The 57,413-nt window shown below is 65.6% G+C and carries 50 protein-coding genes, 1 tRNA gene and 2 pseudogenes (1 of these 53 running past the window's edge); 23 read left to right on the top strand and 30 right to left on the bottom strand.

Annotated elements, in window-relative coordinates:
* A protein-coding gene (locus tag V8324_RS03940; RefSeq protein WP_336418618.1) for a peptidylprolyl isomerase crosses the window boundary here: on the bottom strand, nt 1–832 show its 5' portion. It extends 20 nt beyond the left edge of the window; 832 of the gene's 852 nt are visible here — the first part of the coding sequence; it begins with the start codon at nt 830–832; the stop codon falls past the left edge of the window.
* Nucleotides 833–1,037: 205 nt separating this feature from the next.
* On the opposite strand from V8324_RS03940, the gene secA reads away from it, so the two are divergent.
* Entirely contained in the window at nt 1,038–3,734 is a 2,697-nt protein-coding gene (gene secA, locus V8324_RS03935) for a preprotein translocase subunit SecA (RefSeq protein WP_336418617.1), read from the top strand.
* A 56-nt stretch (nt 3,735–3,790) separates the two neighbouring features.
* Here secA and radC read toward each other — a convergent pair whose 3' ends face one another.
* The 3 genes from radC to dnaK form a co-directional block, all read right to left on the bottom strand.
* Entirely contained in the window at nt 3,791–4,555 is a 765-nt protein-coding gene (gene radC, locus V8324_RS03930; RefSeq protein WP_336418616.1) for a RadC family protein, read from the bottom strand.
* A gap of 50 nt (nt 4,556–4,605) precedes the next feature.
* Nucleotides 4,606–5,781: a molecular chaperone DnaJ gene (dnaJ, locus tag V8324_RS03925; protein WP_336418615.1), complete on the bottom strand. Its 1,176-nt coding sequence runs from the start codon at nt 5,779–5,781 to the stop codon at nt 4,606–4,608.
* A gap of 79 nt (nt 5,782–5,860) precedes the next feature.
* Nucleotides 5,861–7,777 (bottom strand): molecular chaperone DnaK, encoded by a 1,917-nt coding sequence (gene dnaK / locus V8324_RS03920; protein WP_336418614.1) that lies wholly within the window; start codon nt 7,775–7,777, stop codon nt 5,861–5,863.
* 216 nt (nt 7,778–7,993) lie between these two features.
* On the opposite strand from dnaK, the gene V8324_RS03915 reads away from it, so the two are divergent.
* Nucleotides 7,994–8,602, top strand: coding sequence for an alpha-ketoglutarate-dependent dioxygenase AlkB family protein (locus tag V8324_RS03915; RefSeq protein WP_336418613.1), 609 nt, complete (start codon nt 7,994–7,996; stop codon nt 8,600–8,602).
* 1,011 nt (nt 8,603–9,613) lie between these two features.
* Here V8324_RS03915 and V8324_RS22330 read toward each other — a convergent pair.
* The 3 genes and pseudogenes from V8324_RS22330 to V8324_RS03900 form a co-directional block, all read right to left on the bottom strand.
* Nucleotides 9,614–9,931 (bottom strand): annotated as a pseudogene (locus V8324_RS22330) (DUF2793 domain-containing protein); the annotation flags it as partial.
* Nucleotides 9,932–10,040: 109 nt separating this feature from the next.
* Nucleotides 10,041–11,207 (bottom strand): acetylornithine deacetylase, encoded by a 1,167-nt coding sequence (argE, locus tag V8324_RS03905; protein ID WP_336418611.1) that lies wholly within the window; start codon nt 11,205–11,207, stop codon nt 10,041–10,043.
* Nucleotides 11,208–11,209: 2 nt separating this feature from the next.
* Entirely contained in the window at nt 11,210–13,030 is a 1,821-nt protein-coding gene (locus V8324_RS03900; RefSeq protein ID WP_336418610.1) for an ABC transporter ATP-binding protein, read from the bottom strand.
* Between the two features lie 294 nt (nt 13,031–13,324).
* On the opposite strand from V8324_RS03900, the gene V8324_RS03895 reads away from it, so the two are divergent.
* The 6 genes from V8324_RS03895 to recR all read left to right on the top strand — a co-directional run bounded on the left by V8324_RS03895 (nt 13,325) and on the right by recR (nt 20,037).
* Complete coding sequence (locus V8324_RS03895; RefSeq protein WP_336418609.1) at nt 13,325–15,040, top strand: peptide ABC transporter substrate-binding protein; 1,716 nt, start codon at nt 13,325–13,327, stop codon at nt 15,038–15,040.
* Nucleotides 15,041–15,116: 76 nt separating this feature from the next.
* Nucleotides 15,117–16,124: an ABC transporter permease gene (locus V8324_RS03890; protein ID WP_336418608.1), complete on the top strand. Its 1,008-nt coding sequence runs from the start codon at nt 15,117–15,119 to the stop codon at nt 16,122–16,124.
* Nucleotides 16,117–17,055 carry an ABC transporter permease gene (locus tag V8324_RS03885; protein ID WP_336418607.1) on the top strand — a complete coding sequence of 313 codons (939 nt, stop codon included), beginning with the start codon at nt 16,117–16,119 and terminating at the stop codon, nt 17,053–17,055. The genes V8324_RS03890 and V8324_RS03885 overlap by 8 nt, the downstream gene beginning before the upstream one ends.
* A 97-nt stretch (nt 17,056–17,152) precedes the next feature.
* Nucleotides 17,153–18,922 (top strand): DNA polymerase III subunit gamma/tau, encoded by a 1,770-nt coding sequence (locus V8324_RS03880; RefSeq protein ID WP_442970463.1) that lies wholly within the window; start codon nt 17,153–17,155, stop codon nt 18,920–18,922.
* A gap of 104 nt (nt 18,923–19,026) precedes the next feature.
* Nucleotides 19,027–19,371 (top strand): YbaB/EbfC family nucleoid-associated protein, encoded by a 345-nt coding sequence (locus V8324_RS03875; protein WP_336418606.1) that lies wholly within the window; start codon nt 19,027–19,029, stop codon nt 19,369–19,371.
* A gap of 72 nt (nt 19,372–19,443) precedes the next feature.
* Entirely contained in the window at nt 19,444–20,037 is a 594-nt protein-coding gene (recR, locus tag V8324_RS03870; RefSeq protein ID WP_336418605.1) for a recombination mediator RecR, read from the top strand.
* A 6-nt stretch (nt 20,038–20,043) separates the two neighbouring features.
* On the opposite strand, the gene V8324_RS03865 is transcribed toward recR, so the two are convergent.
* The 5 genes from V8324_RS03865 to V8324_RS03845 all read right to left on the bottom strand — a co-directional run bounded on the left by V8324_RS03865 (nt 20,044) and on the right by V8324_RS03845 (nt 23,931).
* A complete protein-coding gene (locus V8324_RS03865; RefSeq protein ID WP_336418604.1) occupies nt 20,044–21,165 on the bottom strand; it encodes a beta-ketoacyl-ACP synthase III in 1,122 nt (373 codons plus the stop codon).
* Between the two features lie 125 nt (nt 21,166–21,290).
* A complete protein-coding gene (locus tag V8324_RS03860) occupies nt 21,291–22,247 on the bottom strand; it encodes a 2-hydroxyacid dehydrogenase (RefSeq protein WP_336418603.1) in 957 nt (318 codons plus the stop codon).
* On the bottom strand, nt 22,244–22,582 hold the full coding sequence (locus tag V8324_RS03855) for a tRNA-binding protein (RefSeq protein WP_336418602.1): 339 nt from the start codon (nt 22,580–22,582) through the stop codon (nt 22,244–22,246). The genes V8324_RS03860 and V8324_RS03855 overlap by 4 nt, the downstream gene beginning before the upstream one ends.
* Nucleotides 22,575–23,390, bottom strand: coding sequence for a pyrroline-5-carboxylate reductase (gene proC, locus V8324_RS03850; protein ID WP_336418601.1), 816 nt, complete (start codon nt 23,388–23,390; stop codon nt 22,575–22,577). The genes V8324_RS03855 and proC overlap by 8 nt, the downstream gene beginning before the upstream one ends.
* A gap of 40 nt (nt 23,391–23,430) precedes the next feature.
* Nucleotides 23,431–23,931 carry a YbjN domain-containing protein gene (locus tag V8324_RS03845; protein ID WP_336418600.1) on the bottom strand — a complete coding sequence of 167 codons (501 nt, stop codon included), beginning with the start codon at nt 23,929–23,931 and terminating at the stop codon, nt 23,431–23,433.
* Nucleotides 23,932–24,430: 499 nt separating this feature from the next.
* Between V8324_RS03845 and V8324_RS03840 the strand changes: the two genes are divergently transcribed.
* A tRNA-Thr gene (locus V8324_RS03840) sits at nt 24,431–24,506 on the top strand.
* Nucleotides 24,507–24,872: 366 nt separating this feature from the next.
* Here V8324_RS03840 and V8324_RS03835 read toward each other — a convergent pair.
* The 4 genes from V8324_RS03835 to V8324_RS03820 all read right to left on the bottom strand — a co-directional run bounded on the left by V8324_RS03835 (nt 24,873) and on the right by V8324_RS03820 (nt 28,943).
* Nucleotides 24,873–25,604 (bottom strand): FkbM family methyltransferase, encoded by a 732-nt coding sequence (locus V8324_RS03835; RefSeq protein WP_336418599.1) that lies wholly within the window; start codon nt 25,602–25,604, stop codon nt 24,873–24,875.
* A gap of 65 nt (nt 25,605–25,669) precedes the next feature.
* Complete coding sequence (locus tag V8324_RS03830) at nt 25,670–26,599, bottom strand: lysylphosphatidylglycerol synthase transmembrane domain-containing protein (protein WP_336418598.1); 930 nt, start codon at nt 26,597–26,599, stop codon at nt 25,670–25,672.
* Nucleotides 26,600–26,610: 11 nt separating this feature from the next.
* Nucleotides 26,611–28,248: a sulfatase-like hydrolase/transferase gene (locus tag V8324_RS03825; RefSeq protein WP_336418597.1), complete on the bottom strand. Its 1,638-nt coding sequence runs from the start codon at nt 28,246–28,248 to the stop codon at nt 26,611–26,613.
* Nucleotides 28,245–28,943: a CDP-alcohol phosphatidyltransferase family protein gene (locus tag V8324_RS03820; RefSeq protein ID WP_336418596.1), complete on the bottom strand. Its 699-nt coding sequence runs from the start codon at nt 28,941–28,943 to the stop codon at nt 28,245–28,247. The genes V8324_RS03825 and V8324_RS03820 overlap by 4 nt, the downstream gene beginning before the upstream one ends.
* A gap of 216 nt (nt 28,944–29,159) precedes the next feature.
* Here V8324_RS03820 and V8324_RS03815 point away from each other — a divergent pair, with 216 nt between their 5' ends.
* Entirely contained in the window at nt 29,160–30,398 is a 1,239-nt protein-coding gene (locus V8324_RS03815; protein WP_336418669.1) for an NAD(P)/FAD-dependent oxidoreductase, read from the top strand.
* Between the two features lie 63 nt (nt 30,399–30,461).
* Here the strand turns inward: V8324_RS03815 and V8324_RS03810 are convergent, their stop codons facing one another.
* The 8 genes from V8324_RS03810 to V8324_RS03775 all read right to left on the bottom strand — a co-directional run bounded on the left by V8324_RS03810 (nt 30,462) and on the right by V8324_RS03775 (nt 39,177).
* Complete coding sequence (locus V8324_RS03810; protein ID WP_336418595.1) at nt 30,462–31,682, bottom strand: phenylacetate--CoA ligase family protein; 1,221 nt, start codon at nt 31,680–31,682, stop codon at nt 30,462–30,464.
* 45 nt (nt 31,683–31,727) lie between these two features.
* Entirely contained in the window at nt 31,728–32,552 is an 825-nt protein-coding gene (locus tag V8324_RS03805) for an ABC transporter ATP-binding protein (RefSeq protein ID WP_336418594.1), read from the bottom strand.
* 110 nt (nt 32,553–32,662) lie between these two features.
* Nucleotides 32,663–33,949, bottom strand: a complete 1,287-nt coding sequence (locus V8324_RS03800) for an ABC transporter substrate-binding protein (RefSeq protein ID WP_336418593.1) — start codon at nt 33,947–33,949, stop codon at nt 32,663–32,665.
* Between the two features lie 71 nt (nt 33,950–34,020).
* The gene (locus V8324_RS03795) at nt 34,021–35,097 is read right to left on the bottom strand and encodes a branched-chain amino acid ABC transporter permease (RefSeq protein ID WP_336418592.1); all 1,077 of its coding nucleotides are present in this window, start codon (nt 35,095–35,097) and stop codon (nt 34,021–34,023) included.
* The gene (locus tag V8324_RS03790; RefSeq protein WP_336418591.1) at nt 35,098–35,352 is read right to left on the bottom strand and encodes a hypothetical protein; all 255 of its coding nucleotides are present in this window, start codon (nt 35,350–35,352) and stop codon (nt 35,098–35,100) included.
* 2 nt (nt 35,353–35,354) lie between these two features.
* Complete coding sequence (locus V8324_RS03785) at nt 35,355–36,341, bottom strand: branched-chain amino acid ABC transporter permease (protein ID WP_336418590.1); 987 nt, start codon at nt 36,339–36,341, stop codon at nt 35,355–35,357.
* A gap of 74 nt (nt 36,342–36,415) precedes the next feature.
* The gene (locus V8324_RS03780) at nt 36,416–37,237 is read right to left on the bottom strand and encodes an ABC transporter ATP-binding protein (protein WP_336418589.1); all 822 of its coding nucleotides are present in this window, start codon (nt 37,235–37,237) and stop codon (nt 36,416–36,418) included.
* Nucleotides 37,234–39,177: an AMP-binding protein gene (locus V8324_RS03775; RefSeq protein WP_336418588.1), complete on the bottom strand. Its 1,944-nt coding sequence runs from the start codon at nt 39,175–39,177 to the stop codon at nt 37,234–37,236. Before V8324_RS03775 ends, V8324_RS03780 begins: the two co-directional genes overlap by 4 nt.
* Before the next feature lie 234 nt (nt 39,178–39,411).
* Here V8324_RS03775 and V8324_RS03770 point away from each other — a divergent pair, with 234 nt between their 5' ends.
* Both V8324_RS03770 and V8324_RS03765 read left to right on the top strand, forming a co-directional pair.
* Nucleotides 39,412–41,319, top strand: a complete 1,908-nt coding sequence (locus tag V8324_RS03770; RefSeq protein WP_336418587.1) for a hybrid sensor histidine kinase/response regulator — start codon at nt 39,412–39,414, stop codon at nt 41,317–41,319.
* Nucleotides 41,316–42,017 carry a response regulator transcription factor gene (locus tag V8324_RS03765; protein WP_336418586.1) on the top strand — a complete coding sequence of 234 codons (702 nt, stop codon included), beginning with the start codon at nt 41,316–41,318 and terminating at the stop codon, nt 42,015–42,017. Before V8324_RS03770 ends, V8324_RS03765 begins: the two co-directional genes overlap by 4 nt.
* A gap of 4 nt (nt 42,018–42,021) precedes the next feature.
* On the opposite strand, the gene V8324_RS03760 is transcribed toward V8324_RS03765, so the two are convergent.
* The 3 genes from V8324_RS03760 to V8324_RS03750 form a co-directional block, all read right to left on the bottom strand.
* Nucleotides 42,022–44,448 carry a GcvT family protein gene (locus tag V8324_RS03760; RefSeq protein WP_336418585.1) on the bottom strand — a complete coding sequence of 809 codons (2,427 nt, stop codon included), beginning with the start codon at nt 44,446–44,448 and terminating at the stop codon, nt 42,022–42,024.
* A 208-nt stretch (nt 44,449–44,656) separates the two neighbouring features.
* On the bottom strand, nt 44,657–44,878 hold the full coding sequence (locus tag V8324_RS03755; RefSeq protein ID WP_336418584.1) for a DUF2842 domain-containing protein: 222 nt from the start codon (nt 44,876–44,878) through the stop codon (nt 44,657–44,659).
* A gap of 18 nt (nt 44,879–44,896) precedes the next feature.
* Nucleotides 44,897–46,192, bottom strand: a complete 1,296-nt coding sequence (locus tag V8324_RS03750) for an adenylosuccinate synthase (protein ID WP_336418583.1) — start codon at nt 46,190–46,192, stop codon at nt 44,897–44,899.
* Between the two features lie 321 nt (nt 46,193–46,513).
* On the opposite strand from V8324_RS03750, the gene secG reads away from it, so the two are divergent.
* The 9 genes from secG to cobO all read left to right on the top strand — a co-directional run bounded on the left by secG (nt 46,514) and on the right by cobO (nt 53,866).
* The gene (secG, locus tag V8324_RS03745; protein WP_336418582.1) at nt 46,514–46,876 is read left to right on the top strand and encodes a preprotein translocase subunit SecG; all 363 of its coding nucleotides are present in this window, start codon (nt 46,514–46,516) and stop codon (nt 46,874–46,876) included.
* A gap of 180 nt (nt 46,877–47,056) precedes the next feature.
* Nucleotides 47,057–48,700, top strand: coding sequence for a CTP synthase (locus tag V8324_RS03740; RefSeq protein WP_336418581.1), 1,644 nt, complete (start codon nt 47,057–47,059; stop codon nt 48,698–48,700).
* A 68-nt stretch (nt 48,701–48,768) separates the two neighbouring features.
* Entirely contained in the window at nt 48,769–49,215 is a 447-nt protein-coding gene (locus V8324_RS03735; protein ID WP_336418580.1) for a tellurite resistance TerB family protein, read from the top strand.
* A 98-nt stretch (nt 49,216–49,313) separates the two neighbouring features.
* Nucleotides 49,314–50,087, top strand: coding sequence for an ABC transporter ATP-binding protein (locus V8324_RS03730; protein WP_336418579.1), 774 nt, complete (start codon nt 49,314–49,316; stop codon nt 50,085–50,087).
* A 27-nt stretch (nt 50,088–50,114) separates the two neighbouring features.
* Nucleotides 50,115–50,831 carry a transporter substrate-binding domain-containing protein gene (locus V8324_RS03725; RefSeq protein WP_336418578.1) on the top strand — a complete coding sequence of 239 codons (717 nt, stop codon included), beginning with the start codon at nt 50,115–50,117 and terminating at the stop codon, nt 50,829–50,831.
* A gap of 54 nt (nt 50,832–50,885) precedes the next feature.
* On the top strand, nt 50,886–51,767 hold the full coding sequence (locus V8324_RS03720; protein WP_336418668.1) for an ABC transporter permease: 882 nt from the start codon (nt 50,886–50,888) through the stop codon (nt 51,765–51,767).
* On the top strand, nt 51,764–52,570 hold the full coding sequence (locus V8324_RS03715; RefSeq protein ID WP_336418577.1) for an ABC transporter permease: 807 nt from the start codon (nt 51,764–51,766) through the stop codon (nt 52,568–52,570). The genes V8324_RS03720 and V8324_RS03715 overlap by 4 nt, the downstream gene beginning before the upstream one ends.
* 2 nt (nt 52,571–52,572) lie before the next feature.
* Nucleotides 52,573–53,175, top strand: coding sequence for a nucleotidyltransferase family protein (locus tag V8324_RS03710; protein ID WP_336418576.1), 603 nt, complete (start codon nt 52,573–52,575; stop codon nt 53,173–53,175).
* Between the two features lie 61 nt (nt 53,176–53,236).
* Nucleotides 53,237–53,866 carry a cob(I)yrinic acid a,c-diamide adenosyltransferase gene (gene cobO, locus V8324_RS03705; protein WP_336418575.1) on the top strand — a complete coding sequence of 210 codons (630 nt, stop codon included), beginning with the start codon at nt 53,237–53,239 and terminating at the stop codon, nt 53,864–53,866.
* A gap of 236 nt (nt 53,867–54,102) precedes the next feature.
* Here cobO and V8324_RS03700 read toward each other — a convergent pair whose 3' ends face one another.
* Nucleotides 54,103–54,375, bottom strand: a complete 273-nt coding sequence (locus tag V8324_RS03700) for a hypothetical protein (RefSeq protein ID WP_336418574.1) — start codon at nt 54,373–54,375, stop codon at nt 54,103–54,105.
* Nucleotides 54,376–54,381: 6 nt separating this feature from the next.
* On the opposite strand from V8324_RS03700, the gene V8324_RS03695 reads away from it, so the two are divergent.
* Nucleotides 54,382–55,353 carry a hypothetical protein gene (locus V8324_RS03695; RefSeq protein WP_336418573.1) on the top strand — a complete coding sequence of 324 codons (972 nt, stop codon included), beginning with the start codon at nt 54,382–54,384 and terminating at the stop codon, nt 55,351–55,353.
* Nucleotides 55,354–55,446: 93 nt separating this feature from the next.
* Nucleotides 55,447–55,689 carry a hypothetical protein gene (locus tag V8324_RS03690; RefSeq protein ID WP_336418572.1) on the top strand — a complete coding sequence of 81 codons (243 nt, stop codon included), beginning with the start codon at nt 55,447–55,449 and terminating at the stop codon, nt 55,687–55,689.
* Between the two features lie 348 nt (nt 55,690–56,037).
* Here the strand turns inward: V8324_RS03690 and V8324_RS03685 are convergent, their stop codons facing one another.
* Nucleotides 56,038–56,328: an alpha/beta fold hydrolase gene (locus tag V8324_RS03685; protein ID WP_336418571.1), complete on the bottom strand. Its 291-nt coding sequence runs from the start codon at nt 56,326–56,328 to the stop codon at nt 56,038–56,040.
* 163 nt (nt 56,329–56,491) lie between these two features.
* Nucleotides 56,492–56,983: pseudogene (locus V8324_RS03680) on the bottom strand (integrase core domain-containing protein); the annotation flags it as partial.
* Nucleotides 56,984–57,413: the final 430 nt, after the last annotated feature.

Raw genomic sequence — 57,413 nt, 5'->3', positions numbered from 1 at the left:
TCCGGTTGATAAGCGCGGGCGCGACGCCCTCGGCCCCGGCGCGCGATACGTCGCTTTCACGCTCCAGTTGGGCCACGTGGTCGTCGAAGGCCTTCTGGCGCAACTCGGCTGCGAGATCGCCGCGCACTTCCGCCAGGGTCGGACGCTCGCGGATCCGCGTCTCGCGCAGTTCGATCACGTGCCAGCCGAACCCGGTTTCCAGCGGCGCGGAGATCCCGCCGTCGCCAAGGGCCGCCACCGCGTCGAAGAACTCGGGCACCATGACACCTTCGCCGAACCAGCCCAGATCGCCCCCGGACGGGCCAGAGGGCCCGATGGAATGCTGTTGCGCCAGCGCTGCAAAATTGGCGCCGCCCTCGATCTTGTCGATGATCGCCAGCGCCTCTTCTTCCGTTTCCACAAGGATATGCGCGGCCCGGTATTCGGGCCCGGTCTCGGCCTCTGCATAGCGGGATTCATAAAGCGCGCGCACCGCCTCGTCGGTGATCCGCGTCTCGAAGATTCCCTTCGCGACATCGGCCGCCAACACCGCGCGCCGGTCGTTGTCAAGCCGCACGCGCGCGGCGCGCGACAGCGGCCCCTCCTGCGTCTGCATCAGAAGCGTCTGCTGCACCAGCTGGTCCAGCACGCCGTCGAACAGCACGTCCGGCGGCACCCGGTCGTATTGCTCCGGCAGAGTGCCACGCAGTGCCAACATGTGCCCCAGGGTGATCTCGGTCTCGCCGACGGTGGCCACGACGGTATCCGCGGACGGGTCATCCTGCGCCCGGGCCGGGGCGGCGAACGAGAGCGCAGCGATCATTGCGGTCGATGCGAGAAAACGGCAGAGCATGAGATGGGTCCCTTGTTGTTCGGTTCGGCGCCCGGCACGGGCCTTCGGTCTTGCGGTGCGCGACGTTGACACTGTCAGAGCGGCCCCTTACATCGCCACTTGATCACGCGCTGCGCCACCAACTCGCACCCGTTCTAGGGCGGGCGGGCAAGCGGGGCAAGCGATTGCCTGTCACGGACAGCGTCAACACCGGAACGGATGGAACATGTTGGGATTTGGATCGGTCGCGCGAAAGATTTTCGGCACCCCGAACGACCGCAAGATCAAGGCGACGCGACCGCTGGTCGAGCGTATCAATGCGCTGGAACCCGAATACCAGGCCCTGGACGACGCAGAGCTGATCGGCAAGACCGAAACCTTCCGCAGGCGCATCGCCGAGGGCGAAGGCCTCGACGCGCTGCTGCCCGAGGCCTTCGCCAATTGCCGCGAGGCGGCGCGCCGGACGCTTGGCCTCCGGGCCTTTGACGTGCAGATCATGGGCGGCATCTTCCTGCACCAGGGCAATATCGCGGAAATGAAGACCGGCGAGGGCAAGACGCTTGTCGCCACGTTTCCCTGCTATCTCAACGCGCTGTCGGGGCAAGGCGTGCACGTGGTCACGGTCAACGACTACCTCGCGAAACGTGACGCAGACTGGATGGGAAAGGTCTACGCCGCCCTCGGCATGACCACGGGCGTCGTCTACCCGCAACAGCCCGAGGCAGAGAAGAAGACGGCCTATGCTGCCGACGTGACCTACGCCACCAATAACGAGCTTGGGTTCGACTACCTGCGCGACAACATGAAATCCTCGCTCGAGGAGATGAACCAGCGCGGGCATCACTTTGCCGTGGTCGACGAGGTCGACAGCATTCTCATCGACGAGGCGCGCACGCCGCTGATCATTTCCGGCCCGAGCCAGGACCGCAGCGAGCTTTACCAGACCATCGACGAGCTGATCCCCGAACTGACCGGAGAGCATTACTCGATCGACGAAAAGACCCGCAACGTCACCTTCACCGACGAGGGCAACGAGTTTCTCGAACAGCTGCTGCTGTCGCGCGGGATCCTGCCCGAGGGTCAGTCGCTTTACGATCCCGAAAGCACCACCATCGTGCATCACGTCAACCAGGGTCTACGCGCGCACAAGCTGTTCACGAAGGACAAGGACTACATGGTGCGCAACAGCGAGGTCGTGCTGGTGGACGAGTTCACCGGGCGCATGATGACCGGCCGGCGGCTGTCGGACGGGCTGCACCAGGCGATCGAGGCCAAGGAGGGCTGCAAGATCCAGCCGGAGAACGTGACGCTCGCACAGGTCACGTTCCAGAACTACTTCCGCCTTTACGACAAGCTTTCGGGGATGACCGGGACCGCCTCGACCGAGGCCGACGAATTCATGGAGATCTACGGCCTCGGCGTCGTCGAGGTGCCGACCAACATGCCGATCGCGCGGGTCGATCAGGACGACGCCGTCTACCGCAGCACGCAGGAGAAATACGACGCCATCGTCGCCGAGATCCGCGCGGCCCATGACAAGGGCCAGCCGATCCTCGTCGGGACGACGTCGATCGAGAAATCCGAAAGCCTGAGCACGGCACTGACCAAGGCGGATATTCCGCATAACGTCCTCAACGCCCGCCAGCACGAGAAAGAGGCGCAGATCATCGCCGAGGCCGGCAATCTCGGCGCGGTCACCATCGCCACGAACATGGCCGGGCGCGGCACCGACATCAAGCTGGGCGGCAATGTCGAATTCAAGATCATGGAGGCGATCGAGGCCGAACCCGAGGGCGACCCCGGAGAGATCCGTGCCCGGATCGAGGCCGAGCATGCCGATGCCGAAAAGGCGGTGATCGCTGCCGGCGGGCTGTTCGTGCTGGCCACGGAACGCCATGAAAGCCGGCGCATCGACAACCAGCTGCGCGGCCGGTCGGGCCGGCAGGGCGATCCCGGACGCTCGGCGTTCTTCCTCAGCCTCGAGGACGACCTGATGCGCATCTTCGGTTCTGAACGGCTGGAAAAGGTGCTGGGGACACTCGGCATGAAGGAAGGCGAGGCGATCGTGCACCCGTGGGTCAACAAGTCGCTGGAGCGCGCGCAGGCCAAGGTCGAGGGGCGCAACTTCGACATCCGCAAGCAGCTGCTGAAATTCGACGACGTGATGAACGAGCAGCGCAAGGTGATCTTCAAGCAGCGCCTCGACATCATGAAGGCCGAGGATCTCAGCGAGATCGTGGGCGAGATGCGCGCCGAGGTCATCACCGATCTGGTCGATCAGTACATGCCACCGAAAACCTTCGCGGACCAGTGGGATACCGAAGGCCTTTACGCTGCTGTGATCGAAAAGCTCAATCTCGATCTGCCGGTGATAGACTGGGCGGACGAAGAAGGCGTCGATGACGAGGACATCATCGAGCGGCTCGACAAGGCCGCCGACGAGATGATGGCCGCGAAAGCCGCGCAGTTCGGCCCCGAGAACATGCGGATGATCGAGAAACAGGTGCTGTTGCAGACCATCGACGGCAAGTGGCGCGAGCACCTTCTGACGCTTGAACATCTGCGCAGCGTCGTCGGCTTTCGCGGCTACGCACAGCGCGACCCGCTGAACGAGTACAAGACCGAAGCGTTCCAGCTGTTCCAGACGATGCTCGACAGCCTGCGCATGGACGTGACGCAGAAACTGTCGCAGATCCGCCCGATGAACGAGCAGGAGCAGCAGAAGCTGATGCAGGACCTCGAGCAGCAGCGCGCGCAGATGGAAGCGGCGGCGAAACCCGACACGCCGCCCGCGGTGTCCGAAAACGCCGCCCCCGGGTTCGTGGAAGACGATACCTCGACCTGGGGCAATCCGGGGCGCAACGTCTCCTGCCCCTGTGGGTCGGGCAAGAAATTCAAGCATTGCCACGGGCGGTTCAACTGAACCGCACGGGCGATTTTTGCGAGCTTCGCGGCCTTGGGGTTTACGATCGGCTGGCGCTAGAGGTAGCCCTCGGCGCGAAAGCTGACCTCGGCCGAGCGCCCGATGACCACGTGATCGTGCAGGGCGATGCCGAGCGCATCCGCGGCGCGCTGCACCTGTGCCGTCATGTCGATATCCGCCTGTGAGGGGGTGGGATCGCCCGAAGGGTGATTGTGGACAAGGATCAGCGCGCTGGCATTGAGATGCAGCGCGCGCTTGACGATCTCGCGCGGATAGACGGGCACGTGATCGACCGTGCCGCGGGCCTGCTCCTCGTCGGCGATCAGGATGTTTTTGCGGTCAAGGTAGAAGACCCGAAACTGCTCTACCTCGCGATGCGCCATGGTGGCCCGGCAATAATCCAGAAGCGCCGCCCAGGACGACATGACCTGCCGCTGCATCACACGCGCGCGGGTGAGGCGGTGCGCGGCCGCCTCGACGATCCGCAATTCGGTGATGACCGCCGCCCCCACGCCGGATATCTCCGACAGCTGGTCCGGCGGCGCCGACAGCACGGAGGCGAAATCGCCGAACCTGTCGAGAAGCGCGCGCGCCAGCGGTTTGACATCGCGCCGCGGGATCGCGCGGAAAAGCACGAGCTCGAGCATCTCGTAATCCGGGACCGCCGCGGCGCCGCCTTCGAGGAAACGGGCACGCAGCCGCTGGCGATGATCGCGAATATAGGAAGGCTGCCGCGTGTCCGTCGACGCTGCGACAGGCACGGCCTCGTCACTGGCAAACAGCGGCAGCGGCCGCTCGGAAAAGGCTGGGGCATCCGTCATGCCCCAACCGTGCCGGAAACGCGTTAGAAAAGGGTTAACGCCTCACGGGATCAGCTTTTCATCGCGTCCCAGAAATCCTTGACCGACGAGAAGAAGCTCTTGCTTTCGGGATTGTTGTCCTCGCTCATCGACTCGAACTCGCGCAGCACTTCCTTCTGCTTGGCGGTCAGATTCACCGGGGTTTCGACGGCCAGTTCGATAAACATGTCGCCGCGCGCGCCGCCGCGCAGCGACGGCATGCCCTTTCCGCGCAGGCGCATCTGGCGGCCCGATTGCGACCCGGCGGGGATCTTGACCTTGCTGCGCCCGCCCTCGATCGTCGGCACCTCGATGTCGCCGCCAAGCGCGGCCTTGGTCATCGACACGGGAACCCGGCAGAAGAGGTTATTGTCCTCACGCTCGAACAGGTCGTGCTTGGCCACGTCGATGAAGATGTAGAGATCGCCGGCCGGCCCGCCGCGCATGCCGGCTTCGCCCTCTCCGGCCAGGCGGATGCGGGTGCCAGTCTCGACACCGGCGGGGATGTTGACCGAAAGCGCACGGTCCTTGTGCACACGGCCCTGACCCTGGCAACTCTTGCAGGGATTCTTGATGATCTGGCCCAGACCGCCGCAGGTCGGGCAGGTCCGCTCGACGGTGAAGAATCCCTGCTGCGCACGAACCTTGCCCATGCCCGAACAGGTCGGGCAGTTGGCGGGCTCTACACCACCTTCGGCGCCGGTGCCGCTGCACGAATCGCAGGGCACGGCGCTTGGTACCTTGATGGTCTTTTGCAATCCGTTGAACGCGTCTTCGAGCGTCACCTGCAGGTTGTACCGCAGATCGGCACCGCGCGCCGCACGCTGGCGTCCGCCACCGCCGCGCGCGCCGCCCATGAAGTCGCCGAAGAGATCGTCGAACACGTCCGAGAAGGCGCTCGCGAAATCGCCCTGCCCGGCACCGCCGCCGAAGCCGCCGGCCCCGGGACGCGCACCGGCCCCGGCGCTCGCACCATTGCCGCCCTCGAAGGCCGCATGCCCGAACCGGTCATAGGCTGCCTTCTTTTCGGGGTCCTTCAGAACGTCGTAGGCCTCGCCCGCCTCCTTGAACTGTCGTTCGGCATCGGGATCATCGCTGTTGCGATCGGGGTGCAGTTCCTTGGCCTTCTTGCGATACGCCTTCTTGATGTCGTCGGCCGAGGCGTTCTTGGACAATCCAAGCACTTCGTAATAGTCACGTTTTGCCATCGGGGATCTCCTTGATGTCGGAGTGACGTGTCCGGCCCGGCGCTAGGGCCGGACCGGACAGTTCCGCGCGAAACGTGCCTCAGGCGCGCTTGTTGTTGTTGCTGTCGTCTAGGTCCTCGAAATCGGCATCGAGGATCTCGTCGTCGGCACCGCCCTGATCATCCCCCGAGGATTGATCGGACGCCTCTTCCTGGCTGGCCTTGTAGATGGCTTCGCCGAGTTTCATCGAGGCCTCGGTGACGTTCTGGATGCCCGAGTTGATCTTCTCGACATCGTCGGTCTCGAGGTTCTCCTTCAGGGCGGAGATCGCAAGCTCGATCGCCTCGACCGTGGACGGATCCACCTTGTCGCCGTAATCCTCGAGCGACTTCTCGGTCGTGTTGATCAGGCTTTCCGCCTGGTTCTTGGCCTCCACGAGCGCACGGCGGGCCTTGTCGGCCTCGGCGTTCTCCTCGGCCTCCTTGACCATCTTCTCGATGTCCTCCTCAGAGAGACCGCCCGACGCCTGGATGGTGATCTTCTGCTCCTTGTTCGTACCCTTGTCCTTGGCCGAAACAGAGACGATGCCGTTGGCGTCGATGTCGAAGGTCACCTCGATCTGCGGCATGCCGCGCGGTGCGGGCGGGATGTCCTCGAGGTTGAACTGGCCAAGCATCTTGTTGTCGGCCGCCATCTCGCGCTCGCCTTGGAAGACGCGGATGGTCACGGCGGACTGGTTGTCCTCGGCGGTCGAGAAGATCTGGCTCTTGTTGGTCGGGATCGTCGTGTTGCGGTCGATCAGGCGGGTGAACACACCGCCCAGCGTCTCGATCCCGAGCGACAGCGGCGTCACGTCGAGCAGCACAACGTCCTTGACATCACCCTGCAGCACGCCGGCCTGAATGGCGGCGCCCATGGCGACGACCTCGTCGGGGTTGACGCCCTTGTGGGGCTCCTTGCCGAAGAACTTCGTGACCTCTTCGGTGACCTTGGGCATGCGCGTCATGCCGCCCACGAGCACCACCTCGTCCACGTCCGAGGCCGAGATGCCGGCATCCTTCAGAGCCGCCTGGCACGGTTTGATCGAGGACTTGATCAGGTCGCTCACGAGGCTTTCGAGCTTGGCACGGGTCAGCTTGACCACCATGTGCAACGGCTGACCGTCCGACCCCATCGAGATGAAGGGCTGGTTGATCTCGGTCTGGCTGGCGCTCGACAACTCGATCTTGGCCTTCTCGGCGGCTTCCTTGAGACGCTGCAGGGCCATCTTGTCCTTCGTCAGATCGACGCCGTTCTCCTTCTTGAACTCGTCGGCAAGGTAGTTGACGATCCGCATGTCGAAATCTTCCCCGCCGAGGAAGGTGTCGCCGTTGGTCGCCTTGACCTCGAACAGGCCGTCGTCGATCTCGAGAATGGTGATGTCGAAGGTACCGCCACCAAGGTCATAGACCGCGATGGTGTGCGTGTCCTTCTTGTCCAGACCGTAGGCGAGCGCGGCCGCCGTCGGCTCGTTGATGATGCGCAGCACTTCAAGCCCGGCGATCTTGCCGGCATCCTTGGTGGCCTGGCGCTGTGCGTCGTTGAAATAGGCCGGCACGGTGATGACCGCCTGCGTCACTTCCTCGCCGAGATAGCTTTCGGCGGTTTCTTTCATCTTGCCGAGGATGAAAGCCGAGATCTGCGACGGGCTGTATGTCTCGCCACGCGCCTTGACCCAAGCGTCGCCATTGCCGCCATCGACGATGGTGAACGGCATGTTCTTGTTGTCCTTCGCGAGATCGCTGTCGTCGTAGCGACGCCCGATCAGGCGCTTGACGCCGAAAATCGTGTTCTCGGGGTTGGTGACCGCCTGCCGCTTGGCAGGCTGGCCGACCAGCCGCTCGTTCTCGGCGAAGGCCACGATCGAGGGCGTGGTGCGCGACCCTTCGGAGTTCTCGATGACGCGCGACTGCGACCCGTCCATGATCGCAACGCAGCTGTTCGTCGTGCCGAGGTCGATACCAATCACTTTGGCCATGTTTTCAGATCCCTTCCAGTTAGGCGATGTTGCGAAGGCCCGACCCGTTACGGCGTCCGGCCCCCGGTTATGACAAACAGATGCGCAATACGTATGCGGCACCTGCCATTCAAGCGCTATATAGGCGGGGGTCTGATGGCCTGCAACCATCGCCAATGGATGGATTTCACCAATTTGTGCCAAAATGGCCGACAGAGTTCGAAAAGGAGAGCATCGATGCCCGATCCGACCCTGACCCTGCGCGGGATCGCCGTGTACAAGGCGTGGCTGTCCGCGGACGCGCAGCGCGACATGGTGGCCGACCTGCGCGGTGTGGTGGCGCAGGCGCCGCTCTTCACGCCGGTGACGCCTTCGGGCAGGAAGATGAGCGTGCGCATGACCTCCGCGGGGCGCTACGGCTGGGTCACCGATCGGCGCGGCTACCGCTACGAGGCCCGTCACCCCGACGGCATGCCTTGGCCCGCGATCCCGCACTCCGTGCTCGACATCTGGCACGCGCTGGCAAGTGCCGCGCGCGCGCCGGATTGCTGTCTGATCAACCACTATACCGGCACGGCGCGCATGGGCCTGCATCAGGATCGTGACGAGGCGGATTTCTCGTGGCCGGTGCTGTCGGTCTCACTGGGCGATGATGCGCTGTTCCGGGTCGGCAACACCACCCGCGGCGGCCCGACAGAATCGATCTGGCTGAATTCTGGCGATGTGCTGGTGATGGGCGGCGCGGCGCGGCTGATCCATCACGGGGTGGACAGGATCCGGCCCGGCACCTCGACGCTGCTGGAAGGCGGCGGCCGGATCAACCTAACCTGCCGGGTGGTCGATTGACGGGCGCGCATGCCGGCGCCCGCTTCTGTTGTCGTCGGGGTGCCGCTTCGCGGATCAGGTCCATTGCCCGATGGCGGTGACTGTCACCTGCGGCGCGGTGCTTTTCGACACCGCCGCGAAGGCCTGCAGCGCACCGCCCAAGGGGTCGCCCGCCACCGTCGAGATCCACAGGCCCGTATCGCCGAGGGCACTGGCGGTCAACGTCGGGACGGTGCCCCCGGCGAAGGGCGCAGGGTAGTTCCAGGCCGTCTGCGTCGCCCCGCGAAAAAGTGCCCCTTCGGCCACGTCCGGTGCGTCGAGCGTCAGGCTGTGCTGGCAGATCTGGGTGCCGTCTGGATAACGCACGTAGCTGCCACCTGCGCCCGACGCCCGCGTGACGTTATGCGTCCCGTTCAGCGCGGACCACGGCCCCCAAACGCCGCCCGCGCGGCTGCGAAAGGACAGTGTCTGTCCATCGCCGGCCACGAAGATCTGCGACACCTCGCCTGCGCCCGCGCGCAGGATCAGGCAGGTTCCCGGGTCCATGGCCCCCGCCGTGGCCCCGGTGACCGCATAGACACCCGACGCGGTGCCCGGCGCATCGAGATCGCCCAGCACAGGCACCGCCTGCCCGCCATCCTGGCCCCAGCCGAAAGCGCCCACGCGCAAAAGCCGCCCCGCGGTGGCATCAATGACCCCCTGCTGCACCGCCGTGCCTGTCGCCAGCCCGCTGGCCGCGTCGAACTGTACCGCGGTCGACCACGCGGCGCCATCGGCGCTGACCTTGATCGCGAAGTCGTCGCCGCCGGCGGTGCCCATCTCTGCCCGGCCACCAAAGCCGGTCTGGAAGAGCAGGCTGGCCGTATCGCCGCCCGTGGCCTTGTTGATCTTGAGCTGATGTCCCGCGCCCTCGTGATTGAAGAGCGTGGCCGCCGAACTTACCGCCAGCCGGTTCACCCCGTCGTAGCTGGCATTGATGCCCACACCGTCGAGACCGTTCAGATCCGGCAGCGTGGTCGCGACCCATGCGCCGCCCGCCTGCCGCAGCACGCGGCCGGTGCTTTTTTCCAGCGCGAGCCAGCCCTCCTGCGGGGCTATGAACCGCCAGACATCGTCGACCAGCCCGGCGAGCATGCCACCCTGCCCCGCCCAGGCCCCCGAGGGTACCGGCCCGAGCGCCCAGATCTCGCCCTCTTGCGGAACCTCGGGCGGGATTACCGCGCCGGTTTCCTCGACCGCCAGTTGCACGACAAGGTCGAGCAGCGCCAGCGCCTCGTTATGGGTGACGTGCTTTTGGGCCTGCGACGGCTGGATGAAGGGCAGTGCAAGGCGCGGGGAGTTGTCGGACATCGGGGCGGCCTCCGGGGCTGTGGCAATCGGAAAGATGCCCGCATCCTCGGCCGCGATCCGTTACCCCGTCCCCAACAGACCGTACGGTGTCCATCCCACCGGCTGCTTCTCACCCGGCGCGCAAACGGTCGAGAAGTCGGCGCATGAAATCATGTCCGGCCTCGAACTGCGCGACGGTGATGTATTCATCCGGCTGATGCGCCTGGGCAATGTCGCCGGGCCCGCAGATCACCGCCGAATAGCCATGGTTCTGGAACTGACCGGCCTCGGTGCCGTAGCTGACCATGTGGTTGCCGTTGTCGCCGGTGATCTGACGCACGAGCGCTGCCGCCGCGCCGTCGCGTTCGGGTTGCAGGCCCGGTACGGCGAATTTCGGCGAGACCTCGATGCGCGTGTCGGGATGGACGGCCTGCATCTCTGCCTCGGCCTCGGCAGCGCGCGCCTTGAACCGCGTGCCCCACTCCTCGGGATCCTCGCCCGGCACGACGCGGAAATCCATGCCAAAGCGGCAGTTCTTCGCGGTGATGTTATGCGCCGTGCCACCGCTGATCGTGCCGACATGCAGCGTGGTCCATGGCGGCGCGAAGCCCGAGGCGACCTCGGACGGCGTGCGTGCGCGGTTCTCGGCGTTGCGGACATTGGCCCAGTCGATCAGCGGCGCCGCCTCCATGATGGCGTTCACGCCGCGATGCATCATCGAACTGTGCACCTCGAATCCGACGACATGCACATCGAAACCGAGGCCCCCCTTCTGTCCCGTGACCACCTGCATCATCGACGGCTCGCCGATGATCGCGATCTCGGCCTTGGGCAGATAGGCCAGCATCTGCTCGATCATCGGCGGGGCGCCGATGCAGCCCACCTCCTCGTCATAGCTGAGCGCCAGTTGCAGGGGCCGTTTGACATCCGCGTGACGCGCCTCGACCAGCGCCCAGATGGCCAGCGCGTCAAAGCCCTTCATGTCGACGCAGCCGCGCCCGTAATACTTGCCGTCACGCTCGGTCACGGTGAACGGGTCCGATGCCCAGGGCTGGCCGTCGACGGGCACCACATCCGTGTGCCCTGACAGCACCACGCCGCCGGCGACCTGTGGCCCGACATGCGCGAAGAGCGCGGCCTTCTCGCCGGTCTCGTCGTAATGGCGATGCGCGGTGATGCCGTGGCTGCCGAGATACTCCTCGACCCAGTCGACCAGCGGCAGATTGCTGTCGCGGCTGACCGTCGGGAGTCCGACGAGACGACTCATGATCTCGAACGGCGTCAGTCTGTGGGGCATGGTCAATATCCGCTTTCCGAGGTCAGCACGAAATGACCGGGATCCACTTCCTTGTAGACGGGCGGTTCGGGCTCGTAATCGACCGGATGGATGGGTGACGGGATCGGCTTGAAATTCAGGTCCTTCTCGGCCTTGCGCTGACGAGGATCGGCGATGGGTACGGCGGTCAGCAGCGCCTGGGTGTAGGGGTGCTGAGGGTTCTCGAACACCGCGGCGCGCGGGCCCCGCTCGACGATCCGGCCCAGATACATCACGCCAACATCGTGGCTGACGCGCTCGACCACCGCCATGTCGTGGCTGATGAACAGATAGCTGAGCCCCAGATCGACCTGCAATTCCAGCATCAGGTTGAGCACCTGTGCCTGCACGCTGACATCCAGCGCGCTGACGGCCTCGTCCGAGACGATCAGCTTGGGGTTCAGCGCCAGCGCCCGGGCGATCGCCACCCGCTGCCGCTGGCCGCCTGACAATTCGTGCGGAAAGCGCCGCAGGAACGAACGCGGCAATTCCACCCTGTCGAACAGCATCGCGACGCGGTCCTCCATCTCGGACTTGGTGGCGAGGCCGTAATTGCGCATCGGTTCCGACACCTGGTCGGCCAGCTTCATCTGCGGATTGAGCGAGGCGAAGGGATCCTGGAAGATCATCTGCATGTCGACACGCGCGCGGCGCAGATCGCGGCCCTTCAATGCCATGATATCGGTGCCGCCCAGCACGACGTGACCCGCCATCGGCTCGACCAGCCGCAGGATGGATCGCCCGGCAGTAGACTTGCCGCAGCCCGACTCGCCGACGAGGCTGAGCGTGCGCCCGCGGTCGAGATCGAAGGACAGGTCCTCGACGGCGTGGACATTCGCCACCGTACGGCGCAGGAAGCCGCCCTTGACCGGAAACCGCGTCGTCAGGCCGCTGACATGCAGCAGCCTCTCGTCATGGCCCTTGATCGGCACGATCTCGTGCGCGTCCGAGCCCAGCAGGCGCATCGGCTCGGGGTATGCCTTGCCGCGCATCTCGCCCAGCTTCGGGACCGCCGCCAGCAACGCGCGGGTATAGTCATGCGTGGGTGCCTCGAATATCTGCTCGACCGGGCCTTCCTCTACCTTGTTGCCGCGAAACATCACAACGACGCGGTCGGCGACCTGTGCGACGACGGCCATGTCATGGGTGATGAACACCACTGCCGTCCCGGTCTCGCGCTTCAGCCGGTCGATCAGCGCGAGGATTTCGGCCTGGATGGTCACGTCGAGCGCGGTTGTCGGCTCGTCGGCGATCAGCAGGCGGGGCTTGCAGGCCAGTGCCATGGCGATCACCACACGCTGGCGCATGCCGCCCGACAGCTCATGGGGGTACTGATCCAGCCGGCGTTCGGGCTCGGGGATGCGCACCTCGCGCAAAAGATCCAGCGCCCGGGCGCGGGCCTGCTTGCGGTCCATTCCGCGATGCACCTGCAAGCCTTCGGATAGCTGCCGCCCGATGGTGAAGACCGGGTTGAGCGCGGTCATAGGCTCCTGGAAGATCATCCCGATCTCGTTGCCGCGGATGGACCGCATCAGGCCCTGATCGGTCTGCGCGAGGTCCATCTCGCCGCCGCCGTTGCGGTCGAACAGCAGCCGCCCTCCGGCGATGGTGCCGCCGCCATACTCCACCAGCCGCATCAGCGACAGCGACGCCACCGATTTGCCCGAGCCCGATTCGCCGACGATGCAGACGGTCTCGCCCGCGTTGATCTCGAACGAGACATCCTCGACGCCCACCACGGTGCCGTCCTTGGTCTCGAACTCGACCCGAAGGTTCTCGATCCGGGCAATCGGCGTGTCCAGCATGCGGGGGCGGCCTTTTCTCGTCGGTGACGCGCGATGCTGAAACGCTACGCAGTTTGCATCAACCATGTCAAACGCCGGCCCGCCGATCCCGCGCGATTCGGGAAAACATTGCGCACGCCCCCTTGCGTTTTGCGCCAAATCCGGTCTGACTTGATGGTGCCCAGGCAAGGTGCGCACGGGGCAAGCACACCCGTCGCGCCGGATCCGCGGCGGAGCACGACCGGGGCAAACCCGGCGCAACGATGATCGAGATGGCCGATCCAGAGCTGTCCAACACCGGAGGACCGAAATCCAATGACCTTGAAATCCCTGCTTCTCGGGGCGACCGCCGCGTCGGGCGTTGCCCTGGTGGCTCAGGCGGCACAGGCGGAACGCGGTGCCGATGGCCATGTGAACGTGATCTACTGGCAGGCGCCGTCGATCATGACCCCTTACCTGTCGGGCGGCACGAAGGAAGTCGAGGCGGCGAGCCTCGTGCTCGAGCCGCTGGCGCGCTACAACCAGAACGGCAATCGGGTACCCTATCTCGCGACCGGGATCCCTACGCTCGAGAATGGTGGCGTGTCCGAAGACCTGACCTCGATCACCTGGTCGATCAAGCCGGACCTGCAATGGTCCGACGGCACGCCCTTCACGGCGACGGATGTCAAGTTCACCGCCGATTACTGCATGAACCCCGAAGGCGGATGCGCGCAGCTTGCCAAGTTCGAGGGTGTCGAGTCGGTCGAGGTGATCGACGACCTCACCGTCCGGGTCAATTTCTCGCAGCCTACCCCCAATCCCTACGGCCCCTTCGTGGGCGGACAATCCCCGATCATCCAGGCCGCGCAATTCGAGAATTGCACCGGGGCGCGCGCCTCGGAATGCGCCGAAGAGAACTTCAACCCGATCGGCACCGGTCCCTTCAAGGTCGACGAGTTCCGGCCCAATGACGTGATCTCGCTGTCGGCCAACCCCAATTACCGCGAGCCCGACAAGCCCGCCTTCGCCACGATGACCTTCAAGGGCGGCGGCGATGCCATCTCGGCCGGCCGCGCGGTGCTGGAAACCGGCGAGTTCGACTATGCGTGGAACCTGCAGCTTGCCCCCGACGTGATCGCGCGGATGGAAGAGGCGGGCGAGGGCGAGGCGCTGCCGGCCTTCGGCACGCTGGTCGAGCGGATCGAGGTGAACCTGACCGACCCCTCGCCCGACCTGCCCGAGGGCGAGCGCGCAACCAAGGCGCATCCGCACCCGTTCCTGACCGACCCGGCGGTGCGCAAGGCGCTCAGCATGGCGGTCGACCGGGTCCTGCTGACCGAGATCGGCTACGGCAAGGCGGGCCGGCCGACCTGCGACTGGGTGCCCGGGCCCGATGTCTACGCCGCGAACAATACGCATTGCATGGAACAGGATATCGAGGGCGCCAACGCGCTGCTCGATGGCGCGGGCTGGATCGACAGCGATGGCGACGGCGTGCGCGACAAGGACGGGGTCGAGCTGTCGCTGCTGTTCCAGACCTCGACCAACGCGGTGCGTCAGGATTTCCAAGCGCTGATCAAGCAGTGGTGGGGCCAGATCGGCGTCGAGACAGAACTGCGCAACATCTCGGCGAGCGTTTTCTTCGGCGGCGATCCGGGCAGCCCGGACACCTTCCAGAAGTTCTATGCGGATGTCGAGATGTACGCGAACCTATTCGACGGCACCGACCCGCAGAACTATCTCGCCTCGCGCACCTGCGACAAGGCCCCGCGGCCCGAAACGCAGTGGCAGGGCGAGAACATCAACCGCTATTGCGACGAGGAGTACGACGCTCTGGTCCGCGAGCTTGGCCGCACTGCAGAGCTTGAAAAGCGCGCCGAGATCGCCATCGAGCTCAACAACATGATCACTCGCGACGCCAACGTGATCATTCCGCTGGTGCATCGCGGCCGGGTCTCGGCGAAGTCCAACACGCTGGGCGGCGTGATCCTGAACGTCTGGGACACCGAGATGTGGAACGCCGCCGACTGGTACCGCATCGAGGAGTGACCCGGGGCGCTCGGGTCGAGGGGCCGGGCCATCGTCCGGCCTCCACTGCCATCCTAGCCATGCAAAGGCGCCGCGCATGCTGACCTACACGATCCGACGGCTCGTCCTGTCGATCCCGACGCTGCTGTTCATCAGTCTCGTGATCTTCCTGCTGCTGGAACTCGCCCCCGGCGATCCGATGGCACAGGTGCCGCTGACGGTGCCGCCCGACGTCAAGGAACTGATGCGCGAGTCGCTGGGCCTCGGCGAGCCGACGCATGTCCGCTTCGGCAAGTGGCTGTGGCAGTTCTTCGTGGTCGAGCCGATGATCCTGATCGATCACCTTTTCGGCACCGCCCTGGCCGAGGGTCAGCAGCGCGTGCTCAGCTGGCAGTTCCGGTCGCCGGTGATGGACGTGATCGTGCAGCGCATGCCCCAGACGCTATGGGTGGTCGCCATGTCCTACGTGGTGGGCATCCTGATCGCGCTGCCGATCGGCATCTATTCGGCCTACCGGCAATATTCGGTCTTCGACCAGGTCGGCACCTTCGTCACAATGGTGGGCTATTCGGTGCCGCCGTTCTTTTCGGGTGTGCTGGTGATCGTCATCTTCTCGGTTGAACTGGGCTGGCTGCCGTCGATCTACGACACCACACTCGAGGTCGTCGACTGGGACACGTTCAAGCAGCAGATCCTGCAAATGGTCATGCCGGTGATGGTGCTGGCGCTGCAGACCACGGCGCAGATCAGCCGCTTCATGCGCGCCTCGATGCTCGACAACCTCAACCAGGATTACGTCCGCACCGCCCGCGCCAAGGGGTTGTCGGAATGGGCGGTCGTCATGGTGCATGTGCTGCGCAACTCGATGATCCCGGTGGTGACGGTGATCGCGCTCGGTGTTCCTTATATTTTCGGGGGCGCGATCATCACCGAGCAGATCTTCAAGGTGAACGGGCTGGGCCAGCTCCTGATCACCGCGATCCAGGCCAATGACCTGCCGATGGTGCAGACCGTGACCTTCATGATCGCCGTGCTGATCGTGCTTTTCAACATCGTCGCCGACGTGCTTTACGGCGTGCTCGACCCGAGGATCCGCTATGACTGACCCTGCCGATCCCAAGCCGATCGCGGCCCTCGCCGACGAGGGCCCCACCACGCCGCCGCGCAGCCATTGGCGCGATGTCTGGGACCAGTTCAAGACGCATCGCGGCGCGCTGGCGGGAATGCTGGTGCTGCTGTTCATCATCCTCGCGGTATTCCTCGGCCCGTATGTCTGGCCCTATGACGCAACCTTCATCGACATCCGCGCGCGCAACCAGGGCCCGAGCCTCGCGCATCCCTTCGGCACGGACCAGTTGGGTCGCGACACACTGGCGCGGATGCTGGCCGGCGGACAGACCTCGATTTCGGTGGGGCTGACGGCGATGCTGCTGGCGCTGGTGCTCGGCTCGCTGATCGGCGTGCTCGCGGGCTTCTTTCGCTGGCTCGACGGACCGCTGATGCGGCTGACGGATCTCTTCCTGTCGCTGCCGCTGCTGCCGCTGCTGCTGGTGATGGTGCTTTTGTTCCGCGAGGCGCTGAACGGGATCTTCGGCCCCGAAATGGGGATCTTCATCCTCATCGTCGTGGCCATCGGCGCGACAAGCTGGATGCCCACGGCGCGGATCGTGCGCGGCGACGTGCTGGCGCTGAAAGAACGCGAATTCATCCTCGCCGCGCGCTCGATCGGGACGACGAATTTCAACCTCATCACCCGGCATATCCTGCCCAACGTGATGTCGCCGATCATGGTCTCGGCCACGCTGGGGATCGCCAACGCGATCATCACCGAAAGCGCCTTGTCCTTCCTCGGCCTCGGCTTCCCGCCGGATTTCCCGACCTGGGGGCGGCTTCTCAACGATGCCACGCAATACCTGACCGAGTATCCCGAACGCGTGTTCTGGCCCGGCCTCGCGATCTCGCTCACAGTGCTGTCGATCAACTACATGGGCGACGGCATGCGTGACGCCCTCGACCCGCGCATCCGCGGCCGCTGAGGAGCGTTCGGCGCTCCGGGGTCCGAAAACCAAGCTGGACGCCCCGCGCACGGCGCTTTAAGTTGCGGACCAGACGCGACCACAAAAGGCGGCCCACATGTCCGACAGCGACCCGTCCGGCTACCAGGTGCTGGCCCGGAAATACCGGCCCGAGACCTTTGCCGACCTCGTCGGACAGGACGCCATGGTGCGCACCCTCAAAAACGCGTTCAAGGCGGACCGGATCGCGCAGGCTTTCATCATGACCGGCATTCGCGGCACCGGCAAGACCACGACCGCGCGGATCATCGCCAAGGGGATGAACTGCATCGGGCCCGACGGCACGGGTGTGCCGACCACCGATCCCTGCGGGGTGTGCGAGCATTGCACTGCAATCATGGAAGGCCGCCATGTCGACGTGATGGAGATGGACGCGGCCTCGAACACCGGGGTCGGCAATATCCGCGAGATCATCGACTCGGTGCATTACCGGGCGGCGTCGGCACGGTACAAGGTCTACATCATTGACGAGGTGCACATGCTTTCGACCGGCGCGTTCAACGCGCTGCTGAAAACGCTCGAAGAGCCGCCAGCGCATGTGAAATTCATCTTCGCCACCACCGAGATCCGCAAGGTCCCTGTCACCGTGCTGTCGCGCTGCCAGCGCTTCGATCTGCGCCGGATCGAGCCTGAGATGATGATCGACCTGCTGCGCCGCATCGCCGACCGGGAGGACGCGCAGATCAGCGACGATGCGCTTGCCATGATCACCCGCGCCGCCGAAGGCTCGGCCCGCGACGCGACCTCGCTGCTTGACCAGGCGATCAGCCATGGCGCCGGCGAAACCACGCCCGATCAGGTGCGCGCCATGCTTGGGCTGGCGGATCGTGGCCGGGTGCTGGATCTCTTTGACATGATCATGAAAGGTGACGCCGCGGGCGCGCTGTCAGAGCTTGGCGCGCAATATGCCGAAGGTGCCGATCCGCTGGCGGTGCTGCGCGACCTGTCGGAGATCACGCACTGGATTTCCGTGGTCAAGATCACGCCCGACGCCGCCGAGGACCCGACGATCGGCCCGGACGAGCGCGCCCGCGGCCTCGGCATGGCCGAGGCGCTGCCGATGCGCGTGCTGACCCGCATGTGGCAGATGCTGCTGAAGGCGCTAGACGAGGTGGCCGAAGCCCCGAATGCCATGATGGCGGCCGAGATGGCGATCATCCGGCTGACTCATGTGGCCGACCTGCCCACGCCCGAGGATCTCGTGCGTCGCTTGCAGGACGCCCCGCCGCCCGGTCCCGGCGGAGGTGCGGTCGTGCAGGCGGGGGCACGGTCCGAAAACACCGCAACGCAGGCCGACGCCCTGCCCCGACCGACCCATGCGGCGTCTCCGGGGCCGCGTGCAAGCGGCTCGGGCCAGGTCACCGCCATTGCCGCCGAGGACGAGAACGCCCTCGCGCGCTATCCGACCTTCGACCATGTGCTGGAGCTCATCCGCGCCAATCGCGATGCCAAGCTGCTGATCGAGGTCGAGGGCTGCGTGCGCCTTGCCGCTTACCGGCCCGGCCGGATCGAATTCACGCCCACAGCCGACGCGCCCTCGGATCTCGCGCAGCGCTTGGGCAGCGCGCTACAGCGCTGGACGGGCAATCGCTGGACCGTGACGCTCGTGAATTCTGCCACCGCGCCCACCATGCGCGAGGCCCGCGAGGCCGAGGAAGACGCCCTCGAAACCGAGGCGCGCGCGCATCCGCTGGTGGATGCCGTCTTCGAGGCCTTTCCCAAGGCCCGCATCACAGAGATCAAGACCCCGCAGGACATCACCGCCAAGGTCGAGGCCGACGCCCTGCCCGAGGTCGAGGATGAATGGGACCCGTTCGAAGACGACTGAACACACCGCTTGCCTGTCGCCTTTCGCGCACCGATATGATTAGAAACGGTACACAGTCTTTCGGCCCGCGGCGACACGGGCCTCGATCCAGAGGAGATAGCACGATGTTCAAGGGTTTGGGCCAGATGGGCGACATGGCGAAAATGATGAAATCCGCGCAGGAAATGCAGCAGAAGATGGCCGACCTGCAGGAAGAGCTGAAAACCATCATGGTCGAGGGTGAAAGCGGCGCCGGCCTCGTCAAGGCGACCTGCAGCGCCAAGGGCGAACTCAAGGGAATCGACATCGACCCGTCGATCTTCAACTCAGAGGACAAGGAGGTCGCCGAGGACCTGATCCTCGCCGCGATCAAGGACGCACAGGCCAAGGCGTCGCAGCGCGCGCAGGACGAAATGGGCAAACTGACCGAGGCCATGGGCCTGCCCAAGGACATGAAGCTGCCCTTCTGAGCCCGGTTTGATCTTGCTCCAAATACTCTCGCCGAAGGCGTCCTTGCCCCGCCACCGGACCGGACGGTTCCGTTGAACAGCACCCGTGACATCGACGCCCTGATCGACATGATGGCCCGCCTGCCCGGGCTCGGCCCGCGCTCGGCCCGGCGCGCGGTGTTGCACATGATCCGCAAGCGATCGGTCCTGTTGGCGCCACTGGCCGACCACATGCGGAAGGTCGCGGAAACCGCCTGCGAATGCGCGGTCTGCGGCAATATCGGCACGTCCGAGATCTGCGACATCTGCGCCGATCCGAAACGCGCCACCGGCCAGATCTGCGTGGTCGAGGATGTCGCAGACCTCTGGGCGATGGAGCGCGGGCGCGCCTTCAAGGGGCGCTACCACGTGCTGGGCGGCACGTTGTCGGCGCTCGACCAGATCGGGCCGGAAACGCTGCGCATCCCGCAGCTCGTGGACCGGGTGACGTCGGAGGAGGTCGGCGAAGTGATCCTCGCGCTCAACGCCACGGTCGATGGCCAGACGACCGCGCATTACATCGCCGACCAGCTTGACGGGCGCGTGCGGCTGACCTCGCTGGCCCAAGGTGTGCCCATCGGCGGAGAACTCGATTATCTCGATGATGGCACGATCAGCGCGGCCCTGTCGGCCCGCAAGGCGCTTTGACGGGGCTCAGCCCCGCTCGACCAGCACCGACCCCACGGAATAGCCCGCGCCGAACGAGCAGATCATGCCCCGGTCACCCGGTTGCAGATCGTCCGAATACTGCGAGAACGCGATGATCGATCCGGCCGAGGACGTGTTGGCGTAATCCTGCAAGATGTTGGGCTGCTCGTGCCGCTCTGGCACGCGACCCATGACCTTGCGCCCGATGAAATCGTTCATCGCCTTGTTCGCCTGGTGCAGCCAAAGCCGGCGCAGGGCCTGGGGCGCGACGCCCTCATCGTCGAGATGGCCAAGAATATGCGCCGAGACCAGCGGCAGCACCTCCTTGAACACGCGGCGCCCGTCCTGCACGAACTGCATGTCGCGCCGGTCGGCCAGGCCACCCGGCCGGCTGCGGCGCAGGAACCCGTTATTGTTGCGAATGTTGTTCGAGAATTTCGTGGCGCAGCGCGTCGATTTCACGAGGAAATGCGCGCCCTTGGCTTCCTCGGCGGGTTCGATCACCACGGCGGTGCACACGTCCCCGAAAATGAAGTGGCAATCCCTGTCGCGCCATTCGAGATGCCCCGAACATATCTCGGGGCTGACCACCAAGGCGCGGCGCGCGCTGCCGGACCGGATCATGTCCGCCGCGGCCTGGATCCCGAACGTGGCCGAGGAACAGGCGACATTCATGTCGAAGGCGAAGCCACCCGCCCCCAAGAACGACTGTATCTCGATCGCGATCGCCGGATAGGGCCGTTCGTGGTTGGACGCGGCGCAGATGACAAGGTCGATCTCCGCCGCCTCACGATCCGCCATCTTCAGCGCCTTCGCGCAGGCATCGAGCGCCATTTCCGCCATGATCCCCGGCTCGTCATTGCCGCGCTCCCGCAGGCGCGGATACATCACTTCGGGATCGAGGATGCCTGTCTTTTCCATCACATGGCGCTGCTCGATCCCCGAGGCCCCGACGATGAACTCCGATGACGACGGCGCCTTCGCATCGATCCGGCCAGCCTCGATCTCGGCAGCGTTGCGCGCGTTGAAGCGCGCCGCGTAGGCGTTGAACGCCTCGACCAGTTCAGCGTTTGTGATCACCTCTGGCGGGGTGAACACACCTGACCCGGTTATCGCGGGCTGACCCATCCCTGTTCTCCTTGCTTGTCGCGCCAGATCGTTACCGTAGTGTCACATCGTCACGCGTGACGTGACAACCGGTCAGGGGTGCCATTCTTCGTCGAAGGAATATCCGAAACCCCGACCGCGCAGTGTCAGTTCACCTGATCCGGCGGCGTCTCGCCGGCGAAAAAGGCGCGCAGATTGTCCACCGCCTTGAGGCCCATGGCCTCGCGGACTTCGAGCGCGGCGGTCCCCAGATGCGGCAGCAACACGACGTTTTCCATGGCGGTCAGCGCGTCGGGCACTGTCGGCTCATGCTCGTAGACGTCGAGGCCGGCGCCGGCGATGTGCCCCTCCTGAAGGGCCGTGATCAGCGCCGCCTCGTCCACCACGTCACCGCGCGAGATGTTGACCAGATGCGCAGTCGGCTTCATCGCCGACAGCATGTCGACGCCAATCAGGTGTCGAGTCTCGGCGCCGCCGGGCACCGCGGCGACCACGATATCGGCTTGCGCGGCAAGATCGCCCAGCGTGTCGACCTGCTGCGCCTCGACCTCGACCGGTTTCGGCGAACGGTTGTAATAGACCACCTTCATGCCGAACCCGTCGTGACAGCGCTTCGCGATGGCCTGCCCGATCCGGCCCATGCCGACGATTCCGACGGTCTTTCCGGTTACATGCAGTCCCAGCATCTGCGTCGGGTTCCAGCCGGGCCAGCGGCCCGCGCGCACCAGGCGTTCGCCCTCGCCGGCGCGTCGTGCGCTCATCAGGAGCAGTGTCATGGCAATATCGGCGGTGGCATCGGTGACCGCGCCGGGCGTGTTGGTCACGGCGATGCCGGCCCCCCGGGCCGCGCTGGCATCGATGTGATTGAAGCCGACCCCGAAATTCGCGAGGATCCGGCAGCGGCAGCTTTCGGCCCCCTCGAAGACCTCCGCCGAGAAAAGATCGCCGAGCGTCGGCAGGATCCCGTCATAAAGCGCCAGCGCGCCGCGCATCTGGCCGGGTTTCATCGGCGTGGTGTCGTCGCGGGTCTCGACCTCGAACAGCGCGCGGGCCGCATCGGTCACGCGGTCCGGCATGGGCCGGGTTATCAGGATCCGTTTCAATGCAGTCTCTCTCCCAGGGGGACGTCTTGATCGGGGCGGATCAGAACGACATCGCCCCGGCTGTCGCTCAGCCCCAGCACCAGCACTTCCGACAGGAACCTGCCGATCTGCCGGGGCGGAAAATTCACCACCGCCATCACCTGCCGACCGATCAGCGCGTCGGGCGTGTAATGCGCGGTGATCTGCGCGCTGGATCGCTTCACGCCGAGCTCGGGACCGAAATCCACCCACAGCTTGATTGCCGGGCGGCGCGCCTCGGGAAAGCCTTCGGCCCCGGTGACCCGGCCGACACGGATATCGACCTTCAGAAAATCGTCGAACGAGATCTCAGCCATCGCGCAGGGCCCGGGACCGGCCTGCTGCCGCCGCGACGGTGCGCACCATCAGCGGCGGCAGCCCGGTCGTCTCGTCCATCAGCACCTCGAGCCCGGCCTGGGTGGTCCCGTTGGGGCTGGTCACGTTCTTGCGCAGGTCGTCCGGGGTCTCGTCCGCGGCCTCGGCCAGCGCGCCGGCGCCGGCCACCGTCGCCTGCGCCAGTTGCATCGCAAGGTCAAACGACAGGCCCTCGGCCTCGCCCGCCTTCGCCAGGCACTCGATCATGTGAAAGACATAGGCCGGGCCCGAGCCAGAAACCCCGGTAACCGCGTCCATCTGCTCCTCGCCGTCGAGCCGCACGACCTGACCGACGGCCCCGAGCAACATCTCGGCCTGGTCGAGCTGCGCGACGCTGGTGCGGGCGTTGCCGACGATCGCGGTGATGCCGCGCCCGACCGCGGCGGGGGTGTTGGGCATCGCCCGAACGATCGGGGTTTTCGCGCCAAGTGCCTCTTCGAAAACGGAAATTGGCGTGCCCGCGGCGACCGACACGAACAGCGTGGCGCCATTGCCCATGTCCTGCAGTACCGGCAGCGCGTCGCCCATCATCTGCGGCTTTACGGCGACCAGAACGATGCCGGGGGCGGCGGGCGGATCCTCGTTGATCCGCACACCGGTGCCCTGCAGCCAGTTCGACGGGTTCGGGTCGATCACCCAGACCGAGGCGGGCGGCAATCCGTCCGCCAGCCATCCCTGCAACATGGCGCCGCCCATCTTGCCGCAGCCCAGTAAAACAAGGCCGGCCTCGGCAATCCGCTGCATGCTCATGGCGACCTCCGTTCGCGTTCATTCACTTGCAGCGGTGATGTTACGCGCGACCATAGGCCTCCGCAATGGCGACCTGCATCGCCTGTTTCGGGGTCTGATCGCCCCAGATGGCCAGTTGCAGCGCCGGATAGTAGCGTTCCGCGTTGAGCACGGCGGCGCTGAGAAGCGTATCGACCTGCTCGGGGCTGGGCGCCTGCGCGCCGGCCATCACGAGGCCGTAGCGATAGACCATCAACTTGTGCTCGGCCCACCAAGTGAAGGATCCCGACCAGCATTTGTCGTTGATTTCGTTGAGAATTTCAAAAAGCACCGGCAGCTTGTCATCTGGCGGCTCCATCTCGTAGGTGCAGACGAGTCGCAGGGTTTCGTCGTGATGCGACCAGGCGAGGGTCAGGGAATAGGTGCGCCACTGCCCTTCGACCGCCATGGCGATCTGGTCGTCACCGATCCGGTCGAAGTCCCAATCATGATGCTCGGCAATATGTTCAACGATATCGATGGGGTGAAGGTCATCCTGAAATTCGTGTTCGGAAAGTGCCATGGCGCCGCCTCATTTGCTATAGCGCGAGAGACGGGATACCACCCCAAGCGCTAGGTGCCTGCTCTACGGGCGGGGGCCAGTCCCGTCGCCCATACTAGATATGGTGCGGGCATCAGCATCATCTGTAAAGCGATTTGTTGGGGGCGGTGGCAATATCTTGTGGGTAACTGACAATCCACCCCAATTGAGCGGCGGGCCGCCCCTGCCCCGCCGCTCGGAGAAGGGTTCTGTACAGAATCAGCCCGGGTTTTTCACAAACTCCGCATCCCGGTGTGCACCACCGGATCGGCGCAGCCCGAAGGCTGTCGGCATTCGAAATTCTCTCTGCGCGCACTCCCGACCGGCCGGGGCGCGCGCTTTCGCACGCGTCGATGCTCTCGCAATCCCGGCCATAGGCCGCGGACACCCTGCCGCCCGGCAAAGCCGCCAGAATCCCTTGCGGCATGGCCGCTTCCCCACTTGCGGGCCACCATCCAAATGTTTAAACGCCAACGCGTGTGCCCCAATAGCTCAGTCGGTAGAGCAACTGTTTCGTAAATAGTAGGTCGGCGGTTCAAGTCCGTCTTGGGGCACCATATCATAAGCGACCGAAGCGGTGACGCTCCAGGTTTTGACGGACGTCAGGACCGTAGACCATTCCAAGGCGTCGCGGCCGTTCACCGTCGTCACGGACTGGATATTTCATTTCAGCCATGGCATCCCGAACGAACTGAAATCCCGTGGCACGTCGCCCGGGAGCGTCTTTTTTCCTGCGCATGAGGTCAGCGAACGTCGCAGAAGCCGGAACCGGAAACGCTGCCGCTCCGCTCGGACGAGTACGAGTTCATCTGCGGTGCCGGGACGTGAAGCTGCCGGGCAGGCACATGCTGCGCAAGCAGGGTGTGCGCAACCGACATCGGTGCGACCGCTTTGCGCGGAAGAGTCGGATCGCTTGTGTCATGTCAGGCCTCCGGCAAGCGCGCGAAAAGATCGCCCGAGGTGGCATCAGGCGGCATGGTGGCCAGCCATGCCTTGGCCGCCTCGCCGTCGCGCCAGTCGGGCCACAGGAACGCGCCCCCCTCGCCCTGCACGGGATTGAACCGGTACGCGCCGAGCTTTGCCAGCCGGTCGATCACCGCCAGTGTGAGATGCGGGAACCCGGGCAGGAATTCGACCGACACGATGGGCACCGGCTGTGACAACCCTGACAGCACCTCGATCTCGTAGCCCTCGACATCGACCTTGACATAGCGCGGCACGCCGAACCGCGCGATCAGCCCGTCGAGCGTGACGATACGTACCCGTTGGGTCGCATCCCACCGGACATGGGCGAAGCCCGGCGCAGCGGCGGCACCGCTGACGAAATCGGCACGCAGCGAGGACACGGTGGGGTGACGCGACGACACGGCCATCTCGACCTCGGCCTCGGCGCGGCCGGCGGCCGCCTCGACCAGCGTGATGTCGCGCGGCAGCGTGCGGCGCAGGAAGCCGGCGAAGGGCTGTTGCGGCTCGATCGCGACGACCCGCGCCCCGGCCGCGCGCATGGCACGGCTGCGGTTGCCGATATGCGCGCCCACGTCGAAGACCAGGTCGCCCGGCACCAGCAGGTCACCGTAGAACCGGCGCCACGCCCGCATCATCGCCGGATTGTGGTAGATCACCACAGAGCGCAGGAATCCGAGCCAGTGTCGCATGTCGCGTCCTTTCGCGTTGTGTGGTGTCGTGTCGTTCGCATATCTCGATGCCCCGCGACGCAGTGTCAGGGATCGACCCGATCGCGCCGCGCGCCGCCCAGCACCGCCACGGCCCCCGGCAAAGACGCCGCGATCAGCATCAGGCCGAAGGCGATGCTCGCGGTCAGCCCGCCGCTGGCCGTGCCGCCCGCCAACGGGAACAGCACCACCGCCGCGCCTTCGCGCAGGCCCCAGCCACTGATCGTGACGGGCACCAGCATCGTCAGCAGGATGATCGGGCCGAAGGCGGCGATGGCGGCCGGGCTCAGACCGTGACCGACCGCGACCGCGCATACCCCGAAGGCGGTGAGGTTGCAAAGCGCCGTCGCAAGACTGAGTGCGATCTGCGGCACGATCACCGGCGGCGCCAACAGGGACCTTCGAGCCGCATCGCGAAGCCCGCACAGCACGCTACCCATACGTCCACGTATGCGCTTGGCCCGGCCCAGGCCCAGTGGTAGACAAAGCCCGGCAGCGATGAACACCGCGACGGGCAAGAGCAGCCATGTCGGCCACGCGATACCGCCGGGCGATGTCAGCGTCACCGCGAAACTCGCGACCAAGATCACGTAAAGCCCCGCCTGTCCGGCAAGGCGCTCGAACAGTACTGCCTGCCCGGCCGCCAGAAGCCCGGCCTGCGCGCGCGAGCGCAGCGCCCGTCCCGCATCGCCGACGACGCCGCCCGGCACAGACACGTTCACCGCCTGCGCGAGGTAATATTCGCGCAGCGCCTCGCGCGCCCCCAGCCGGATCCCCAGCCGGCCTGCCGTGAGTTTCCAGCGCAGCGCTGACAGCCCGGTCTGTAATGTCAGGATCGCAACTGCCGCCACAAGCCAGCCCCACTGCGCGGTCGCAAGGCTGCGCAGCGCCTCATCGCCGCCCGCGACCCGCCACAAGAGCGCCAGAAGCGCTGCAGCCAGCACGATCTGTCCCGCGCGCAGGACCCCGGCAGGCATGCGGCGCGCCCTCATCCGCCCGCCCCGGGCGCGGCGGCCCCCGACGAATAGGTCTCGATCAGAAGGTCGCGCATCCGGTCCATGCCGAGCACGGGGTGCTCGGGATCCGGGATCAACCCGGCCCGCCATCCGCGCGCGAGGAACGGCGACACGAGATGCGCGGGCCCGATGACGTGCACGGGCACCTCCGCGCGATCGTCCAGCGCCACGAACTCGGCCGCCTGGTGATCGCCGAGGACGATCATCAGCGGCGGATCTCCGGCCTGCCGCGCGGCGTAGTCGAACACCGTGCGCAGCGCGTAATCAATCGCCTTGCGGTACTGTGCGCGCACCCGGTCACGGTCGCGCCACACCTCCTTTGGCGTGTCACCGGACGCGGCCATGGCGTTGAAGATGCGCCCGTCGCCGATCTCGTCCCAGTCGACAAGCGTCGGCACCGGCACCCAGGGCGCATGCGACGACCCGAGCGCGATCTGCGCGAAGATCGGCGCATCGCCTGCATCCTGCCGCAGCATGCGGTCCATCGCGGCGAGGGTGAACTGGTCGGGCATGGTGACCCAGTTGAACGGCGCGCCCGCGTATCCCAGGTCACGCGCCGCGAGGATCGTGTCGAACCCCATGACCTGCGCCTCGGGCCAGGCGAGTGTGATCTGCGGCATCACCGCCGCGGTGTGGAACCCCGACCGTGCCGCGAGGTGGTAGAGTGTCTCGCGCCCCGACGCGAGCACAGCCCCGTAACGCACCTGGTCGCTGACCCAAAGCCCATTGGCGAAACTGGCATGGGACAGCCAGCTTTGCCCGCCCTGCGTCGGCGCGGCGAGCAGCCCCGAGGCCGTCGACAGCCCCTTATCCGCCAGCCGGCCGGCGTTGCGGCGCAGCGTGTCGCGGTGGGTCTCGGCATAGAACCGCGTGTTGAGGCTAGTGCGCCCGTAGCTTTCGACGAAGACGACGAGCACGTCGCGGTCGATCCGGTCGAAAAGACGGGTATTGCCAGCGTGGCGATCGCGTGCCGCCGCGTGGCGGAACGTGGTCAGCTCTCGCAAGGTGTCGCGCACCAGAAGCGCCCGTTCGACCCCGACGCGCGCGGTGAAAGCCGCGCCGGGCGGCGTCGCCGGCAGGCGCCATGTGCCCATCGCGTGGCCGATCTGCGCGACGGCCAGCCCGGCGCACAGCACCGCGCCGGCGCCGGTGACCGCGCGCGCGGCGGACGGGAGCGAGACCGCGGCCCAGACCCCGGTCGCCCACCAGGTTGACGCGGCGACGGCGACCACCGCCAGCACCGCGCCGACCGCGGCAAGGGCGGTGAGAATTGGCCCGATCGCACCGGACATAAGCCGCAAACCGGCCTCGACGAGGGCGAGATCGGCCACAGGGTTGAACCCGCGCGCCAACGCCGTGAACATCGCGAAATCGGCCGCTTTAAGGACGCACAGCACGGTGATCGCGACGCTTACCACGACGCGCAGGCCAAGCGCCGCGCGCCCGCCGGCGGCAATCAGCGCAAGCAGCACCACGGGCCATTCCAGCGCGAAGAATTTCAGCGCGCGCCAGGTCAGGGCATCCGGGTGGTTCGGCTGGATCAGCAGAAGATGCAGCACGAGCGCGGCCAGCCCGAGCCGCAGGGCCACAAGGACGCCCGCGCGGGTCACGCGACGCGCCTGCCGTGAAGCCAGCGCAGATCACGGCCGAACGACACGGCAAGGGCCACCGCCGCGACCGCGACGGCCAGTCCGGCCAGCGCCGGCGGCAGAACCGGTGCCTGCAACGCCACCAGCGCGCCGATCTGCAGCACGCAGGCGAGTTTGCGCCCGAACCTCTCCGGCAAGGGCTGCGCCAGCCATGGCAGCGCCAGACCCGCCAGCGCGAAGGCGTAGCGCGGAAGGCCGAGAAGCAGCACGAGCGGCCCGGCACTATCCGCCACCAGCGCATTGAGTGCGAGGATCAGGCTGAGGCCGGCATCGACCTCCATGTCGAAGCGCGCACCGAAGGCCGAGGCCAGACCCTGCCGTCGTGCGAACCACCCGTCGAGTCCGTCGAGACCAAGCGCCAGCAGCGCCACCGCGAACACCGCCCAGTGCGGCGCCCCACCGCCCCCGAGGATCGGCGCCACGAGCGCCACGGTCAGCGCCAGCCGCGCCAGCGTCACGAGGTTGCACAGCCCGATCGCGGCATGCGGATAGCTCCCGCGCATGAACACCGCGACCGTGCCGCACAAGAGAAGGTATAGCGCGGTCACCGGCGCCGCATGCGCCAGCGGGCTGCCGAAAACCGCCAGTGTCACGGCACAGACGCCCCCGGCCCCGGCCAGCACTGCCAAGGCAAAGCGTATGGCCCAGACGGGCACGCCACGCTCCCGCGGCGCACGGTCACCTGGGGGAATTGTGTCGGGCTGGATATTGGCCATCCATCTTAGTTTAGCGCGCCACCCGAAGGATCAAGCCCGGTTGGTGTTGCATCCAAGGGTGGCGCCCCCGCACGAGCCCCTTGTCGGGGCCGTCGTGCTGCGGTTACGTGGCAGCGCTGCCCCCCCGTGTCCGCCCCGAGTGAGGCCGTCTTGACCCTGTCCCGCACCATCATCGTCATCGGCGCCGGCATATGCGGGCTGAGCGCCGCCATCTGGCTGCGCCGCGCGGGTCACGAGGTCACCCTGCTCGACCGCGAGCGGCCCGGCGCGGGGGCCTCATGGGGCAATGCCGGGCTGCTTGCCGGCTGGGGGATCGTGCCGGTCAACACGCCCGGGCTGATCCGCACGGCGGCAAAGTATCTCGCCGATCCGAACGCGCCGCTTTTCGTGCAATGGTCCCACCTGCCCCGCATGCTGCCCTGGCTGTGGCAGTTCGCGCGCAACGCCAATCCGCGCGATTGCGCGCGGATGGTCGAGGGGCTGATCCCGCTGGTCGGTGACAGCGTCGATCAGCACCGGGCGCTGGTGCGCGGCACGCTGGCCGAGAAATGGCTCGCCACCAGCGATTTCGGCTATGCCTATGCCGACCGCGCCGCGTTTGAGGCCGACGCCTATTCCTGGGATCTCAAGCGCGCCGCCGGTCACGTTCCGCAGGTGCTCGAAGGCGCCGCGGTGCGCGAGGTGGAACCGATGCTCGGGCCCGCCACGCAATGCCTGGCGCTTCTGAAAGGCCACGGGCATATCCTCGACCCCGGCGCCTACATGGCCGATCTCGCCCGCGTGCTCGAGGCCGAGGGCGGGCGCTACCTTCAGGCCACGGTCGCAGACGTCACGTTGACGGACGGGCGCATCACCCGGGTCCAAACGGATCGCGGCCCGATGCCATGCGACACCGCGGTGCTGGCGGCGGGCATCTGGTCGAAACCACTGATGCGCAGGCTTGGCCTGCGCGTGCCGCTGGAAGCCGAGCGCGGCTATCACCTGCATTTCCGCGGGCCGTCGCAGATGCCGCGCCACCCGCTGATGATCGCCAGCGGCAAGTTCGCGGTGAACCCGATGGCGCACGGGCTGCGCTGCGCCGGCACGGTCGAACTGGGCGGCATCGCGACGGGGCCGTCGCGCGCCCCGCTCGATCTGATCCGCCGCGAGACGGCGCGGGTCTTTCCCGACCTCACCTATGACAGCGCCGAGGAATGGGTGGGCTTTCGCCCCTCGACCCCCGACAGCCTGCCGCTGATCGGCGAGATCGGCTCAACCGGCGTCCACGCGGCCTTCGGGCACCAGCATATCGGGCTGACGGCGGGGCCGAAAACCGGGCGCATGGTGGCCGATCTGGTCTCGGACAAACGCCTCAACATCGACCTCGGGCCCTATGACGCGAACCGCTTCACCTGATCGCCACGCCGCGATCTTGCAAAGATCGCGGTCCGAAATCTTTGGAAGATTTCGCCCCCCAGCTCAATCGTAGCTGCGCAGATCCTCGATCACCTTGCCGTCATTCGGCAAGGTCCCCGGCGGCACGATCTCGATCTGCCCCTTCAGCTTCAGCGTGTCGCGCACCGCCTCGGCATAATGCGCCGCCTCGCCCCCGGTTGCCTCGATGCGCACGGTCATGACATCCGCCTCGCCCTCGCGGCTGGCGATCACGCGGGCGCGGGAAATTGCCTCATGCCGCGCCACCAATGCGGCCACCTGCTCGGGGCGCACGAACATGCCCTTGATCTTGGTGGTCTGATCGGCGCGTCCCATCCAGCCCTTGATGCGCATGTTTGTCCGCCCACAAGGGCTTGTCCCCTCCAGCACGGCGCTCAGGTCGCCGGTGGCGAAGCGGATCAGCGGGTAGTCTGGGTTGAGCGTGGTGACCACAACCTCGCCGACCTCGCCCGCCGCCACCGGATCACCGGTGCCCGGGCGTACGATCTCGACGATCACCCCCTCCTCGACGATCATCCCGTCCTGCGCCCCGCTTTCATAGGCGATATTGCCGAGATCGGCGGTCGCGTAGCATTGCAGGCAGGATATCCCGCGCGCGGCGTATTCGTTGCGCAGTGACGGGAACAGCGCCCCGCCCCCCACCGCCGCCTTGGTGATCTGCAAATGAAGCCCCATCTCGTCGGCCTTGTCGAGGATGACCTTCAGGTAATCCGGCGTGCCGGCATAGGCCGTAACGCCCACGTCATGCGCGGCGCGGGCCTGCAACTCGGTCTGCCCGGTGCCGGCGGGCAGTACCGCGGCGCCCACGGCGCGCGCGCCGCTTTCGAAGATCATGCCGGCCGGGGTCAGGTGGTAGCCGAAGCAGTTCTGCACGATATCGCCCTGCCCCACGCCGCAGGCATGCAGGAACCGGCCCACACGCCACCAGTCATGGCCGGCGCCGCCGGGCTCGTAGATCGGGCCGGGCGACTGGAAGACATGCGCGAAACCATGCGGCGGCAGGCGCGTCAGCCCGCCGAACGGGGCGGCATCCTCCTGCGCGCGCCCGAGGTCGGATTTGCGCAGCACCGGCAGATGCCCCAGTTCGGCCGCGCCGATGATCTCCCGCGGCTCGACCCCGTCCAGCGTGGCGCCGTAGCCAGACAAGGCCTGTGCCCGCGCGATCTGTTCGGGAAGATCTCGGGCGATCGCCTCGGCGCGGTCGGCGGCGCTGCGGGTCTCCAACTCGTCGTAATACTGCGTCATGCCATCATCCTTCGGCGCGGGCTGCGAATTGCGACAGGACCACCGTCACGCGAGCCACCTCTTGCGGCGGCGATAGCTGCGCACGTCGCGGAACGATTTGCGGCCCTCCTCGGCCATGCCGAGATAGAATTCCTTCACATCGGGGTTCTCGCGCAGATCGGCGGCGGGGCCATCCATCACCACGCGCCCCGATTCCAGGATATAGCCGTGATGCGCGAAGCGCAGCGCGACATTGGTGTTCTGCTCGGCCAGAAGGAAGGTGTAGCCCTCCTTCTCGTTCAATGACTTGACGATCCCGAAGATCTGCTCGACCAGTTGCGGCGCCAGCCCCATCGACGGCTCGTCCAACAGGATCGTCTCGGGCCTGGCCATCAGCGCGCGCCCGATCGCCACCATCTGCTGCTCGCCGCCAGAGGTATAGCCCGCCTGGCTGCGACGACGCTCCTTGATGCGCGGGAAATACTGGTAGACCATGTCGAGATCCGCGTCGATCTGGCCGCGCGAGGCGCCGCGTGTATACGCGCCGGTCAGCAGGTTCTCCTCGACCGTCAGATGCTCGAAGCAGTGCCGCCCCTCCATCACCTGCACCACCCCGCGCTGCACCAGGTCCGAGGGCAGCAGGTGCTGCACCCCCTCGCCGCGGTAGCGGATCGACCCCTTCGTGACTTCGCCGCGTTCGGATTTCAGAAGGTTGGAGATCGCCTTGAGCGTGGTGGTCTTGCCGGCCCCGTTGCCCCCCAGAAGCGCGATGATCCCGCCCTTGGGCACGTCGAGGCTGACGCCCTTCAGCACGAGGATCACGTGATTGTAGATCACCTCGATATTGTTGACCTCCAGAAGAGGCTCGTCACGTGACGACGCATCCAGCATCAAAACTCTCCGCCTTCAGGGGACGCAGGGCGTCCGTCTTCATCTTTCCGTAAATACTCGAATTCGCCCGGCCGCCCAGACCCGCGGCGGCCGGGCATCGCGTCGCCCGCTCAGCAGCGCGGCTCTATGCCGTTCTCCTCGGCATATTGCTTCGAATCCTCCGCGACGAGCTGCGAGATGATCTCCTGGTCCGACTGGAAGTAATCGGTGATCAAGTCGAACTCGCCGGCCTCGGCATTCCACTGCGACACGGCGCCCATGCCGTTGCCGCCGTGGTTTTCGCAGGTCACGGTGAATTCGGGGCCGAAATTCGGCAGACCGAGCGCCGCCATCTTCTCCTCGGTCATCTCTAGGTTCTCCATGCCGTCACGCATCTGTGCCGCGTCGATGGCGCTCATGCCGTGCATCTCCTGCGCGGTCTTGACGGCTTCGGCGGCCAACATCGCGGCATACATGCCCCGGTTGTATAGCACGGTCCCAAGCTGGTCGCCCGCGCCGGCGGCGTTGCCGGTATCGACGACATGCTCGCGGATATCGTCATAGACCGGGTAATCCGAACCGAGGTTGTGGAAAGTCAGCGCCTTGTAGCCATCGGCCCCGGCGCCGGCCGATTTCACGTCATTCTCGGATCCCGACCACCAGATGCCGATGAACTGGTCCATCGGGTAGCGGATGTTCACCGCTTCCTGGATGGCGACCTGGTTCATAACGCCCCAGCCCCACATGATCACGTTGTCGGGGCGTTCGCGCCGGATCCGCAGCCATTGCGAGCCCTGCTCCTGCCCGGGATGGTCCACCGGCAGCAGCATCAGCTCGAATCCGTGCTTCTTGGCCAGCTCTTCCAGCGTGCGGATCGGCTCCTTGCCGTAGGCGGAATTGTGGTAGACCAGCGCGATCTTGCGGCCCTCGATATTCCCGCCGTTCTCGTCAAGGATATGGGTGATCGCATGGCTCGCCCCGTCCCAGTAATTGGCCGGGTAGTTGAAGACCCACTCGAACACCGCGCCGTTCTTGGCAGACGTCCGGCCGTAGCCCATCGTGTGCAGCGGGATGCCGTCGGCGCTGGCCTTGGGAATCAGCTGGTAGGTGATGCCCGTCGACAGCGGCTGGTAGATCAGCGCGCCGTCGCCCGCGCCCTTGGTGGCCTCGTAGCACTCGACGCCCTTCTCGGTGTTGTAGCCGGTCTCGCATTCCACGAGGTTGATGCGCTCGCCGCCGATGCCGCCATCACGCTGGTTGAGCAGCGTGAAATAATCCTGGTAGCCGTCCGAGAACGGCACGCCGTTCGCGGCATATGGCCCGGTGCGGTAGCTGGTATCGACGATCGTCAATTCGGCCATGGCCGGCCCCGCGGCCAGTGCCACGGCGGTCGCCGCCATCATAAGGTTCTGTCTCATCGGTTGGGTCCTCCCTTGGTTTTATACTGTGTCGCGCGGGGCGGGTCGCCCCGGCGCATCCTAACGGTCCTTCAATGCGGGAAGGGCCAAAGCCTCAGTTTCTCCTTCGCCACGCGCCAGAGTTGCGCCAGCCCGTGCGGTTCTGCCACCAGAAAGACGATGATCAGCCCGCCGACGATGACAAGTTCCAGATGCGCGGCAAGGTCCGTGGGCCAGCCGAGCGTGCCCACCAGCGTGTTCTTCAAGAGCACTGGCAGCAGCACAAGGAATGCGGCCCCGGCAAAGCTGCCGAAGATCGAGCCCAGACCGCCGATGATCACCATGAAGAGCACCAGGAACGACTTGTTGATGCCGAAGACCTCGCCCACCTCGACCGCGCCCAGATAGACCGCGAAGAACAGGGCGCCCGAGATGCCGACAAAGAACGAACTGACCGCGAAGGCGCTCAGCTTGGCCCTCAGCGGGTTCACCCCGATGATCTCGGCGGCGATGTCCATGTCGCGGATCGCCATCCACTTGCGCCCGGCCATGCCGCGCGTCAGGTTGCGCGCCACGAACGCCGATCCGACCACGAAGACGAGGCAGAACAGGTACGTGGCCCAGGGCGCGGTCTCGGCGCCGGTTATCGGCACGCCGAAGATGGTGCGCTCGGGCGCGCTGATCTGGCCCGAGGCCGAGTAGTTGTAGAACCACGGCACACGGTTGAACAGCCACACCAGGAAGAACTGCGCCGCCAATGTGGCCACGGCAAGGTAGAAACCCTTGATGCGCAGGCTTGGCAGGCCGAAGAGAACGCCGACGGCAGCGGTGATGCCCCCGGCAATTACGATGTGAAAGAAGATGTTCACGTCGGGAAAACCGGTCATCAGCTTGTAGCAGGCATAGGCGCCAACGGCCATGAACCCGCCGGTGCCAAGGCTGACCTGCCCGCAATATCCGACAAGGATGTTCAGCCCGATCGCCGCGATCGAATAGATCAGGAAGGGCAGGAATATGGCGTTGACCCAGTAGTCGTCGATCACGAACGGCACCACCGCGAAGGCGGCGACCAGCACCGCGTAATAACGGTAGCGGTCGAACCGGATCGGAAAGGTCTGGCTGTCATCGACATAGGAGGTCTTGAAATCCCCCGCCTCGCGGTAAAACATTCAGAGAACCTCCCCGTGTATGTCATCGTCATCGCGTTTTTCGGCGCGGTTGGCGGGTCTGGCGTACCCCGTCGACTCGGCATGGCGCACAAGCCAGAAATAGGCGAGCATGCCCACGCCCCCGCCGATCGCCGCAAGAAGGGCGGCGGTGACCATCTGGCCGGCACTGTCCACCCGCGCCGACAGTGCGAGATAGCCGAACGCCCAGAACCCCGCCCAGGCGATAACGTTGACGATGGCGATCAGCTTTGTCATGGCTATACCCTTTCGATGATCTTCTCGCCGAACAGGCCCTGCGGCCGGAACACGAGGAAGAGAAGCGCCAGCACATAGGCGAACCAGTTCTCGGTGGCGCCGCCCACCATCGGGCCGACGAGGAACTCGAACATCTTCTCGCCCACGCCGATGATCAGCCCGCCGACGATGGCGCCGGGGATCGAGGTGAAGCCGCCCAGCATCAGCACCGGCAGCGCCTTCAGCGCGATCAGCGACAGCGAGAACTGCACGCCGGACTTGGTGCCCCACATGATGCCCGCGACGAGCGCCACGAACCCGGCCAGCGACCAGACCATGATCCAGATGAACTTCAGCGAGATGCCGACCGACAGCGCCGCCTGATGGTCGTCGGCCACGGCGCGCATCGCGCGACCGTACTTGGTGTATTGCGCGAAAAGCACCAGCGCGATCACCAGCAGCACCGCCACCAGCGTCGCCGCGAGGTCGAGATTGTCGATGAAGAACCCATACCCGAATATCTCGTAGGTGACCTCGTCGATGGTCGCGTTGATCCCCTGCGGCAAGCCGACATCGAGATTCTTGATGTCACTGCCCCACATCATGTCGCCGAACCCTTCGAGAAAATAGGCCAGCCCGATTGTCGCCATGAAGAGGATGATCGGCTCCTGCCCCACCAGATGCCGGAAGATGAACTGGTTCACCGCCCATGCCAGCGCCACCATAACCGCCATTGTCAAAAGGATCGCTGCGAAGGCGGGCACGTTCCACCCGAAATTGTGGATATCCGTGCCGAAGGTGGCGTTTATCAGATGCGAGAAGGGCACGCGCCCCTCCATGATCCCCACCAGCGTCATCGCCGCGAAAAGCGCCAGCACGCCCTGGCTGAAATTGAAGATCCCGCTCGCCTTGTAGATCAGCACGAAACCGAGGGCGACCAACGAGTAGAGCACCCCGGTCATCAGCCCGTTGAGAAAGACCTCCATTCCCCAAACCAGTTGATCAGGCATCAACGTGTCTCCCCTGCCGTTGTCTGTTGTCGGCCGGCGCGCGGCGCGCGGCCACCGTGATATCGGTGGTGATGTCAGTCATGCGCGACCCCCAGATAGGCGTCGATCACGTCTTGGTTGCGCCGCACCTCGTCGGGCGAGCCGTCGCCGATCTTCTTGCCGTAATCCATCACCACGACGCGATCCGACAGGTCCATGACCACGCCCATGTCGTGCTCGATCAGCGCGATGGTGGTGCCGAACTCGTCGTTGAGATCGAGGATGAAGCGGCTCATGTCCTCTTTTTCCTCTACATTCATGCCCGCCATCGGCTCGTCGAGCAGCAGGATCGACGGCTCGGCGGCCAGCGCGCGCGCCAGTTCCACCCGCTTCTTCAGACCGTAAGGCAGCCGGCCGACGGGGGTCTTGCGGATATGCTGGATTTCGAGGAAGTCGATGATCCGCTCGACGCGTGCGCGGTTCTCAACCTCCTCGCGCTCGGCGCGGCCCTTCCAGATCGCCTGCGCGAAAAGCCCGGAGGACATGTGCCGGATGCGCCCCGTCATCACGTTGTCGAGCACCGACATCCCGTCGAACAGCGCGATGTTCTGGAAGGTGCGCGCGATGCCCTGCTGCGCCACCTGGTAGGGCTTCATCGCCGGGCGCTTCTCGCCCATGTACCAGACCTCGCCCTCCTGCGGCTTGTAGAATCCGCTGATGACGTTCAGCATCGACGACTTGCCGGCACCATTGGGGCCGATGATGGCGCGGATCTCGCCCTCTCGGATGTCGAAACTGATATCCTTGATCGCCACCACGCCGCCGAAGCGCAGCGTGATGTTGCGCATTTCCATCACCACGGGGCCGATGCTGCGGCCGTCCTCGGTGGTGTATCCGTCCGGGCTCATGTCGTTCATTCCGCCGCCGCCTTTGCTGTCTCAAGGGGCACCACGGCGGCGTCGCGGATCTGCAGCGTGGCGCTGATCGACCCCTTGCGACCGTCCTCGTAGGTCACTTCCGTGGTGGTGTGGATCTCGCGTGAACCATCGTAAAGCGCGGTCACCAGATCTCCAAATTTCTCCGAGATCACGTTGCGGCGCACCTTGCGGGTGCGGGTCATCTCGCCGTCATCCGCGTCAAGCTCCTTGTGCAGCACGAGGAACCTGTGCACCTGGCAATGCGCCAGCATCGGGTCCTGCGACAGGCTGCGATTGGCCTCCTCGACATGGTCCTGGATCATGTCGAGCACCTTCGGGTGTCCCGCCAGTTCCTGGTAGGAGGCATAGCCGATATTGTTGCGCTCGGCCCAGTTGCCGACCGCTGTCAGGTCGATGTTGAGAAACGCCGCGCAGATCTCCTGGTCGTTGCCGAACACCACGGCCTCGAGGATGTTGGGGTAGAATTTCAGCTTGTTCTCGACATATTTGGGCGCGAACATCCTGCCATCGGCCATCTTGCCAACGTCCTTGGCGCGGTCGATGATCCGCAGATGCCCCGAACCTTCCTCGAAGAACCCGGCATCGCCGGTGGCGACCCAGCCGTCCTCGTCCTTGGTCTTAGCGGTGCTTTCAGCGTTCTTGTAGTAATATTCGAACACCCCGGGGCCGCGGTAATAGACCTCTCCATTGGGGTCGATGCGCACCTCGACACCCGGCGCAGGCACGCCCACCGTGTCGCTGCGCACCTCGCCATCGGGCTGCAGCGTGATGAAGACCGAGGCCTCGGTCTGGCCGTAAAGCTGCTTCAGGTTGATGCCCAGCGAGCGATAGAAATCGAAGATCTCGGGGCCGATCGCCTCGCCCGCGGTATAGCCGACGCGCACGCGCGACAGCCCAAGCGTGTCCTTCAGCGGGCCATAGATCAGAGCATGCCCGAGCGCGTAGCGGACCCGGTCCATGCCGCTGACCGCGTGCCCGTCAAGAATCGCCGGCCCGACGCGCCGCGCCAGCGCCATGAAATGATCGAACAGCGCCTTTTTCAGGCGCGTCGCATCCTCCATCCGGATCATCACGTTGGTCAGCTGCGTCTCGAACACGCGCGGCGGGGCGAAGTAATAGGTCGGCCCGATCTCGCGCAGATCGGTCTGCATGGTCTCGGGGCTTTCCGGACAGTTGACGCAGAAGCCGCACCAATAAGCCTGCCCGATGGAAAAGATGAAATCGCCCACCCATGCCATCGGCAGGTAGGCGAGTACTTCCTCGTCGCGGGACAGGTGGTCGAAGTCGGCCGAGGATTTCGACGCCTCGATGATGTTGCGGTTGCTCAGCACCACGCCCTTGGGCTTGCCGGTGGTCCCCGAAGTGTAAAGCATCACGCAGACGCTGTCGTAATTCAGCTTTTCGCGGCGTGCCTTCAACGTGTCGATGAATTCGTGACGCGCCGCGCGTCCCTGCTGCTGGATGTCGATGAAGCGGTGAAGCTTCGAGTGGTCGTATTTCCGCAAGCCCCTGGGGTCGACATAGATCATGTGCTCCAGCTGGTGCAGACCCTCCTGCACCTCGATCAGCTTGTCGACCTGCTCCTGGTCCTCGACGATCGCGTAGCGCGCGCCGCAATGGTCCATGACATACGCCATCTCCTCGGCGGCGGCATCCTGGTAAAGCGGCACGGGAATCGCGCCCGCCGATTGCGCGGCGACCATCGCCCAGTAGAAATGCGGCCGGTTGCGCCCGATGATGGCGACGAAATCGCCGGTCTCCACGCCAAGGTTCAGAAGGCCCAGTGCCAGCGCCTCGATCTCCGCCTCGGCCTCGGCCCAGGTCCAGCTTTGCCAGATCCCGAATTCCTTCTCGCGGTAGGCGGGTTTGCCCCCGAACCGCGTGGCGTTGCGTTGCAAGAGCGCCGGAACGGAATCCATCCCGTCCGTCGCCTGTGACGGCTGTGCCAAATCCTTGTCCTCCCCTTTGTCCGCCTCCACGGACACGGCGTCGCCCCAAGGCGATTCTCTCCCACCCCAAGTCGTGCCTGAATATCCTTCGCGGTCAACTTTTTCCTGATCATTGCGCAATCCTTACGAATTGTAACAGACCGCGCGGGACGGTCTTGCGCCCGGTGGCCGCGGTGCTATCCACATACGCGAAAGGACGCAGTCATGCCCCCCAGCCGCGCCGATCGCGACGCCATGACCATGGCCGGGCTGAACCTCATTCAGCAGGCACTGACGATCTACGACCAGAAACTGCGCCTTGCCGTCTGCAATCGCCGTTTCCAGGAGATGTTCGACCTGCCCGACGCGCTGGTGACACCCGGCGCCGATTTCGCCGACACGATCCGCTATCTCGCGGCGCGCGGCGATTACGGTGACGTAGGCTGCGTCGATGACTTCGTGTCCACGCGCGTCGAGATCGCCCGCGCGTTCGAGCCGCATTACATGGAACGCACTCGCGCCAACGGCCGCACGATCAGCGTCGAGGGTACGCCGCTGCCGCAGGGCGGCTGGGTCACCGTCTATACCGACATCTCCACCACCAAACGGCAGGAGGCGCTGCTGCGCGCCCGCTCGGCGGAACTTTCCGACCAGCTTCTGAGCTATTCAGAGGACCTGTCGGCGGCCAACCGCGAACTCGAGGCGACGATCACCGCGCTCGAAGAGGCCAAGAGCCAGATCACCGAGGCCGAGGCACGCACGCGGCTGACCGCCGAGATGATGCCCGCGCATATCGCACATGTCGGCCCGGACCGCTGCTACACCTATTCAAACCGGCGGCTGACCTCGGTCATGCCCGGCTCGCGTGCAGATCTCATCGGCGTGCATGTCGCCGAGGTGCTGGGGCCGCAGCCGTGGTCGCTGATCCGCCCGGAGCTCGACCGCGCCTATGCAGGGCAGCCCTCGGTATTCGAATTCACCCACGAACCCAGTGCGCGCCGCATCCGCGTGGCGCTGACACCCGACCCGACCAGCGGCGGGGTCTATATCCTGTCGATGGACATCACCCGCGAAAGCCAGACCCGCGCGGCGCTGCAACAGACCCGCCGCCGCGAGATGGCGGCGCAACTGACCAGCGGTCTGGCGCATGATTTCTCGAACCTGCTGACCATCATTCTCGGGATGCAGTCGCGGCTGGGCCGCATGGGGCTTCCGGATCCCGCACAGGATCTGGTCAACGCCACGCTGGCGGCGGCGCGGCGGGGCGGCGGACTTTTGGGCCGCATCGCCGACATGACCGGCCCGCGCGAGCATGAACCGGTGCCCACCGACCTTTCGGCCTTTCTCGGCGATCTCGAGACGCTGGCCCGCTCCACGCTGCCCTCTGGCATCGCCCTGCGGATAGAAACCGAAGGCACGGCCGACCGCTACCTGCTCGATGCTGGGATGCTGCAGGATTCGCTGCTCAACCTCGTGCTCAACGCCCGCGACGCCTGCGGCAGCCGCGGCAGCATCACCATCACCGCGCACCCCGTGCAGGACACCTGGCTGGAATTCACCGTCGACGATACCGGTCCCGGCTTCACCCCCGAGGCGATCAATCACGCGCTCGACCCGTTCTTCACCACCAAGGGCGGTGAGGGATCGGGGCTGGGGCTGTCGATGGTCTACGACATGACCAAGCTTGCCGGCGGGCGCGTCACCCTGGGCAATTCCGGCGATGGCGGGCGGGTCGCGCTGCGCCTGCCGCTGCGCCCCGCCGGCACCGCGCGCCCGCCCGGCCTCGTCCTGCTGGTCGAGGACAGCCCCGACCTGCGCAGCGCGCTGCGCGAGATGCTGCGCGGCGCCGGTCACAGCGTGATCGAGGCGACCAGCGTGGACGAGGCCGCGGCGCTCATCGCGGACCTGCCGGAAATTTCGGTTGTGCTGTCGGACATCGTGCTCGAAGGACACCGCTCCGGGCTCGATCTGGCGGACGTGCCGCGCCGGGATGACTGCCCTCTGATCCTGATGACATCGCTGCCGCCCGACGACCCGCTCGCCCGCTCCGCCGCCGACCGCGCCCCGGTGCTGCGCAAGCCCTTCACCGCGCTGCAACTCGACGCGGCGCTTGCATCGGGTGACGGCGCGTGACCGCACCGCTGGTCACCATCCTCGACGACGAGCCCGAGATCCGCACGATGCTCGCCGATGCGCTTGGCGAGGCGGGGTTTCGCACCATGGCCTTCGGCCGCGCCACCGAATTCGAGGCCGCGCTGCGCCAGGCCCATCCCGATGTCTGCCTTGTGGATCTGTCGCTGCCCGATCGCGACGGGCTGGCGCTGGTGCACCGGCTGGCGCTTGAACAAGGGGCGACGGTGATCATCATATCGGGCCGCGCGCAGGTGCAGGACCGCGTCACGGGGCTGGAGCTTGGCGCCGACGACTACATCATCAAGCCGTTCGATCCGGCCGAGGTCGTGGCCCGCATCCGCGCCCGCCTGCGCCGCGGTGCGCCCGCACCGCAAACCAGCGCCACGGCGCAGTTCAACGGCTGGACCGCACATTTCGACCGCTACGTGCTGGCCGACGAGGCCGGGGTCGAGACGGCGTTCTCGCATGCCGAGGGCGAGGTGCTGCGCCTCTTTCTCGACCGCCCCAAGCGCCTGATCTCGCGCCAGGCCATGCAGGAGGGCTTGGGCGGTGCGGCAGGCGACAGCTTCGACCGCGCGATGGATGTACGCATCTCGCGCCTGCGCACCAAGCTGCGCGAGGATCCCCGCAACCCCCGCCTGATCAAGACGATCTACGGCGCGGGCTACATCTTCCTCGGTGACGTGACCTGGCTGTGACCGTTCAGGCGCGCAGCCGCAAACCCTCGGGATCAAAAGGCGGCGCGGGCAGGATGCGCGCCCGGTGCGGCTGGCCCAGCACCATCACCTCGACCTCCGTGCCCGCCGCGACATCCGGCGCGACATAGCCCAGGGCGAGGCTCTGACCCACCCAGTGCCCGTACCCCCCCGAGGTTACGCGCCCGACGCCGCGCCCGCCCTGAAAGATCGGCTCGCCCCCGGTCGCGTCGGCGTTGGAGGCCGTCACGTCGGCCTCGTCCAGCGCCATCAGAACCAGCCGCTCGCGCGGGGCGCGGCCGATCACCGCCTCCAGCGCGCCGCGATTCAGGAAATCCTTCTCCATCCGGCACAGCCGGTCGAGCCCGGCCTCCTGCGGCCAGTATTCCGGACCGTATTCGCGCCCCCAGGATCCGTAGCCCTTTTCCAGCCGCAGGCTCATCAGCGCCCGGCTGCCGACAGGGCCCGCGTGCATCTTGCGCCCTGCGTTGAGCAAAGCGTCGTAAAGCCGCGCCTGGTCGGCGGCGGCGCAATGCAACTCCCACCCGAGATCGCCGGTGAAACTGACCCGCAGCGCCAGGCAATCGACACCTGCGACCCCGATCTGCCGGCTCGCCATGAAGGGGAAATCCTCGGTCGCCAGCGACGCCTCGGTCAGCGGCTGCAACATCTCGCGCGCCTGCGGCCCCGCGACGTTGAAGCCGCAGACGGCCTCGGTCAGGCTTTCAAACACGGTGCCCTCGGGCAGCGGTACGGCGTCGAAGAACCGCCTGTGATAGCGCTCGGCTAGCCCCGAGGAAATCACCCGGAACTCGTCTGCGGCCAGCCGGGTCACGGTGGCATCGCCCGCGATCCCGCCGCGCACGCCGATCAGCGGTGTCAGGCAGGACCGGCCCACCGCGGTCGGCATCCGGTTGGCGAAGACCGCGTTCAGCCAGTCCTCGGCGCCGGGCCCCGCGACCCGGTACTTGGCGAAGTTGGAAATATCGATGATCCCGGCCCGCTCGCGCACCATGCGGCATTCCGCGCCGACCGGCCCCCACCATTTCTGCCGGGTAAAGCCTGCGCCGTCCTCGGTGCCGGGGCGATCGGCGAACCACAGCGGATGCTCCCAGCCGTAATTCAGCCCGAAAACCGCGCCCATGGCGCGCTGCGTCTCATAGACCGGCCGGGTCCGCAACGGACGTCCCGCGTCGCGCTCCTCGCCGGGGAAATGGATGGCGAAGCGATGCGCGTACTGATCACGCACCCGCGCCTTGACGAAGTCGCGATCATTCGCCCACGCCCCGAACCGCGCGATATCCCATGCGAACATGTCATGCGACATCTCGCCATGGACCAGCCATTCGGCCACCATCAACCCGATGCCCGCCGACTGGCTGAATCCCGGAATGATCCCGCAACAGGCGAAATAGCCGCGCAGTTCGGGCACCGGCCCGAGGATCACATTGGCATCGGGCGACCAGATCATCGGCCCGTTGATCACCCGCTTGATGCCGGCCTCGGCCACCGCGGGCACGCGGGTAATGGCGCGCATCATGTTGTCCTCGATCCGGTCGAGATCGTCGGGAAATAGATCATGCGCGAAATCCAAGGGCGTGCCGCCCTCGGCCCAGAACCGCATGTCGCGCTCGTAGGCGCCGATCAGCAGGCCCTTGCCCTCCTGGCGCAGGTAGTATTCGCCATCGCGATCCGCGACCGAGGGCAGCCGCCGATCCAGCGCGGCGATCGCCGGCATCGCCTCGGTGACGAAATACTGGTGCTCGGTGGGCTGCAACGGCAGTTCGATCCCGGCCAGCTTGGCAACCTCGCGCGCCCAGAGGCCGGCGGAGTTGATCACCCACGGCGTGCGGATCTCGCCGCGCGGCGTCTCGACGATCCAGCTGCCATCGGGCTGCGCCTGCGTCGCGGTCACCGGGGTGAAGCGATGGATCTCGGCGCCGCGCGCCCGCGCGCCCACGGCATAGGCATTGGTCACGCCGGACGGGTCGACATTGCCGCCATCGGGTTCGAACATGATCGAGCGGATGCCGTCGAAATCGACAAGCGGGTGCAGCCGTTCGGCCTCGTCGCGCGAGATGTCGTGGAAATTCATCCCGTAAAGCCGCGCCTTGGCGGCCTGCAACCGCAACTGGTGCGCGCGGTCCTCGGTCTGCGCGAGGTACAGGCTGCCGGGCTGGAACACCCCGCAGCTTTGGCCGGTCTCGGCCTCGAGCTCGTTGTAAAGCGTCATGGTGTAATGCTGCAGACGGCTGATATTGGCGCTGTCATGCAGCCCGTGCGTGTTGGCTGCCGCGTGCCAGGTCGACCCGCTGGTCAACTCGTCGCGCTCCAGCAGCACCACGTCGTGCCAGCCCAGTTTCGCGAGATGGTAAAGTATCGCGCATCCGATGACGCCGCCGCCGATCACGACGGCCTGTGCATGGGTTTTCATCGTGCAGCCCCCAGCTTGTCCATGGGATCAATTTGGCCTGCACGCGCGCGCCCCGATCGCCCATCCCCGACACGACATGTCGCTGCGGTTTCCTCACGCCTCGAATATCGCGGTGTTCACGCGACCGCCGTACAATACATCGAAACACGAGGGATGGCCGCGCCGCCGGGGCTTTCGAGTATTTTTGGAAAGATGAAGCGACGTGTCGCTAGTCTCCTTCGTCCGGGTCAGGCTGGCCCACACCGAGAAACACGCGTTTCAGCGGGACGATCCAGATAAAGCCCAGCACGATATAGACCAGCAACTCGATCCAGATCGAGGGGCGGTCGATCCACGCCACGAGGTTAACGGCGACGATGATATAGGCCGGCAGACCGATCAGCAGCACCACCAGCGACCAGCGTTTCCGGGCCTTGTGACTCAGCGCCATGCGTCCTCCTTGCGCGGCTCAATCCGCAAACGGGTCGGTCACGAGAATCGTGTCCTCGCGCTTCGGTGAGGTTGAAAGTAGTGCGACCGGGCAATCGATCAACTCCTCGACGCGGCGCACATACTTGATCGCGTTGGCCGGCAGATCGGCCCAGCGTCGCGCGCCTTCGGTCGATTCCGACCAGCCGGGCATGTCCTCGTAGACCGGCACGCAGCGCATCTGCTCTTCGGCGGCGATCGGCAGATGATCCAGCCGCGTCCCGTCGAGGTCGTAGCCCACGCAGATCCGCAGCGTCTCGAACCCGTCCAGCACGTCGAGCTTGGTCAGCGAGATCCCTTTGACGCCGCTGATCGCGCAGGTCTGGCGCACCAGGCACGCGTCGAACCAGCCGCAGCGCCGCTGCCGCCCGGTCACCGTGCCGAACTCGTGCCCACGCTCGCCAAGCCGCTGGCCGTCGGCATCCTGCAACTCGGTGGGGAACGGGCCTTCGCCCACGCGGGTGGTGTAGGCCTTGACGATCCCCAGCACGTAATCGATCGCGCCGGGGCCGATGCCCACCCCGGTTGCGGCCTGCCCGGCGATGGTGTTCGACGAGGTGACGAAGGGATAGGTGCCGAAATCGATGTCCAGAAGCGCGCCCTGCGCGCCCTCGAACAGGATCCGCTTGCCGGCGCGGCGCCGCTCGCCGATCACCTTCCAGACCGGCGCGGCATAGGGCAGGATGCTGGGCGCGATCTCGCGCAGGCCCTCGATCAGCGCCTCGCGATCCACCGCTTCGATCCCGAGGCCGCGGCGCAGCGGGTCGTGGTGCTGCAGCGCCCGGTCGACCCGGGCGATCAGCGTCGCCTCGTCGCCGAGATCGGCCACCCGCACCGCGCGCCGCCCGACCTTGTCCTCGTAGGCGGGGCCGATGCCGCGCCCGGTGGTTCCGATCTTGGTGCCCTTTGATGCGGCCTCTTCGCGCGCGCGGTCGAGCTGGCCGTGGATCGGCAGGATCAGCGCGGTGTTCTCGGCGATCATCAGCGTCTCGGGCGTGATCGTCACACCCTGCTCGCGGATTTTCTCGATCTCCTCGACCAGGTGCCACGGGTCGAGCACGACGCCGTTGCCGATCACCGACAGCTTGCCCGCGCGCACCACCCCCGAGGGCAGCGCGTTGAGCTTGTAGACCGTGCCGTCGATCACCAGGGTATGGCCTGCATTGTGCCCGCCCTGAAAGCGCGCGATCACGTCGGCGCGCTCGCTCAGCCAGTCGACGATCTTGCCTTTTCCCTCGTCGCCCCATTGGGCGCCCACGACGACGACGTTTGCCATGCTTTATCCTTCGGCATCAGGTCTATACCGTGGCAGGGTATAACGGCGCCGGATGGCGGGCGAAACCGCTAAATCCCGCGGGCCCTTGCGCGACAGGTTCGCGGTCCGGCTGCCGCATCGGGGTAAACTTCCCCCTCGACAGCAGAATTTTTCTGGATGAATTCACAAATCCTGACCAAGCCCCTTATTGCCTGATCCGCATGGCATTCGTTGTGCTCTTGCCGCCCCCCCCCCCCCCCCGGACATTGCCGGGTTGCGGGTGCCGGCCGGATTGCTTAGGTAAAGTGTGGAAACGCGCTCAAGTGATAGGCTCTCTGTCCCATGGAAAACGTCGTCCTGACCATCCACCTGCTTCTGGCGCTCTCGTTGATCGGGGTGGTGTTGCTGCAACGCTCCGAAGGCGGCGGGCTCGGTATGGGCGGCGGCGGGGGCGGCGCCATGAGCGGGCGCGCGGCGGCCACCGCCCTGGGCAAGCTGACATGGATCCTCGCGGCGGCGTTCATCGTCACTTCGATGACGCTGACCATCATCGCGGCTCAGCAATCGGCGGGAAGTTCCGTCCTCGACCGGATGGGCGACAGGCCGGCCCCCGTGGAAGACACCGACCCGGCGCTGCCGGATGGCGGATCGCTTCTGCCGCCCGCGGCCGATGACAGCGCACCGCTGACGCCGACCGCGGACTGACCCCCGGCCCCGACCACAAAGCGTTGCGAACTTAGCGCGCGCCACAACAGGATGTTGCGTGCGCTTGCGCCTCACAAACGGATGCTGTATGCGTCAAATCCCGTGACGGGGCGGGTTTCGCATCCCGCCCGAGGGCTTTAAGCCACGCATCATAACGCAGAATCACGGGGCTCGGCGCGCATGGCACGTTACATCTTCATCACCGGCGGCGTCGTCTCGAGCCTCGGCAAGGGGCTCGCCTCGGCGGCGCTCGGGGCGCTTTTGCAGGCGCGCGGCTTCTCGGTGAGGCTGCGCAAACTCGATCCTTATCTCAACGTGGATCCCGGCACCATGTCGCCCTTCGAACATGGCGAGGTCTTCGTTACCGATGACGGCGCCGAAACCGATCTCGATCTCGGCCATTACGAACGCTTCACCGGGGTGCCGGCGCGGATCAGCGATTCCGTCTCGTCGGGGCGCATCTATTCCAACGTGCTGGAGCGTGAGAGGCGCGGCGACTACCTTGGCAAGACCATTCAGGTGGTCCCCCACGTCACCAACGAGATCAAGGATTTCCTGAGCGTGGGCGACGACGAGGTCGATTTCATGCTCTGCGAAATCGGCGGCACCGTGGGCGATATCGAGGGGCTGCCCTTCTTCGAGGCGATCCGGCAGTTTGGCCATGATCGCGCCCGCGGGCAATGCATCTTCATGCACCTTACGCTGCTGCCCTATCTCGCAGCCTCCGGAGAGCTCAAGACAAAGCCGACCCAGCACTCGGTCAAGGAATTGCAGTCGATCGGCATCGCGCCCGACATCCTCGTCTGCCGGTCCGAGCATCCCATCCCCGAAAAGGAGCGTGAGAAGATCGCGCTGTTCTGCAACGTGCGCAAGGAACACGTGGTCGCCGCCTACGACCTGGGGTCGATCTACGAGGCACCGCTGGCCTATCACCGCGAGGGGCTGGACCAGGCGGTGCTCGACGCCTTCCAGATCAGCCCGGCGCCGCGCCCCGACCTGACCGTGTGGAAGGATGTCGTCGACCGCATTCACAACACCGACGGCGCGGTCAACATCGCCATCGTCGGCAAGTATGTGCAGCTGGAAGACGCCTACAAGTCGATCCGTGAGGCGCTGACGCATGGCGGCATGGCCAACCGCGTCAAGGTCAACGTGCAATGGGTCGATGCCGAGGTGTTCGAGCGCGAGGACCCCGCGGCGCATCTCGAGGGGTTCCATGCCATCCTCGTGCCCGGCGGCTTCGGCGAGCGCGGCACGGAAGGAAAGATCCGCGCGGCGGAATTCGCGCGCACCCGCAAGATCCCCTATCTCGGCATATGCCTCGGCATGCAGATGGCGGTGATCGAGGCGGCGCGCAACGTCGCCGGGCTCACGCAGGCCGGATCGGAAGAGTTCGACCTCGAGGCCGGGGGGAAACGGTTCGAGCCGGTGGTCTACCACCTCAAGGAATGGGTGCAGGGCAACGAGAAGGTGCAGCGCAAGGTCAGCGACGACAAGGGCGGCACCATGCGCCTCGGGGCCTATGACGCGGTTCTCAAGGCGGGCAGCCGCGTGGCGGGCATCTATGGCGGCACCGACATAGACGAACGGCACCGCCACCGCTACGAGGTCGATACCCGCTACCGCGAGAAGCTGGAAGACTGCGGTCTGACCTTCTCGGGCATGTCGCCGGATGGCCGCCTGCCGGAAATCGTCGAATGGTCGGATCACCCGTGGTTCATTGGCGTGCAGTACCACCCCGAACTGAAATCGAAACCCTTCGCGCCGCACCCACTGTTTGCCGACTTCGTGCGCGCCGCGATAGAGACCTCACGCCTCGTCTGAAACGCGCCGCCCCGCATGCCGAGATTTTCCGGTTTGCGGCGCGCCGCGCATCGCCCTATATCACGGTCATGTTTGCAGATCTTCTCAACCGGCTGGTTCAACCCGAACCCGATCCGCTCGATGACGGCGACGCGCGGCTCGCCCTCACGGCCCTCATGGTGCGCATCGCGCGCAGCGACGGAGATTACGACGCCGACGAGTCGCGGCGCATCACCCGGATCATCACCACCCGCTACGCCCTGTCGCCGTCCGAGGCAGAAACGCTGCGGCGCGACGCCGAGACGCTCGAGGGCGAGGCGCCCGACACCGTGCGCTTCACCCGTGCGATCAAGGACGCGGTCCCCTACGAGGAACGTCTCGCGGTGATCGAGGCGCTGTGGCAAGTGGCCCTTGCCGATGGCGCGCGCGATGCCAGCGAGGATGCGCTGCTGCGGCTGGTGTCGAACTTCCTCGGGATCTCCGACCGCGACAGCGCGCTTGCCCGCCAAAAGGTCGGCACCGGCGGGAACGGCTGACTTTACAGCGTTCCCCGTGCATTGCGCGTTGCATTGGTCAGTGTTTTCGTCCCTAGTGACGGGGGTGTGACACAGATCACTATTTCAGGGGGACGTGCGTGACGACAGATCCGGTGCTCGAGATCCGCAACCTTCACAAGGCTTACGGCGCACTCGAGGTCATCAAAGGCGTGGACATCACCGCGCGGCGCGGCGAGGTCGTGTCGCTCATCGGCTCGTCGGGATCCGGCAAGTCCACGCTGCTGCGCTGCGCCAACCTTCTGGAAGACAGCCAGCAGGGCGAGATCCTCTTCAAGGGCGAACCGGTGGCGTGGAAGGGTACCGGCGGGCATCGCCGGCCCGCCGACGCGCGGCAGGTCCTGCGCATCCGCACCAACCTGTCGATGGTCTTTCAGCAATTCAATCTCTGGGCGCACATGACCATCCTGCAGAACGTGATGGAGGCGCCGGTCACCGTGCTGGGCCGCGACCGCGCCGAGGCCGAGCGGGCCGCGCGCGGCTATCTCGACAAGGTCGGGATCGGCGAAAAATGCACGATGTATCCCGCCCAGCTATCCGGCGGCCAACAACAGCGCGCGGCCATCGCCCGGGCGCTCGCGATGGAGCCCGAGGCGCTTCTCTTCGACGAACCGACCTCGGCGCTCGACCCAGAGCTCGAACAGGAGGTGATCCGCGTCATCAAGGATCTCGCGGGCGAGGGGCGCACGATGATGCTAGTCACCCACGACATGAACATGGCCCGCGATGTCAGCGATCACGTCGTGTTCCTCCATCAGGGCCTGATCGAGGAAGAGGGGCCGCCCGAGGCGCTGTTCAACGCCCCGGAATCGACGCGGCTGCAGGGCTTTCTCAGCTCGACCATGGCTGCCTGACGTCACCAACCAAGAGGGAGTAAGACAATGAAAAAACTCATGATATCCACGGCCGCCGTCGCCATGATGGCCGGTATGGCCATGGCGCAGGACGTCGTGCGCCTAGGCACCGAGGGCGCCTACCCGCCCTGGAACTTCATCAACGACGCGGGCGAGGTCGACGGGTTCGAGCGTGACCTCGGCGACGAACTGTGCATGCGCGCCGAGCTCAACTGCGAATGGGTGACGTCGGACTGGGACAGCATCATTCCCAACCTCGTCTCGGGCAATTACGACGCCATCATCGCCGGCATGTCGATCACCGACGAGCGCGACGAGGTGATCGATTTCACCCAGAACTACACGCCGCCCGACCCCTCGGCCTATCTCGGCATGTCCGATGACGTGGACGTGGCAAACGGCGTGATCGCGGCCCAGACCGGCACGATCCACGCCGGCTACGTGGCCGAGACGGGCGCCACGCTGGTCGAGTTCGCCACGCCGGACGAGACCATCGCCGCCGTGCGCAACGGCGAGGCAGACGCGGTGCTCGCCGACAAATCCTACCTCGCGGCGATCGCCGAGAACGACCGCGATCTGCGCTTCGTCGCCGAGGAGGTGCCGCTCGGCGGCGGCGTCGGCATCGGGGTGCGCGAATCCGACGCGGAACTGCGCCAGACCTTCGACGCCGCGATCCAGTCGATGAAGGATGACGGCTCGCTCAACGACCTGATCGAGAAATGGGACGTCTCCTCGACCTTCTGATCGCGCCCCGCCCCCCGCGCCGCGCGGGGGGCCTGCCAGTCTCGGGAGGCCGCCATTTTTTCCAACTGCGCCGATCCTGCCAGCCTCGAGGGCCTGAAATGGCTGTTGTGCTACCTGACCACGGTAAAGCACGCCAATCTCTACATCGCCACCGGCACGGTGCTGTTGCTGCTGGCGATCACCGCGCCCACGGCGCTTCTCTTCGGCTTTGGCGGGGCGATGGCCGCGCGCTCGCGGATCTGGCCGATCAGCTGGCTCGGCAAGGGCTATATCGCCATCGTTCGCGGCGTACCGGATATCGCGTTCTTCCTGTTCTTCGTGATCGCCCTCGACCAGCTGTTCGAGGCGATCCGCCACAAGATCAAATGCCCCGACTGGGATCAGCCGATCTGGCAAGGCAATGATTTCGTGGTCTGCCAGGCGGCCAAGCTGCCGCTGGGCAATGCCCCGCAATGGGTGCACGAGACCTACGGCTTCTTCATCGCCGTGCTGACCTTCGCCATCGTCTTCGGGGCGTTCGCGGCGAACGTGCTTTACGGCGCCATGCGCGCCGTGCCCCACGCCCAGATCGAGACCGCCGAGGCGTATGGCATGAACGCCCGCCAGACCTTCTGGCGTATCCTCGTGCCGCAGATGTGGGTCTATGCCCTGCCCGGCCTCAGCAATCTGTGGATGGTGCTGACCAAGGCCACGCCGCTGCTCTTTTTGCTGGGGGTCGAGGATATCGTCTACTGGGCGCGCGAACTGGGCGGCACCGCCAACCCGCGCTTCACTGACTACCCGCATGGCGACTGGCGGATGTGGTATTTCCTCGCCCTTCTGGTCTTCTATCTCGCCCTGACCAAGGTCTCCGAGGTGTTTCTCGAACGGATGATGCAGCGTCTGACCCACGGTCAAGCCACCACCGGCGGCGACGCGCAAAGGAAAGCCGCATGAGCTGCTGGCAGACCATCCAGGATTACGGCCTGCGCAGCCTCGGGATCGGCGAGCGCCTGCTGCCGCGCGAGGGCTATACGCTGTGCGAGCATTTCACGCTGATCGGCTCGGGGCTGATCTGGAACGTCTATTTCGGCACCTTCGCCCTTCTGGCGGGGTTCTTCCTAGCCACCGCCGTTGCAGTGGGCAAGGGCGCGGCCAACCCGTTGATCCGCAAGCCCTCGGAATGGTTCATCTTCGTCTTCCGGGGCTCGCCGCTCTTCATCCAGTTCTTCTTCGCCTATTTCCTCTTTCTCTCGCTGAAATCGATGTCCCCCGCCTTCGACGCCTTCACCTCGGCGTGGCTCGGGGCGCTGGTCGTGCTCTTTCTCAACACCGCCGCCTATTCGGGAGAGATCTTCTACGGTGCGCTGCGCTCGATCCCGCGCGGCGATGTCGAGGCGGCGGATGCCTACGGCTTCTCCGGCCTGCCGCGCTTTCGCAAGATCATCTGGCCCACCATGCTGAGGCTGGCGTGGCCCGCCTACACGAACGAGGCGATATTCCTCTTTCACGCTACCACCCTGGTGTTCTTTTCCGGCTTCCCGGCGTGGCAGCAACGCGGCGACGCGCTCTATTACGCGAATTTCTTCGCCGACAAGACCTTCAACCCCTTCGTGCCCTACCCGATTCTCGCGGGCTATTTCATCCTCGTGACGCTGGCGATCATCGGGCTGTTCGGGCTGATCAACCGCCGCCTCAACCGCCACCTGCCGCAAGAGGCGCGGCGCGGGCTGCGGCTGCGCGTCAACGTGATCCGCTAGGCATGCTGCCGCGCGTCCTCGTCCTGCTGCCCGCCGCCGGGGTCTCGGCGCGGATGCGGGGCCGCGACAAGCTGCTGGAACCGGTGCGCGGCCAGCCCCTGCTGCGCGACCGCGTGGCGGCGGCGCTGGATCTGGGCCTCGATGTCGCGGTGACGCTGCCGCCCGACCGCCCAGAGCGTGCGGGCATCTTGCGCGATCTCGCCGGGCCGCGGCTGCAGATGATCGAGGTCGCGGATGCGGCGACGGGTCTGTCGGCCTCGCTGCGCGTCGGCGCGGACCGGGCGCGCGCAGGGGGATATGCCGGGCTGATGGTGGTCCTGCCCGACCTGCCGGATCTCTTGACGCAAGACTTCAGGACCGTCCTGCAATCCTATGATTCCAAATCCATCCTGCGCGCCACGGCAGAGGACGGCACCGCGGGGCACCCGGTGATCTTCCCGGCCCGGGCCCTGCCAGCGCTGGCGCGGCTGACCGGCGACGCGGGCGCGCGCGACATCCTGCGCACGCATCCCGTGATCCATGTCGCCCTGCCCGGCACCCGCGCCACGACCGACCTCGACACGCCAGAGGCCTGGGCGGCGTGGCGCGCCCGCGGCGGGCGCTGACGCGCCCTCTTGCCACCGCACCGCCGCTCCCGCATCCTGCGCCGCAAAGGAGACCCCTAGCATGAACGATGATAGCACCAGCGACACCGACCAGAACACCCGCCACAACGAGAAGATGAAGAAGATCAAGGCGGCCCGCGAGCGCATGATGGCCACCAAGACCGAGGAAAAGGGCCTCATCATGGTCCATACCGGGCCCGGCAAGGGCAAGTCCTCGTCAGGGTTCGGGATGATCATGCGCTGCATCGCGCATGGCATGCCCTGCGCCGTGGTGCAGTTCATCAAGGGCAACTGGGAGACCGGCGAAAAGACCTTCCTGCGCACGCGCTTCGCCGACGAATGCCGGTTCTTCGTGTCGGGCGAAGGCTTCACCTGGGACACGCAGGACCGCGAACGCGACATTGCCGCGGCCCGCAACGGCTGGCAAATCGCACAGGAGCAGATCCTCGATCCGGGCATCCGCTTCGTGATGCTCGACGAGATCAACATCGCGCTGCGCTACGATTATCTCGACATCGACGAGGTGGTCGCCTTCCTTCAGGACCACAAGCCCGAGATGACGCATGTCCTGCTCACGGGGCGCAACGCCAAGCCCGAACTGCTGGAGGCCGCCGACCTCGTGACCGAGATGACACTGCTCAAACACCCCTTCCGCGACGGCATCAAGGCCCAGCCCGGCGTGGAATTCTGACGCGCCCCCGAGCGCCCGCGAACCCCGGCCGCTTGCGCCCCGCGCGGCAGACAAGCGATCACGAGGCTCGGCTAAGACCTGCGCCAGCCGACCGACATGCCGAAGCATGAGATGGCGCATACACTTCTTGCAAGACAACATTATTGCCGAATCAACCGCAACGTGGTAACTTTATTTCATTGTCAGGTGACGATTTCTGCTTTCCGCGGTTATTTTATTGCGATGGCGATCTGTTTTCATGAACTCTTTTGAAATGGAGGCTCGTTATGGCCAAGAGAACGAAGAAGTCCTCTGTCGATTCCGATAATGAATTCGACGAACCCCAGGTCCCGGACACACAGGAAGACGGCACCGACGATCTCGAAGACGAGATCGACGACGTCGAAATGCTCAACCCTCCGGACGACGAGGCGCTTGCCGAGCAACTCGACGGCGACGAGATGGCCGGGCCATCGCTTGACGACGATATTTCCGGCGACGTCATGGAAGCGAAGCAACAGATAGAGCATATGCTCATGGGCAAGACCGAGGCCGCCGCCGCGGCTCAGGGGCTTGTCGACGTCGACAAGGACGACATGATCCAGGGCGTGGGTATCGGCTCACCGGAAATCGACATGGATCAGGTCGGGCTCGACGGGCCGGGCGCGTCCGTGCTCAACGTCTACGTGGCGGAAAAGCTCAATCAGGAAGAGTGCCGCAGGGTGCTTTTCGACGATTACGCCGTGAAATCCGTCGGCGACGAAAACATGGCGCTCAACATTTTCGAAACCGGCATCATCGACACCCAGCCGCACCGGCACAAGCAACGCCCGGCGCCTTGCGGCATATCGGTTGGCCATTTCCGGATCACGGCGGGAACGCTTGGCGCGCTGGCGACGGGGCGGAAAGCCCCCCGCAACAGGCGCGTCCTGATGCTGTCCAACAACCACGTCCTGGCGAATTCGAATCAAGGAAGCTTCGGTGATTCGATCATCCAGCCCGGACGGGCAGACGGCGGACAAAGTCCCCGCGACCGGGTGGCGATCCTTGAAAAATACGTGCCCATCAACTTCTCCGGCGGCGCCAACTACGTCGACTGTGCGACGGGATGGTGCTGGCATAAACGTGTCCGGCGCGAGTTCATCTACCGGTCCGGCGGCGGCTTTCGCCTCTTCCGCGTGTCATCCAATCCCAGAGCGGCCTTTCGCGGCATGATTGTCGGCAAGACCGGTCGGACGACACAGCTAAAGGCAGGACGCGTGACGGACACGTCGGCCACGATCCGTGTGAATTTCGGCGGCGGCCGGGTGGCGCTCTTCCGCGATCAGCTTGCCATCCGGGGCCTGTCGGGCAACTTCAGCGCCGGGGGCGACTCTGGGTCCCTGATCTGGACCTGGGACAGGGCACGCAGGCCTGTCGGCCTTCTCTTTGCCGGCGGCGGTGGCGTCACATTCGGCAACAAGATCGGCAGGGTGTTGAGTGCGCTCGACCTTCGGCTGCGGACCTGATCGCCTGAGCCATGAAGAAGGCGGCGCCGATATGCTGCATTTCGGCGCCGCCTGTGTTAGACTATCGTCGACAACTAAGGTTCGGAGACCGCCATGGAAGATGCAGCAATGCCATACAACCCGGAAGATACCCCGGCAAGCCGGGTGCAGTCCGCCTTCGAAGAGAAATACCTCGATGTCGACGGTGTGCTCGGCGTGGGCCTTGGGCAGAATGCGCATGGAGACGATGCAATCGTCGTCTATCTCAGGGATAGCGGTGCCTCGGCCTTGATTCCAAAGCGGTTCAAGGACATCGATGTCGTGCCCGAAGTGGTGGGCGAGATCGACGCCTATTAGGGCGTGCCGCCTTCCTTCGCATGCACGCGCCGCGCCCTGAATTATCGATTCCGGATATACAAGACGCTCAAGAACGGTTTCGACTTTCCAGCAACATACTCTCGATAAGACCGGATCGGCGTCGCCACCGGTTCCTGCTCCAACCCGGAATTCCACCTGCGTCCGATGCGGCACGACACACCGCCTTCTCATACCCTGTGAACCCTTTCCCAGCATATCGCGCTTTCTGGAAGCGCGCAGGCGTTGGATACCGGATTTCGGCGCGCGGCATCTCATCGGCGAATGCCATACCCGTCGCGACTGCTCTAACGAACACGTCATCGGCTCGCGTGGTCATGCCGACCCCTTTCAGATTGGCGTTCGCGTCAGACCGGCGCTTTCGACCACCGCATCGAGGTCGTCGATCCAGCGACCCAGGGAAAACTTGTCGACCTTGCGATCCGACAGCCCCGAGCCACGCGGATCATAGAGAATGAGGGTGCGCCCGTTGGACAGGACGTCGAACCAGTGCCGCCAGACGGCGCTCTGCCGGTCGAGGTGGAGATGCGTGAACCAGTTCGCCACTCTGACCAGCGGCGGGCCCTCCCCGGATCGGGCAAGCGCGATCCCGACGCCATCCGCTGACGTGCAAAATCCCACATGCTATTTCATGGTGGTAGTCTACACGCCGCCAACACCTCCATAAAGTCACCGGTGGCGAGGGGCGTTCCGATGCCCGTCCCTGCCTGTGTGTCGTCAGATAATTTGGAACAGAAGAGCGGGTTTTCGTTTGGAGGCTCTGGGTCACCGTGGGTTGATGTTGCGCGTTTTCAGTTTGGTGGCGCAAGCGCCGGGTGAGCATGGTTTTGCGTTTTATCTCCTCTCGCTGTTCCAGGATCTGCTCGCCCCGTCCGAAGGAGACGTCGGCGGGTGTCAGGTTTCCCAGGCTCTCGTGATACCTTCGGGTGGTGTGGTATTCGACGACGTCGCGGATGTGGTGTTCGAGGTCCCCCCGCAGGAAGTAATGCTCGAGCAGAACACGGGGCTTCATGGTCTGGTGCCACCGTTCGATCTTGCCTTGGGTCTGCGGGTGGTACGGCGCCCCGCGGACATGATCCATGTACTTGTCCTCGAGGTAATCGGCCAGGTCGCCCGCTATGCAAGATGAGCCGTTGTCGCTGAGCAGCCTTGGTTTGGCGATCACGGTGGCGCTGTCGCAGCCCGACACGTCCAGGGCCAGGTCCAGCGTGGAGGTCGCATCCTCGACCTTCATCGTCGTGCAGAGCTTCCAGGCGATGATGTAGCGGCTGTGATCCGACGGTTCCGTGTCCGACTATCAGCGGATGTTCTTGCTGGCAGTACTGTTACGCGCCAGAACTGTGACGCGGGCGACTGTGAACACAGCCCTTCAATGGCTTCAAAATAGGTCAGTGGCGAAAGAGACGCGCGCCATGGCTGCAATCTTTGCCGCAAAGCAGGGTGTAGCCCAGCAAAAGCGTACAGTGCGCACCTCTTATGAGGACGAGCCTTCCGACTATGTAAAGAAGGGTCCTGTCGCGGGGTTGGTGGAAATTGGGAGGGCGGCGTAATCTCCAGGTGTTGAAACAACCATGAACGGCGGCTGGCACCGCCTAAGGAGATTACGCCATTGCAGAGACTACCAAGACCGACCGCGCTGCGCCACTCATCGGGGGCGACTGGACGGATCCGCTCGAGGACGGCGTCCGCAGCCGGGTGCGGGATTT

This window comes from Roseovarius sp. D22-M7, from assembly GCF_037083785.1.
Taxonomy (GTDB): domain Bacteria; phylum Pseudomonadota; class Alphaproteobacteria; order Rhodobacterales; family Rhodobacteraceae; genus Roseovarius.
Note: the sequence above shows the minus strand (reverse complement) of the source record. Positions and strands in the feature narration are given on the sequence as shown.

What these genes read in the sequence shown, in the direction of transcription:
- V8324_RS03790 (WP_336418591.1), bottom strand. Translation starts at nt 35,352, where the DNA reads ATGACAAAGCTGATCGCCATCGTCAACGTTATCGCCTGGGCGGGGTTC.
- V8324_RS03710 (WP_336418576.1), top strand. Translation starts at nt 52,573, where the DNA reads ATGCTGCCGCGCGTCCTCGTCCTGCTGCCCGCCGCCGGGGTCTCGGCG.
- V8324_RS03900 (WP_336418610.1), bottom strand. Translation starts at nt 13,030, where the DNA reads ATGCTGGACACGCCGATTGCCCGGATCGAGAACCTTCGGGTCGAGTTC.
- V8324_RS03875 (WP_336418606.1), top strand. Translation starts at nt 19,027, where the DNA reads ATGTTCAAGGGTTTGGGCCAGATGGGCGACATGGCGAAAATGATGAAA.
- V8324_RS03725 (WP_336418578.1), top strand. Translation starts at nt 50,115, where the DNA reads ATGAAAAAACTCATGATATCCACGGCCGCCGTCGCCATGATGGCCGGT.
- V8324_RS03805 (WP_336418594.1), bottom strand. Translation starts at nt 32,552, where the DNA reads ATGCTGGATGCGTCGTCACGTGACGAGCCTCTTCTGGAGGTCAACAAT.
- V8324_RS03810 (WP_336418595.1), bottom strand. Translation starts at nt 31,682, where the DNA reads ATGACGCAGTATTACGACGAGTTGGAGACCCGCAGCGCCGCCGACCGC.
- dnaK (WP_336418614.1), bottom strand. Translation starts at nt 7,777, where the DNA reads ATGGCCAAAGTGATTGGTATCGACCTCGGCACGACGAACAGCTGCGTT.
- V8324_RS03895 (WP_336418609.1), top strand. Translation starts at nt 13,325, where the DNA reads ATGACCTTGAAATCCCTGCTTCTCGGGGCGACCGCCGCGTCGGGCGTT.
- V8324_RS03755 (WP_336418584.1), bottom strand. Translation starts at nt 44,878, where the DNA reads ATGGCGCTGAGTCACAAGGCCCGGAAACGCTGGTCGCTGGTGGTGCTG.
- V8324_RS03775 (WP_336418588.1), bottom strand. Translation starts at nt 39,177, where the DNA reads ATGGATTCCGTTCCGGCGCTCTTGCAACGCAACGCCACGCGGTTCGGG.
- secG (WP_336418582.1), top strand. Translation starts at nt 46,514, where the DNA reads ATGGAAAACGTCGTCCTGACCATCCACCTGCTTCTGGCGCTCTCGTTG.
- cobO (WP_336418575.1), top strand. Translation starts at nt 53,237, where the DNA reads ATGAACGATGATAGCACCAGCGACACCGACCAGAACACCCGCCACAAC.
- V8324_RS03780 (WP_336418589.1), bottom strand. Translation starts at nt 37,237, where the DNA reads ATGAACGACATGAGCCCGGACGGATACACCACCGAGGACGGCCGCAGC.
- V8324_RS03700 (WP_336418574.1), bottom strand. Translation starts at nt 54,375, where the DNA reads ATGCTCTATCTGTTGCTTCGCTTCCATGACGTCGCCGGAAATATCGTC.
- V8324_RS03830 (WP_336418598.1), bottom strand. Translation starts at nt 26,599, where the DNA reads ATGCCTGCCGGGGTCCTGCGCGCGGGACAGATCGTGCTGGCTGCAGCG.
- V8324_RS03865 (WP_336418604.1), bottom strand. Translation starts at nt 21,165, where the DNA reads ATGGGTCAGCCCGCGATAACCGGGTCAGGTGTGTTCACCCCGCCAGAG.
- V8324_RS03855 (WP_336418602.1), bottom strand. Translation starts at nt 22,582, where the DNA reads ATGGCTGAGATCTCGTTCGACGATTTTCTGAAGGTCGATATCCGTGTC.
- V8324_RS03690 (WP_336418572.1), top strand. Translation starts at nt 55,447, where the DNA reads ATGGAAGATGCAGCAATGCCATACAACCCGGAAGATACCCCGGCAAGC.
- V8324_RS03750 (WP_336418583.1), bottom strand. Translation starts at nt 46,192, where the DNA reads ATGGCAAACGTCGTCGTCGTGGGCGCCCAATGGGGCGACGAGGGAAAA.
- V8324_RS03695 (WP_336418573.1), top strand. Translation starts at nt 54,382, where the DNA reads ATGGGCAAGACCGAGGCCGCCGCCGCGGCTCAGGGGCTTGTCGACGTC.
- V8324_RS03835 (WP_336418599.1), bottom strand. Translation starts at nt 25,604, where the DNA reads ATGCGACACTGGCTCGGATTCCTGCGCTCTGTGGTGATCTACCACAAT.
- V8324_RS03770 (WP_336418587.1), top strand. Translation starts at nt 39,412, where the DNA reads ATGCCCCCCAGCCGCGCCGATCGCGACGCCATGACCATGGCCGGGCTG.
- V8324_RS03715 (WP_336418577.1), top strand. Translation starts at nt 51,764, where the DNA reads ATGAGCTGCTGGCAGACCATCCAGGATTACGGCCTGCGCAGCCTCGGG.
- proC (WP_336418601.1), bottom strand. Translation starts at nt 23,390, where the DNA reads ATGAGCATGCAGCGGATTGCCGAGGCCGGCCTTGTTTTACTGGGCTGC.
- V8324_RS03795 (WP_336418592.1), bottom strand. Translation starts at nt 35,097, where the DNA reads ATGTTTTACCGCGAGGCGGGGGATTTCAAGACCTCCTATGTCGATGAC.
- V8324_RS03785 (WP_336418590.1), bottom strand. Translation starts at nt 36,341, where the DNA reads ATGCCTGATCAACTGGTTTGGGGAATGGAGGTCTTTCTCAACGGGCTG.
- V8324_RS03740 (WP_336418581.1), top strand. Translation starts at nt 47,057, where the DNA reads ATGGCACGTTACATCTTCATCACCGGCGGCGTCGTCTCGAGCCTCGGC.
- V8324_RS03880 (WP_442970463.1), top strand. Translation starts at nt 17,153, where the DNA reads ATGTCCGACAGCGACCCGTCCGGCTACCAGGTGCTGGCCCGGAAATAC.
- radC (WP_336418616.1), bottom strand. Translation starts at nt 4,555, where the DNA reads ATGACGGATGCCCCAGCCTTTTCCGAGCGGCCGCTGCCGCTGTTTGCC.
- V8324_RS03760 (WP_336418585.1), bottom strand. Translation starts at nt 44,448, where the DNA reads ATGAAAACCCATGCACAGGCCGTCGTGATCGGCGGCGGCGTCATCGGA.
- V8324_RS03885 (WP_336418607.1), top strand. Translation starts at nt 16,117, where the DNA reads ATGACTGACCCTGCCGATCCCAAGCCGATCGCGGCCCTCGCCGACGAG.
- secA (WP_336418617.1), top strand. Translation starts at nt 1,038, where the DNA reads ATGTTGGGATTTGGATCGGTCGCGCGAAAGATTTTCGGCACCCCGAAC.
- V8324_RS03890 (WP_336418608.1), top strand. Translation starts at nt 15,117, where the DNA reads ATGCTGACCTACACGATCCGACGGCTCGTCCTGTCGATCCCGACGCTG.
- argE (WP_336418611.1), bottom strand. Translation starts at nt 11,207, where the DNA reads ATGCCCCACAGACTGACGCCGTTCGAGATCATGAGTCGTCTCGTCGGA.
- V8324_RS03845 (WP_336418600.1), bottom strand. Translation starts at nt 23,931, where the DNA reads ATGGCACTTTCCGAACACGAATTTCAGGATGACCTTCACCCCATCGAT.
- V8324_RS03800 (WP_336418593.1), bottom strand. Translation starts at nt 33,949, where the DNA reads ATGAGACAGAACCTTATGATGGCGGCGACCGCCGTGGCACTGGCCGCG.
- V8324_RS03735 (WP_336418580.1), top strand. Translation starts at nt 48,769, where the DNA reads ATGTTTGCAGATCTTCTCAACCGGCTGGTTCAACCCGAACCCGATCCG.
- V8324_RS03915 (WP_336418613.1), top strand. Translation starts at nt 7,994, where the DNA reads ATGCCCGATCCGACCCTGACCCTGCGCGGGATCGCCGTGTACAAGGCG.
- dnaJ (WP_336418615.1), bottom strand. Translation starts at nt 5,781, where the DNA reads ATGGCAAAACGTGACTATTACGAAGTGCTTGGATTGTCCAAGAACGCC.